This is a genomic window from Chromobacterium sp. LK11 (genome assembly GCF_001043705.1).
GTDB lineage: Bacteria > Pseudomonadota > Gammaproteobacteria > Burkholderiales > Chromobacteriaceae > Chromobacterium > Chromobacterium alkanivorans.
In genome coordinates, this window is the sequence record NZ_LDUR01000027.1 from 112,781 (window position 1) to 169,077 (window position 56,297).

Here is a 56,297-nt window from a genome sequence, read left to right on the forward strand (position 1 = left end):
CACCTCGGTCTTGCCGCACCAGGGCAGGAACCGGCTGTAATGCTCGATATCGTCCACCAGCGCAAACATCTGCGCCGGCGTGTGCGCCACCAACACGCTTTTTTCAACCACCTGCATCCATTGCTCGCTTATCGTCTCCGCTGTCCCGTCTCTGGCCGGGAAATCGTCAGCATCGGTAAAAACCGCAAGTTTAACAAAATACGGCGCGCCCTACCCGCCCGCGTCCCGGCGGCCCGTCAAAGCGCTGTATTTTCATGGCTTTGGCAAGCCGCCCGCTTCTGATACAATAGAGGATTCATTTAAAAAACATCCCGTAGGCGACATGAGCATCATCCAGAACCGCAAGGCCTTCCACGACTACTTCATCGAGGAAAAGCTCGAAGCCGGGCTCGTGCTGGAAGGCTGGGAGGTCAAGGCCATCCGCGCCGGCCGCGTCCAGCTGAAGGAAAGCTACGTGGATTGGAAAAACGGCGCGTTCTGGCTGATCGGCTGCCACATCACGCCGCTGCAATCCGCGTCCACCCACGTCAAGGCCGACCCGGTGCGTCCGCGCAAGCTGCTGCTGTCGCAAGAGCAGATCAACCGCTTCATCGGCAAGGTGGAACGCGCCGGCTACACCATGATGGCGCTGGACCTGCACTACACCCGCGGCAACATCAAGGCGGAAGTGGGACTGGCCAAGGGCAAGAAGCTGCACGACAAGCGCGATACCGAAAAAGACCGCGAATGGCAGCGCGAAAAGCAGCGCTTCATGAAAAACCAGCGCGGAGCCGCCTGATGAACCGCAGCGCGGCCCTGCCCATCGTGCTGATTTGCCTGGGATCGGTCTGGTTCCTGAAAAGCACCTCGCTGCTGCCCAACACTTCCACCCTGCTCGCCTTGCTGCTGGCCGCCGCCGGCGTCTTGCTGTTCATCGTGGACGGTTTCAACAAATCCACCCTGGTCACCAGCCCGCTGCTGCTCTACGCCGGCGGCGCGATCTATCTCTACGACAACCTGGGCCTGCGTCCCAGCCACCTGCTGTCCTTCGGCATGATCGTCGCCGGCCTGCTGATGCTGCTGGCCCGCAGCGAGCAGGTGCCGGAACGCAGCCGCAGATTCCGGCTGCCGTCGAGGGACGGCGAACAATGAAAGCAGGCCGGCGCCGCCGCCCAGCCGCCTGCGACACAATCTCAATCATCATGGCCGCACGGCCCACAACATTTCCTGAAGGATAGGCATGGACAAAGTCCTCATTCTCGATTTCGGCTCTCAGGTCACCCAACTGATTGCCCGCCGCGTACGCGAAGCTCACGTTTACTGTGAGCTTCATTCGTTTGACATGCCACTGGAAGACATCCGCGCCTTCGCGCCCAAGGCCATCATCCTCTCCGGCGGCCCGAACTCGGTGTACGAATCCGACTACCAGGCCGATCCGGCATTGTTCGAACTCGGCGTTCCGGTGCTGGGCATCTGCTACGGCATGCAGTTCATGGCCCAGACCTTCGGCGGCAAAGTGGAGGCCGGCGACAAGCGCGAGTTCGGCTACGCCCAGATCAAGGCCCGCCATCACTCCAAACTGCTGGAAGGCCTGCAGGACCAGGTGGACGACGCCGGCAACGGCTTCCTCGACGTGTGGATGAGCCACGGCGACAAAGTCACCGGCCTGCCCCCGGGCTTCAACCTCATCGCCGAAACTCCGTCCTGCCCGATCGCGGCCATGGCCGACGAGAGCCGCGGCTTCTACGGCGTGCAGTTCCATCCGGAAGTGACCCACACCAAGCGCGGCACCGAAATGATCCATCGCTTCGTGCTGCACGTGGCCGGCTGCAAACCCAGCTGGACCATGCCCAACTACATCGACGAAGCGGTGAAGAAGATCCGCGAGCAAGTGGGCGACGAAGAAGTCATCCTCGGCCTGTCCGGCGGCGTGGACTCCTCGGTGGCCGCCGCCCTGATCCACCGCGCCATCGGCCCGCAACTGACCTGCGTCTTCGTCGACCACGGCCTGCTGCGCCTGAACGAAGGCAAGATGGTGATGGAAATGTTCGCGCAGAACCTGGGCGTGAAAGTGGTGCACGTGCAGGCGGAAGCCGACTTCATGAGCAAGCTGGCCGGCGAAAGCGATCCGGAGAAGAAGCGCAAGATCATCGGCGCGGAATTCATCGAGGTGTTCGACCGCGAATCCGGCAAGCTCAGCAACGCCAAATGGCTGGCCCAGGGCACCATCTACCCGGATGTGATCGAATCCGCCGGCGCCAAGACCAAGAAAGCCCACACCATCAAGAGCCACCACAATGTCGGCGGCCTGCCGGAAGACATGAACCTCAAGCTGCTGGAACCGCTGCGCGAGCTGTTCAAGGACGAAGTGCGCCAGTTGGGCGTGGCGCTCGGCCTGCCGCACGACATGGTCTACCGCCACCCCTTCCCGGGCCCGGGCCTGGGCGTGCGCATCCTCGGCGAAGTGAAGAAGGAATACGCCGACCTGCTGCGCCAGGCCGACGCCATCTTCATCGACGAACTGCGCAACACCGTGGACGAGAAGACCGGCAAGAACTGGTACGAGCTGACCAGCCAGGCCTTCGCCGTGTTTCTGCCGGTGAAGTCGGTAGGCGTGATGGGCGACGGCCGCACTTACGATTACGTCGTCGCGCTGCGCGCCGTAGTCACCAGCGACTTCATGACCGCGCATTGGGCCGAGCTGCCTTACAGCCTGCTGGGCCGCGCCTCCAACCGCATCATCAACGAGGTCAAGGGCATCAACCGCGTGGTGTACGACGTGTCCGGCAAGCCGCCGGCCACCATCGAGTGGGAATAAGCCCCCTCCTCTCAACCCCGGCCCGAAGCCGGGGTTTTTTCTTGCCCGCATCCGGCGCAATTTATGCCGTTAAAATGCAATTGACTATCGCCACATTTCCCGACACGCGCTAAACTGGCGGCATGTTTGACATACCGCCATATTCGCATTGCCTTAAGCAGATCCGAGCCCCGCGGCCAGCCGCCGTCGGCGCGCGTTGAATCCGACTTCAGACCTCCTCCGTCGCCATTCCCGAACCGTCATGAACGCCATCGCCACGCCTGCCGCCGCACTTTCACGCTCCGACTACCGCACCCTGGGGCTGGCCGCGCTGGGCGGCGCGCTCGAAATCTACGACTTCATCGTCTTCGCCTTCTTCGCCGCCACGCTTAGCCAATTGTTCTTCCCGCCGCAGATGCCGGAATGGCTGCGCCTGCTGCAAACCTTCGGCATTTTCGCCACCGGCTATCTGGCTCGCCCGCTGGGCGGCATGCTGATGGCCCATTTCGCCGATCGCCTGGGCCGCAAGCGCATGTTCAGCCTCAGCATGCTGATGATGGCCGGCCCCTGTCTGCTGATCGGCCTGCTGCCCACCTATGCGCAGATCGGCTATCTGGCGCCGCTGCTGCTGTTATGCCTGCGGCTGCTGCAAGGCGCGGCGGTGGGCGGCGAAGTGCCCAGCGCCTGGACCTTTGTCGCCGAACACGCGCCGGCGCGCCACCGCGGCTACGCGCTGGGTCTGCTGCAAGCCGGCCTGACCATGGGCTACCTGCTGGGCGCGCTGACCGCCACCCTGCTGGCCGAAGTCTTCAGCCCGCAGCAAATGCAGGACTACGCCTGGCGCATCCCGTTCTTGCTCGGTGGTCCGCTGGGCCTGTTCGGCGTCTGGCTGCGCCGCTGGCTGAATGAAACGCCGGTGTTCCTGTCCCTGCGCGCTCAGCGGCAGCAGCGCGCCTACCCGCTGCTGGAAGTGCTGCGCGCGCACCGGAGCACGCTGCTGCCGGCCGCGCTGCTGACCTGCGTGCTGACCTCGGCCGTGGTGATTCCGGTCGTGGTCACCCCCACCTTGCTGCAACAGCACTTCGCCTGGCCGGCCAAGGACGCCTTCGCGCTGGGCAGCCTCGGCATCGTCTTCCTCAACATAGGCTGCGTGATCGCCGGCCGCGTCACCGACCGCGTCGGCCCGCTGCGCGGCCTGATCCTCTACAGCCTGTTGCTGCCCGTCGGCGTGGGCCTGCTCTACGCCAGCCTGATCGGCGGCTGGCGCTGGCCCGGCCTCGCCTACGCCGCCGCCGGCCTGTGCTGCGGCATCGTAGGCGTGGTGCCCTCGGCGATGATCAGCCTGTTTCCCGCCGACATCCGCGTCTCCGGCATCGCCGTCACCTACAATATCGCCTATTCGCTGTGGGCCAGCGCCGCGCCGCTGCTGCTGATCGCCGCCACGCCCTGGAGTCCGTGGATCTCGGCCTGGTTCAGCCTGGCCATGGGCGGCGTGGGTCTGCTCGCGGCCAGCCGTTTCCGCGCGCCTCGCGTTGCGCATTGGGAAAACGCCGCCTACGGCCGGATTTGACTCAGGCGAAACCGGCCAAATCCAGTGTTTGACGTCATTGGCCCAGCCTGATAGGTTCATGGTAGCCAGCTTGATTGCTGCACCGCGAGAGTCGTGCCTTCGCGGTATTTCCCATTCATTTTCACCAGGAGATCTTTATGTCCAATGCCGCTGCAATCGCCAAGGAAAAAGAACAATTACTGGATGACGTGCGCCAGGTTCTGGTCAGCACCGAAGAGCTGATCGACGCCTCGCTGGACGACGGCAGCCAGAAAAGCAAGGAAATCCGCCAACGCGTCAACGAGAAGCTGAAGCTCGCCAAGGCCAAGTTGCTGGACGCCGAGCAAGTGGTGGTCGGCAAGGCCAAGGTCGCCGCCAAGGCGACCGATCAATACGTGCATGAAAACCCGTGGAAATCGATAGGCATCGCCGCCGGCGTCGCCTTCCTGCTGGGCATGCTGGTTTCCCGCCGCTAAGGCATGCCGCAACGCCAATCCCCGCCCCGTCCCGGCAGCCTGCGCTCCTTCGCCGGCGGGGTGGCTTCCCTGCTGCTGACCCGGGCCGAGCTGCTGTCGCTTGAAGCCCAGGAACTGAAAGACGACATCATCGGCAGCCTGTTCGCCGGCATGCTGGCGCTGATTCTGATCGCCGTCGGCTTGATGGCGGGGCTGCTGCTGGTCTGGACGCTGACTCCGCCGACGCTGCGCGCCTGGGCGCTCGCCGCCTGCGCGCTGTTGTTCTGCGGCGCCGGCGTCTGGCTGGGCTTACGCCTGCGCCGACGCCTGCGCGAGCAAGGGCCGGCCTTCGCCACCACCTTGGAAGAGGTGCGCAAGGACTGGGCGGCCCTGGGCGGAGGAGACGCGCCGTGAACCCAAGGGACCGCGCCATCAAGAAACAGCTGCTGGTGATGAAGGGGGAAGCGCTCAGAGTGAAGCTGCGCCTGGAACTGGACACCCTGCGCCGCCACCCTTTCGGCGCCGCCGGCGAAGGTTTGAAGGCCTGGGGCCGTCAGCGCGGCCTCGGCAAGATGCTGGCCGCGCTCGGCAGCCTGCTGCCCCCCGGCGGAAGACTGCAATCCTGGCTTGGCACCGGCGCGCGGCTATGGGCCTTGTGGCAGCTGGGCCGCCGGCTCTGGCGCAATCGCTGATCAAGCCTGGACGTTCACGCCCGCGCCGGCCTCCGCCTCGACGTGGACCTGAACGTCCATCTCTCCGTTCTCCGCCACCTCTCCGGTCGCCAGCATCTTCTCGATGCCGGCCATGTCCTTGTCCATCTCCTTCATCATCTTCCGGAGTTCCTGGTCGGCCTGCAGCTGACGCGTCTGCTGCTTGAGCCAGTTTTGCAGCTGCTTCAGCTTCATCATGATGTCCTGGATCACCCGGTCGCCGGCCACCGGATTGCCGCCGGCCTGCGGCTTGCCCTCGCTCGCGCTGGATACGCCGCCCTCGGCGCGGGCGGCCGTCCCGGCGTTCTTGTCGCCATTCGCGGCCGCCGCGTCGCCGCGCGCGCCGGCGGCGTCTCCCGCCTCGTCCTTGGCCTGCCGCGTTTCATCCTCGGCGGCGGCGGCTTGAGCCTGGACCTGGGCCGCGGCGCCGGAAACGTCCCCGCCGCCGTCCGCGGGCGCGGACTCGGCCGAAGCGGCCGCGCTCGCCGCCGCCGCTTCGCCGCCCACGCTCACCGACATCGTCGAATCGGCGGCGTTCTGCGTCATGCTGGCCACCAGTTGCTTCAACTCCTTGACCGCGCGCGCCAGCTCCGCCGCCAACGCTTTCAGGCTGGCCTTGTCGCGGCCCGCCATCTGCGCCATCTGCAGCAACATGTCCACTTTCTTTTTCAGCATCGCCTTTTGCGTATCGTCCACTTCGGGCGAACGCTTGGGCAAGGGCCGCAAAGCGACTCTCAATTGCTGCATGAACTTGCCCAGGCCTTGCTGCAGGGAGGATTGCAGCTGCTGACGCGCCTGTTGCGCGGGGCTGGCCGGCCAGGGAGAGGGGTTTTCGACGCTCGTCCGGGCCGACGCGGGCTCGGCGGAAGAAGCTTGCGGCGCGCCGCCAGGCCGCTTGGCCTGGGAGAGCGCATAAGAAGCGGTGTAGGGCTTTATCACGGACATATAAGAAAAAACCTATGGTTATGACGTTCTATCGGCCGTGCAAAGGATTTCTTTACGCTAAAATCGACATCATGCAAGACAAACCCGTCCCGCCCGCTGAAACCATCGCAAACCCCGCGCCGCTGGCCTCGCCCCCTCTGCCTCCCGCCGCCATCGCCTGGCTGGCCGAGATCGGCATCATCAACGCCGACGATCTGCGGCGACGCGGCCCGGTCCTGGCTTTTCTGCAATTGAAAAGCCGCGGACGCACCGCCACCCGCAAACTATTGTTCGCGCTGGAAGCCGCCTGTCGCGGCGTTCACTGGAACCAGCTCGGCGACGAGGCCAAAGACGCCTTGCTGCGGCAGCTCGCCGCGCACCCTCCCGTGGCCGCGCCGCCGCCCGACGCCGAGATCTCTCGTCATCTGGCCCTGGCCCTGGAGCTGGCCGCCCAGGCCGGCTTGGAAGGAGAGATTCCGGTGGGCGCCGTCGTCGTCCGGCAAGGCGAAGTGATAGGACGCGGCTACAATCAACCTATAGGCCGACGCGACCCCAGCGCTCACGCCGAAATCATGGCCATGCGCGACGCGGCCGGCCTGCTGGGCAATTACCGCCTGGACGACTGCGATCTGTACGTGACGCTGGAACCCTGCCTGATGTGCAGCGGCGCCATCATGCACGCTCGCATCGCTCGCGTGATTTACGGCGCCCCGGACGCCAAGACCGGAGCCGCCGGCAGCGTGCTGGACGTGTTCGCAGACAGCCGCCTCAATCATCACGCCGCGGTGTTCGGCAAGCAGCAGGCGGACGCCTGCGCGCAACCGTTGACGGCGTTTTTCCAAACCCGTCGGAAAGGCTGATGCCATGCTGCGACTGATGCTCGTCCTGTCCTTGAGCGCGTCCGCCTTCGCCGCGGACGCGGACGAAGACGCCGCGCTGGCGATGGATCCCTTGGCGGCGGCGGCGTTCGCCGTCCAGCAGCAGTCCGCCGCCCCATTGCTGGACACCCATCCCAATCCGCGCCATTACGGCGCGCCCTGGATTCTGGTCGGCGTGCGCAGCCAGACCTTGCTCCGCTACGACGGCTGGGGGCTGCTGCAGCGCGAATACCAGGTGTCCACCGCGCGCAAGGGCGTGGGAGAAGTCAGCGGCAGCTACCAGACGCCGCGCGGCTGGCACCGGGTCTGCGAGCGCATCGGCGCCGGCGTGGAGGCCAACACCATTATCTTCCGCCGCAAAGTGACGCCTTGGAAGTACACGCCGGAGCTGCACGCCCAGTATCCGAACAAGGACTGGATCCTCACCCGCATCCTGTGGCTGTGCGGCGAAGAGCCCGGAAAGAACCAAGGCGGCGAGGTAGACAGTTATAATCGAGCCATTTACATCCATGGAGCCGGAGACCACGTGCCCTGGGGCACCCCCAGCTCCCTCGGCTGCGTCCGCATGAAGAACCCGGACGTAATCGAACTATTCGACGCAACCGACAACGGCATTGATGTCCTGATTGATGAGAACGCCTGATGCACTCCGCGCTGACCCTGACCACCCCAGCCCTGCTGTTTCCCGCCATTTCCCTGCTGCTGCTGGCTTACACCAACCGCTTTCTAGGCCTGGCCGGCATCATTCGCAATCTGTACGAGGAGTACCGCGACAGCCAGGACCCCAAGATCCTGCGCCAGATCGGCAATCTGCGCACCCGCATCACCTTGATCAAATGGATGCAGTGCCTGGGCATCGCCAGCCTGTTCCTGTGCACGGTGGCGATGTTTCAGGTCTACACCGGCTGGCAGGCCTGGGGGGAGCTGACTTTCGGCATCAGCCTGCTGTGCATGATCTGCTCGCTGGCGGTGTCGCTGATCGAGCTGCTGCGCTCGTCCGACGCGCTCAATATCCTGCTGTCCGATCTGCAGGCGGAATACGACAAGCGGCGCTGAGAAGCCGTCAACGATCCGCCGCACGTCGTCAGGCGCGGCGGACATTGAGGGGCTAAGAGCCTACTCAAAGTCTCGCGAGCAAGGGCGAGACAAGGCGAAAACCAGCGAAAAAGCGGAATGTACGAGTGGTACATGAGCATTTCGAAGCGGTTTTTAACGCCGTATCGCCGCAGCGCAGCAGATCGTAAACAGGTTCTAAGACAGCGGGCGCCGCGCCACCAGCAGGCTCAAGGGCATGCCGACACGGCGCGGCTGCTCGCCATCGCCCCAGGCGCGGGCGATGCGGCCGGAGGCGTCGTCCAGCACATGCTCGCCCAGAGTCTGTTTGCACAGCTTGCTGGCGGACAAAGTGTTGAGAAAGCCCAGATACTGCTCCAGCGTCCAATCGCACTCTATCGCCAGTTCCGGCGTTTCCAACGCGGGTAGCGGGCAGCCCGCCGTGCTGTAGCCGTCCCACAGGATCTGGCAGCGACTGGACCAGAACGGCTCGATGATGGAAGTCAAAATCGCCGCGGCGCGGTCCACTTCAGGGGAGACCCGGCATAAATGATAACCCCAGGCAGCGAACACCCCGCCCGGTTTGAGCACCCTCCCCACTTCCGGCCAGAACGACGGGAAATGAAACCAATGCAGCGCCTGCGACACCGTGATCAGATCGAAACTGGCGTCGTCGAAGGGCGTGACCTCGGCCGGGCACTCGCGGTAATACACCTGATTATGCGCCTCGGCCTGGCCCAGCTGCGCGGAGCTGATGTCGGTGGCGTCCACCCGCGCGAAGCTGTCTCCCAGCCTCACCGCGGTCTGGCCGTTGCCGGTTGCGCAATCCCAGGCTCGCTCGTATTCGGAACACTGCGGCAATAGCCACTGATACAAGGCCTCCGGATACGCCGGGCGAAACCGGGCGTATAAATCCGAATACAGGCTGAAAGTAGCAACGGAATTGGATAGCATGTTCGCTCTCTACAATGGCTGTAGCTTTCCATTAGATGACAGCCTAGACCGTCATGTCCATTCGTCATAACAGACGTTCACAATATATTTCAGCCCAAGCGCATTCTCAAGCCGCTCGCGGCGCAACAGGCCGCCATTTAAGCACGCCTGCCGATAAAATGCTTATATCATAATCGACAGGCAATCACCAGTCGTCGCGACGGCGTCCGTCGCCGGATTTTCAAAGCGAACCAACGGAAATGAAACAGACGGGAGATAGAGAAGCCAGCGCGCACGGCGGCCGGAAATGCAAAAAGCCCGCGATAGCGGGCTGATTGCAGTTCAAAGCGGGATTGTGGTGCCGGTAAGAGGAGTCGAACCCCCGACCTTCGCATTACGAATGCGCTGCTCTACCAACTGAGCTATACCGGCACATCACTCCGCCCTGAAGCAGAGCGCGTAATAATAAACAGTTTCCGTCGATTTGAAAAGGGGCGGCGACCATTTCTAAATCGCCGGTTTAATTTATCCGCGCGCCAATGCAAAAACCCTGAATTCAATGATTTGAATTCAGGGTTTTGAATCTGGTCGGAGTGAGAGGATTCGAACCTCCGGCCTCTACGTCCCGAACGTAGCGCTCTACCAGGCTAAGCTACACTCCGTTTTACTGCTTTCGGCGCTCAGCGCCGAGGAGCAGAAATTTACTACACCCGATGCTTTCTGACAAGCTTTTTCTATCTGACTGGTCGGAGTGAGAGGATTCGAACCTCCGGCCTCTACGTCCCGAACGTAGCGCTCTACCAGGCTAAGCTACACTCCGACGACCATCTCAAGCTTGTCTGAAAACCGCCCCGCTGCCGTGCTGGCTGCGGTACAATCTGTGGCATCAGAGGACGCGCATTATGGAACAAATATGTGGTTTAGGCAACTATCTTTTTACCGTTTGAATCAAGACGACGCCCCCGACAACGAACAGCTTTCCGCCGCTCTGGAAAAGCGTCCATTCCAGCACTGCATGGGGCTGGACTGGTTCAGCGAGGGCTGGGTGCCCGCCTCCGGCCATCTGGACGCGCCGGTTTACGCCGTGCGCGGCTGCCAGATGGTGTCGCTGCGCCGCGAGGACAAAGTGCTGCCCTCGTCGGTGATCCGCGATTTCGTCGAATTGAAAGTCGCCGAGATCGAAGACAAGGAGTTGCGCAAGGTGGGCCGCAAGGAAAAGCTGGCGCTGAAAGAGCAGATCACCGACGACTTGTTGCCGCGCGCCTTCGTGCGCAGCAGCCGGATGAGCGCCTATCTGGATACCCGCCGCGGCTGGTTGATGGTCGATTCGGCGGCCGCCAGCAAGGCGGAGGCGCTGGTCTCCAAGCTGCGCGAGGCGCTGCCTCCCTTCCCCGCCGCGCTGCCGCGCACCAAGATCGCCCCGCACACCGCGATGACGGACTGGCTGGCGGCCGGCGAAGCGCCGGCCGGCTTCGAGCTGGATTCCGATTGCGAGCTGAAGGACAGCGGCGAGAACGGCGCGGTGGTGCGCTGCGCGCGCATCGACCTGACCGCAGACGAAATCCGCCAGCACATCGCCACCGGCAAGCAAGTGACCCGGGTGGGCCTGATCTGGCAGGAAAAGATCCGCTTCCAGCTGACCGATATGCTGCAGTTGAAACGGCTGCAGTTCCTGGACCTGCTGCAGGACGAAGCCAGCCAGGCCGGCGACGATAGAGAAAGCCTGTTCGAAGCCACCTTCACCTTGATGAGCGAAGAGCTGGGCGAACTGGTGGACGCGCTGGTTGCCGCGTTGGGAGGCTTGGAAGACGCGCACAGCCCGGCCGCCGCCGCTCCGGCGACGGACAGCCGTCCCACCGTCGTCGATGAAAACGCCGCGGAAGTGCCCTGGGATTAACGCCCGTCCCGCCCCGCGAGCGGAGCGCTTGCGGGGCGGCATCCTCCCTTCTCCGCCCTCTCTCAGCCTATTCTCGGGCGACAAGCCCAACCCATAGCAAGCAGCTAATTAAAAACAAAAAACAATCAATTTCACAAATATAGATCGCCAGGCGATACTCGGAACATCCCCACAACGGAGACCCCGATGAAAGCCGCAGACTGGCCAGCGTTCTGGCTGGAGTTGTGCGCCAATTTCGCTTGGCTGCAATGAACCACGACGCCTTGGCGAATCCGTCCAACTGCCGCAGTGCGTCCCGCAATGCGCGACGCCGACGGCGCGCAACCGCCCTTCCCTCCAACGCTCCAAGCGAGAGCGTTTATTTTGACATTCAAATAGAAATGATTATCATTCAAATATAGGAGCGTCAAATGACCATGTACCGACAACAGCTGAGAAGGTTGAAACGGCAGCCATTGGCCAGCAGGCAAGGCAAGCGCAACTGGCGGCGCGTCGCGGGCTTCCTCATCTTCATCGCCGGCTGTGCCATCCTGCTTGGCGGATTAAGCTAAGCCCCCTGAACCAGCCGTCCCCTCGCAGGCTGGCCGTCTCCTCGCCAAATTGTTTCCAACCAGTAAACAATAAAGCCAATAAACTGCGGTTTATCAGAGAATCGCCGTGGCTTAAGCTGAAGCCATCTCTTGAATGAAAGCTTCAGCCATGACCGCTCGCCTACCCGCGCTGTTCATCTCGCACGGCGCCCCCACCCTGGTGCTGGAAGACAGCCCAAGCCGCCACTTCATCGCCCGGCTGGGAACGGAGTTGCCGCGCCCGCGCGCCATCGTCATTGTTTCCGCGCACTGGGAAACCCGCGGCCTGGTAGTCAACCACAACCCGGCCCCGGAAACCATTCACGACTTCTACGGCTTTCCCGAGGCCTTGTACCGCCTGAACTACCCGGCGCGCACCGATGCGCCGCTGTGCGCGCGCCTGCATGAATTGTTCGCCGCCGCCGGACTGCCGGCGCAGAGCACCGAACAACGCGGACTGGATCACGGCGCCTGGACGCCGCTGATGCTGATGTACCCGCAGGCGGACATCCCCATCGTCAATCTGTCGCTGCCGCATCAAGCGCCGGCCGCTGAACTGATGCGCATAGGCGAGGCGCTGCGCCCGCTGCGCGACGAAGGCGTCCTGATCATCGCCTCCGGCAGCTACACCCACAATCTGCGCGCGCTGGCCCCGGAAGGCTCTGCGCCGGCGCCGTGGGCGCTGGCCTTCCGCGATTGGCTGGACCAGCAGTTGCTGAACGGCGCCCGGGACACGCTGGCCGACTGGCTGCAGCAAGCGCCCTATCCGCGCCACAACCATCCCAGCGACGAACACATCGCCCCGCTGTGGGTGGCGCTGGGCGCCGGCACGCCGGGCGCGCCCGCGCTCAAGCTGCACGACGACTGGCGCATGGGCAATCTGTCCATGGCCAGCTGGCGCTTCGACTAGCCGCCCGCCGCCGGCGGCGCCTTGTCGTCGTCTTCCTCGTCTTCGTCGTCCCAGCCCAAGGGCTTGACCCCGGGCGGCAGATCCGGCGGCGGCTCGCGCCTGGCCAGCCGGATCAGGATGCCCAGCGCCGTCACCGCCGGCGCGGCGGCGATGACGATCCAGAACAGCGTGGAATGCATCAAGTCCATATCCGTTCCCATGCAAAACGCCCCGGCCTGAGCCGGGGCGCAATGGATTGCTTGGCGACGCTCAGCGTTGACGCAGCAAGCGCGCCGCGTCCAGCGCGAAATAGGTCAGAATGCCGTCCGCGCCAGCGCGCTTGAACGCGATCAGGCTTTCCAGCATGCACTTTTCCTCGTTCAGCCAACCGTTCTGGAACGCGGCCTTCAGCATCGCGTATTCGCCGGACACCTGATAAGCGAAGGTCGGCACCCGGAATGTGTCCTTCACCCGACGGATCACGTCCAGATAGGGCATGCCCGGCTTGATCATCACCGCGTCGGCGCCCTCCTCCAGATCCTGCGCCACTTCCTGGATCGCTTCGTCCAGATTGGCCGGGTCCATCTGATAGTTGTTCTTGTCGGCCTTGCCCAGATTGCCGGACGAGCCCAAGGCGTCTCGGAAGGGGCCGTAGAAACCGGACGCGTACTTGGCCGAATACGCCAGGATCTTGGTGTGGATGAAGCCTTCCTCCTCGAAAGCCTCGCGGATCGCGCCGATGCGGCCGTCCATCATGTCGGACGGGCCGAACATGTCCACGCCGGCCTCGGCGTGACAGAGGCCTTGCTTGATCAGGATCTCGGTGGTTTCGTCGTTGAGCACGTAGCCGCTGTCGTCCATCACCCCATCCTGACCGTGGATGGTGTACGGGTCCAACGCGCCGTCGGTCATCACCCCCAGCTCGGGAAAGCGCTTCTTCAACTCGCGCACCACGGTCGGCACCAGGCCTTCCGGGTTGTAAGCCTCTTGCGCGCTATTGTCCTTGCCCGACTCGATCACCGGAAACAGCGACAGCATCGGGATGCCCAGTTCCAGCGCCTGTTCGGCGGTGTGCAACAGCTTGTCCAGCGTCTGGCGCGGCGCGCCCGGCATCGACGGCACTTCCACCACCCGATTCTGCCCTTCCATCACGAATACCGGATAGATCAGGTCGTTGGCGGTCAGCACGTTTTCACGCATCAGGCGGCGGGAGAATTCATCTTTGCGCATGCGGCGCATGCGAGTGGCGGGAAAATAGCGATTGGCGAAAATCATGACAATTCCATTAGAAGGATCAGCCCGGCCATTGTACGCCTGTTGCCGCCGCCCCGCAGCGGATGCCGGCCGGCAAAACAGAGTGTTCTGAATTTTGCACGCCCGGCTTGCCGACGACGCCGGATGCCGGCGCCGTCCGCATCCGCTCAGCCCTTGCGCGGCGCCAGCTTGTCTTCATCCGCGGGCTTGCCGGCCTGCGCCGCCAACTCCGCAGCCAGATTGTCCTCCGCGCGCCGTCCTTCCCAGTAAGCGGCATTGACGATGCCCAGCTTTTCCGGATGGAACACCGGGTCCAGCCCCTTCGCCTTCTGCGCCTCGTAGTCGCGCAGGCAGGCCAGCGCCGGCTTTTGCAGCAGGATGATGGCGATGATGTTGAGCCAGGCCATCAGACCCACGCCGATGTCGCCCAAGCCCCAGGCCAGATCCGCGGTCTTGACCGTGCCGTACACCGTCGCCGCCATCAGCGCAATCTTCAGCACAAAGCTCAGCCAGGGCAGCTGAATCTTGCGGTTGATAAAGGCGATATTGGTTTCGGCGATGTAGTAGTAGGCGACGATGGTGGTGAAGGCGAAGAAGAACAGCGCCAGCGCGACGAAGATGGAACCGAAGCCAGGCATCATGCTTTCCATCGCGATCTGCACATAGCCCGGACCCGCCGCCACGCCGGCGATGCCGGTGAACATGGCCTGCCCTTCCGGACCCTGCACATTGTATTGGCCGGTGATCAGCAGCATGAAGGCGGTGGCGGAGCAGACGAACAGGGTGTCGATGTACACCGAGAACGCTTGCACCAGTCCCTGCTTGGCCGGGTGCGACACCGCGGCTGCGCTGGAGGCGTGCGGGCCGGTGCCCTGGCCGGCTTCGTTGGAATACACGCCGCGCTTCACCCCCCACTGGATGGCCAGGCCGAGGATGGCGCCGAAACCGGCCTCCAGGCCAAACGCGCTCTTCAATACCAGCGCCATCACGCCGGGCAATTGCTCGATGTTCAGCGCGATGATCACGCAGGCGACGATGATGTAGCCCAAGGCCATGAAGGGCACCACCGCGCCGGCGAACAAGGCGATGCGCTTGACCCCGCCGAAGATGATGAAGCCCAGGATGATGGCCAGCACCGCCGCGGTGACGGTGGGCGCGATGCCGAAGGCGGTGTTCAGCGAGGCGGCGATGGAGTTGGCCTGCACGCCCGGCAACAGCACGCCGGTGGCGACGATGGTGGTGATGGCGAACAGCCAGGCATACCATTTCATGCCCAGCCCCTTCTCGATATAGAAGGCCGGGCCGCCGCGGTACTGGCCGTCTATCTTCTCCTTGTAGACCTGGCCCAGCGTCGATTCGACGAAGGCCGAGCTGGCGCCGAGGAAGGCCACCATCCACATCCAGAAGACGGCGCCCGGCCCGCCGAACGTGATCGCGGTGGCGACGCCGGCGATATTGCCGGTGCCGACGCGGCCGGCCAGCGTCATCGCCAGCGCCTGAAACGAGGACACGCCGCTGGCGGTGCTCTCGGTGTTGAACATCAAGCGCAGCATTTCCTTGAAGTGGCGCAACTGCAGGAAGCGCGTGCGCACGGACAGGTAAAGACCCACGCCCAGACACAGGTAAATCAGCGCCGGGCTCCAGATGACGCCGTTGACGGCGTTGACCAGTTCATCCATGAAACTCTCCTTTGAGCGAAGCCGGATGCGCCGCGCCTGACGGCGGACGTCCGGATATTTTTATGTTTTCGCCCCGGAGCGGGGTTCCGGGGCCTCTCCAAGATAAGGCCGAAAACCGGAACCCTCCAGATAATTCATTTTAAAAAAACGCTCATTACAACAAGTTACCCAAAAACATTTGACCCGAAAAAACAATCGTGCGCGCATAAAAAAACGGCAAGCTCGCGCTTGCCGTTGTTGCCATGACGACCGCGATGGCCGCCGGGACCCGCTTAGAACCTGTTTACGATCTGCTGCGCTGCGTGGAGCGTTACACGGTGAGTACCGCTTCGAAATGCTCATGTACCACTCGTACATTCCGCTTTCTCAGCCGTTTTCGCCTTGTCTCGCTCTTGCTCGCGAGATCGTAAACACGTTCTTAGCCGAAGAAGTCCTTCAGCTTGTCCATAAAGGACTTGGAGCGCGGGTTGTGAGTCGCCACATCACCCTGGCTGATGGCGTCGAATTCGCGCAGCAGCTCTTTCTGACGCTCGGTCAGCTTGACCGGAGTTTCCACCACCACGTGGCAGTGCAGATCGCCGTAATCGGTGCCGCGCACCGCCTTCACGCCCTTGCCGCGCAAACGATAGACGCGGCCGCTCTGGGTCTCCGACGAGATCTTGACCTTGGCCATGCCGTCCAGCGTGGGTATTTCCACTTCGCCGCCCAAGGCCGCGGTGGAGAAGGAGATCGGCATCTCGCAATGCAGATCCATGCCGTCGCGCTGGAACACCGCGTGCGGCTTGATGTGGGTGACCACGTAGAGATCGCCGGACGGGCCGCCGTTCTGACCCGGCTCGCCTTCGCCGGACAGGCGGATGCGGTCGCCCTCGTCCACGCCGGGCGGGATCTTCACGTTCAGCGTCTTGTTGGTCTTTTTCTGGCCCGCGCCGTGGCAGCTGGTGCAAGGATCGGTAATCTGCTTGCCGGTGCCGTGGCAGGTCGGGCAGGTTTGCTGGATGGAGAAGAAGCCCTGGCTCATCCGCACCTGGCCGTGGCCGCCGCAGGTGGAGCAGGTCTTGGGCTGGGTGCCCGGCTTGGCGCCGCTGCCGTGGCAGACTTCGCACTCTTCGTGAGAAGGGATGCGGATCTGCTTCTCGCAGCCGCGTGCGGCCTCTTCCAGCGAGATTTCCATGTTGTAGCGCAGGTCCGCGCCGCGATAAACGTTGGAACGCCCGCCGCCGCCGCCGCCGGAACGGCCGCCGCCGAAGATATCGCTGAAGATGTCGGCGAAATCGCCGAAACCGCCGAAGCCCGCGCCGCCGCCGGCGCCCGCCTGCGGATCCACGCCGGCGTGGCCGAACTGGTCGTAAGCGCCGCGCTTCTGGCTGTCGGACAGAATCTCGTAGGCTTCCTTGACCTCTTTGAACTTCTCTTCCGCTTCCTTGCTGTCCGGATTGCGGTCCGGGTGATACTTCATCGCCAGCTTGCGGTAAGCCTTTTTGATGTCGTCGTCGGAGGCGTCGCGGTTGACGCCCAACACATCGTAGTAATCTTTCTTGGACATGTTCCTGTCTCTCTCAAAATTCAGCCCGCTCGGGAGCAAGCTACCGAACGCGGCCGGCCACCATACGCCAATGACCGGTCCGAGCCGCGGAACTCTCCGGCGGGCCCGGCCCGGTCATCAGGCGTCAAGACATCGGCTGGCGATTAAGCCTTGTCTTTCTTCACTTCTTCGAACTCGGCGTCGACGACGTTGCCGTCTTCCTGCTTGCCAGCCTGCGCTTCCGCGCCGCCCTGCTGGGCGCCGGCTTCAGCCTGCTGAGCCTGGGCGTACATGATCTCGCCCAGCTTCTGGCTGGCTTTGGCCAGTTCTTCGGTCTTGGCTTCGATCTCGGCCTTGTCTTCGCTCTTGGCCACTTCCTCGGCCGCCTTCACCGCGTCTTCGATCTTGGCCTTTTCGGCGGCGTCGATCTTGTCGCCGTGCTCGGCCAGCGATTTCTTCACGCTGTGGATCAGGCCTTCGGCCTGGTTGCGCGCAGTCACCAGCTCGTGCAGCTTCTTGTCTTCCTCGGCGTTGGCCTCGGCGTCCTTCACCATTTGCTGGATCTCGGCTTCGGACAAGCCGGAGGAAGCCTGGATGGTGATGTTGGCCTGCTTGCCGGAAGCCTTGTCCTTGGCCGACACGTGCAGAATGCCGTTGGCGTCGATGTTGAATTCCACTTCGATCTGCGGAATGCCGCGCGGCGCCGGCGGAATGTCGCCCAGATTGAACTGACCCAGGCTCTTGTTGGCGGAGGCCTTCTCGCGTTCGCCCTGCAACACGTGGATGGTCACCGCGGTCTGGTTGTCGTCGGCGGTGGAGAACACCTGCGACGCCTTGGTCGGGATGGTGGTGTTCTTCTGGATCAGCTTGGTCATTACGCCGCCCAGAGTTTCAATGCCCAGCGACAGCGGGGTCACGTCCAAGAGCAGCACGTCCTTGCGGTCGCCGGACAACACCGAACCCTGAATCGCGGCGCCCACGGCCACGGCTTCGTCCGGGTTCACGTCCTTGCGCGGCTCCTTGCCGAAGAACTCCTTAACCTTTTCTTGCACCTTGGGCATGCGGGTCTGACCGCCGACCAGGATCACGTCGGAGATGTCGTTGACCGACAGGCCGGCGTCCTTCAGCGCCACGCGGCACGGTTCGATCGAGCGCTCGACCAGTTCTTCCACCAGGCTTTCGAACTTGGCGCGGGTAATTTTCATCGCCAAGTGCTTCGGACCGGTGGCGTCCATGGTGATGTAGGGCAGATTGACCTCGGTCTGAGTCGCGCTGGACAGTTCGATCTTGGCTTTTTCAGCGGCTTCCTTCAGACGCTGCAGCGCCATCACGTCGTTCTTCAGGTCCACGCCCTGTTCGCGCTTGAATTCGGTCACGATGTAGTCGATCACGCGCTGGTCGAAGTCTTCGCCGCCCAGGAAGGTGTCGCCGTTGGTGGCCAGCACTTCAAACTGGTGTTCGCCGTCCACGTCGGCGATTTCAATGATGGACACGTCGAAGGTGCCGCCGCCCAGATCGTACACCGCGATCTTGCGGTCGCCTTCCTGCTTGGACAGGCCGAAGGCCAGCGCCGCGGCGGTCGGTTCGTTGATGATGCGCTTCACTTCCAGGCCGGCGATGCGGCCGGCGTCCTTGGTGGCCTGACGCTGGCTGTCGTTGAAGTAGGCCGGCACGGTGATCACCGCCTCGGTCACTTCCTCGCCCAGATAGTCTTCCGCGGCCTTCTTCATCTTGCGCAGCACTTCGGCGGAGATTTGCGGCGGAGCCAGTTCCTGGTCGCGCACTTTGACCCAGGCGTCGCCGTTCTTGGCCTTCAGGATTTCGAAAGGCATCAGATCGATGTCCTTCTGCACTTCCTTGTCTTCGAAGCGGCGGCCGATCAGGCGCTTGGCGGCGTAGATGGTGTTGCGCGGATTGGTCACCGCCTGGCGTTTGGCCGGCGCGCCGACCAGGATTTCGCCGTCGTCCATGTAAGCGATGATGGACGGCGTGGTGCGAGCGCCTTCGGCGTTCTCGATCACTTTCGGGTTGCCGCCTTCCACTACCGATACGCAGGAGTTGGTGGTGCCCAAGTCGATGCCAATGATTTTACCCATGTCGAAGTTCCTTTATCTCAATTCGTTTCAGCGGCCATTTGCTCGATAGCGACCGCCTGTTGTCTCAATAGGTATTGGCTATGCCCATTATTTCAAGAGGAGCACGCCGCCCTTTTTTATGCTTTTGCCTTGGCCACCACCACCATCGCCGGACGCAGCACGCGGTCGGAGATCTGGTAGCCTTTTTGCATCACACGCACGATGGTGTTGGGTTCGGCGTCGGCCTCTTCCGCGCTCATCGCCTGGTGCTGATGCGGATCCAGCTTGTCGCCGGCCTGGGGAGCGATATCCTTGATCTGCGCCTTGTCGAAGGCGGAGACCAATTGCTTCAGCGTCATGTCCACGCCCATCTTCAGCGTGTCGATCTGGCCGCTCTGGTCCAGCAAGGCCATTTCCAGATAGTCCTTCACCGACACCAGCTCGCCGGCGAACTTGCTGATCGCGTACTTGTGCGCGGCGGCCACGTCTTCCTGCGCGCGGCGGCGCTGGTTTTCCAGATCGGCGCGGGCGCGCAGCAGCGCGTCCTTCAGTTCGGCCACTTCCGCGTCCAGAGCGGCGATCTGCTGCTCCGCGCTCAGCTCTTGCTCTACGGCCTGCTCCGCCACCGTCGCGTCGATATTGTCATTGTCCACGGCGTCTGCCGCGATGTTTTGCTTGTCCTGCATGGCGATTCCTCGGATTTGGATTCAGCGGTACGAATAGTCCCGACTCAAGGTAGGGGCTTCGTCGCGGAATTCAAGTCCCGAGAACGACTGAACGGCGTCAGACCGCCGTATTCGGGGTCCAGCGCGCCGATGTGCGTTTGCGGACTTTTATTTTCAAAAAGCAAACGCTTGAGCGAGCTGCAATATTCGTTTTAGGAAAGTTGCTGTTAGCTTTTGAAAATCAACAATTTTCTTTGTGCTGCACTGCACACAAGCCATTTTTTTTGTGCTAATAATTGAGCCACACCCGCAAGTGCACCGCCGGGCGGCCCCTATCCACGGGCTTGGCGCGGCGGGCATGCCGAGCCGGCGCCATGAGGGCCGACCGCAAGAAAATCCGGAAAAACCGGATGGAACTGATCGCTTAATGAGGACGCCGGCGTCTGCCGGCGCGCACAGAAACGTATCGAGAAGGGTTTTAGCATGACGACTCGCGAACAACGCATTGCAGCCATCCAGAAAGACTGGAACGAGAACCCCCGCTGGAAAGGCATCAAGCGCGGCTACAGCGCCGCCGATGTGGAACGGCTGCGCGGCTCGCTGCAGATTGAGTACTCGTTGGCGCGCAACGGCGCGGACAAGCTGTGGGGCCTGCTCCACAGCGAGCCGTACATCAACTGTCTGGGTGCGCTGACCGGCGGTCAGGCCATGCAGCAGGTCAAGGCCGGCGTCAAGGCCATCTATCTGTCCGGCTGGCAAGTGGCCGCCGACAACAACGAATACTCGGCGATGTATCCGGACCAGTCGCTGTACCCGGTGGACTCGGTGCCCAAGGTGGTGGAGCGCATCAACAACGCCTTCACCCGCGCCGATGAAATCCAGCATTCCAAGGGCGTGGCTCAAGGCGACGCCGGCTTCATCGACTACTTCGCCCCTATCGTGGCCGACGCCGAAGCCGGCTTCGGCGGCGTGCTGAACGCCTATGAACTGATGAAGGCGATGATACGCGCCGGCGCCGGCGGCGTGCACTTCGAGGACCAACTGGCCTCGGTGAAGAAATGCGGCCACATGGGCGGCAAGGTGCTGGTGCCGACCCAGGAAGCGGTGCAGAAGCTGATCGCCGCGCGCCTGGCCGCCGACGTCTACGGCGTGCCCACGCTGGTGATCGCCCGTACCGACGCCGAAGCCGCCGACCTGTTGACCAGCGACTGCGACGAGCGCGACCGTCCCTTCCTGACCGGCGAACGCACCGCGGAAGGCTTCTACAAGACCAAGAAGGGTCTGGAGCAGGCGATCAGCCGCGCCATCGCCTACGCCGACTACGCCGACCTGGTCTGGTGCGAAACCGGCACCCCGGACCTGGAGTTTGCGCGCAAGTTCGCCGAAGCGGTGCACGCCAAGCATCCAGGCAAGCTGCTGGCCTACAACTGCTCGCCGTCCTTCAACTGGAAGAAGAATCTGGACGACGCCACCATCGCCAAATTCCAGCGCGAGCTGGGCGCGATGGGCTATAAGTACCAGTTCATCACTTTGGCCGGCATCCACAACATGTGGTACAACATGTACGATCTGGCGCAGGATTATGTTGCCCGCGGCATGTCCGCCTATGTCGAGAAAGTACAGGAACCGGAGTTCGCCGCTCGCGAGCGCGGCTACACCTTCGTGTCCCACCAGCAGGAAGTGGGCACTGGCTACTTCGACGACGTCACCACCGTGATCCAGGGCGGCCAGTCCAGCGTCACCGCGCTGACCGGCTCCACCGAGGAAGAGCAGTTCCACTAAGCCGCGGCTCAAACCGAGAAAACGCCCACGAAGCCGTGGGCGTTTTTATTTGGCGGACGCGGCAAAAACCCCGCCATTCGAATGTGCGACTCGCGACTCCGGGAGTGTGGCGAACCGCCGGGATTGTTTAATTCAGCTAAATAATTAATTCATCCGGCGACGCTTTTTCAATTCATCCTCATCGCCAATACTTGGCAAAGGCCTGCCGCGCGGCAGGCCTTTCTCAATTCACGGCAATATGAAAGGCCCGCCATGGCAAAAGTCGTCGTTGTTTACCACTCCGGTTACGGTCACACCCAGCAAGTGGCCCAGCATGTCGCCGCCGGCGCCGGCGCGCAGCTGCTGGCCATCGACGCCGAGGGCAATCTGCCCGCCGGCGCCTGGGACCTGCTGAACAGCGCCGACGCCATCATCTTCGGCTCGCCCACTTATATGGGCAGCCCAAGCTGGCAGTTCAAGAAATTCGCCGACGCCAGTTCCAAAGTCTGGTTTACCCGCGGCTGGCAGGACAAGGTATTCGGGGGCTTCACCAATAGCGCCAGCCTGAACGGCGACAAGCAGGTATCGCTGATCTATCTGCAAACCCTGGCCTCCCAGCACGGCGGCCTGTGGGTCAGCCTGGGCCTGCTGCCCAGCAACGCCAAGAACGCCAGCCGCGAGGACATCAACAATCTAGGCGGCTCGGTGGGCCTGCTGGTGCAGTCGCCGTCAGACGCCAGCGTCGACGAAATCCCGCAAGGCGACCTGGACACCGCCAAGGCCTACGGCCAGCGCGTGGCCGGCATCGCCGCCAAGTTGCGCGGCTAAGCACCGGTTTACGACCTGCTGCGCGCCGTAAAAAGACAAAGGGGGCCAACGGCCCCCTTTCTTGCGTCGATGCTCGTCGCTCAGCCGCGCGCGGCCAGCCGGTCCAGCAGCTTCTGGTGAATGCCGCCGAAGCCGCCGTTGCTCATCACCAGCACCTGATCGCCCGGGCGCGCCGCGTCAACCACCGCCTGCAGCAGCGCGTCGAAGTCGTCGAAGGTCTGCGCCCGCTCGCCCAGTTCGGCCAGCGCCTCGCCGGGGTTCCAGCCCAGATTGGCGGCGGAGCAGAACACTAGGTCGGCGTCGGCCAGCGACGCCGGCAGCGCCGCCTTCATCGTGCCCAGCTTCATGGTGTTGGAGCGCGGCTCCAGCACCGCCAGGATGCGCGCGCCGCCCACCTTGTGACGCAGGCCGGCCACGGTGGTGGCGATGGCGGTGGGGTGGTGGGCGAAGTCGTCGTACACCGTGACCCCGGCCGCCACGCCGCGCACTTCCATCCGCCGCTTGACGTTCTGGAAACGCGACAACGCGTCGATGGCGACGCTCACCGCCACGCCGACATGGCGGGCGGCGGCGATCGCCGCCAGCGCGTTCAGACGGTTGTGCTCGCCCATCAGCTCCCAGCGCACCCGGCCCTGGATCTGGCCGTTGAACAGCACGTCGAAATGGCCGTTGGCCTCCGCCTCGCCCGCTTGCCAGCCGGCGTCCGCGCCGAAGCGCTCCACCGGCGTCCAGCAACCGCGCTCCAGCACCCGGTCCAGGCTGGCCTCGCGGCCGTTGCTGACGATCAGGCCCTGGCCCGGCACCGTGCGCACCAGGTGGTGAAACTGGGTTTCTATCGCCGCCAGATCGGCGAAAATGTCGGCGTGGTCGAACTCCAGATTGTTCAACACCGCGGTGCGCGGCCGGTAGTGAACGAATTTGGAGCGCTTGTCGAAGAAGGCGGTGTCGTACTCGTCGGCCTCAATCACAAAGAAGGGACTGACGCTGGCCGCGTCCTGGCGCGGCGCGCCGGGCAGGCGCGCCGACACGCCGAAGTTCTGCGGAATGCCGCCGATCAGGAAGCCCGGCGCCAGGCCGGCGTCCTCCAGTATCCAGGCCAGCATCGAGCTGGTGGTGGTCTTGCCGTGAGTGCCGGCCACCGCCAGCACCCACAAATCCTTGAGCACGTTTTCCGCCAGCCATTGCGGGCCGGAAATATAAGGCAGGCCGCGGTTGAGGATTTCCTCCATCAGCGGCTTGCCGCGCGTCACTACATTGCCCACCACGAAGATGTCCGCGCCAATGTCGGCCTGTTCCGCGCCGAAACCCTGGATCAGCTCGATGCCCATGGCTTCCAGCTGGGTGCTCATCGGCGGATAAACATTGGCGTCGCAGCCGGTCACCTTGTGGCCGGCTTGTTTGGCGATAGCGGCGATGCCCCCCATGAAGGTGCCGCAGATGCCCAGGATATGGATGTGCATAGTTCGGTTCAGCGTATTGAAAACGGCAAAACGGCAAGCATACCGGAAAGCGGCCGCCGCCGACATCCAGGCTCGCAAGCCGCGGCGGGGCCGACCGCGCCTGTCCTTCGGATCAGCCCACTCCGACAAAACATGACATTAGGCTTAAACGGCGTCGATCTGGAACTAGGCTGAATTGGCTGCCCCGCAATTGTCCGTGGGCAAACACGCCAACTCGGAGACCAAGATGAATATGCTCACCGCTCGCCTCGCTCCCGTTCCGCTAGGCCTCGCCGCGCTGCTGCTCGCGGCGACCGGCCACGGCGAAGACCTCCCGCAGATAGACAACCCGCCGCGGCTGCTGGCCATCCCCGCCGCACCGCCCGCCGGCGCGCTCAACACCGCCGCCCTGCTTCGCGCGCCGCTGGAGCTTGACCAGCCGCAGGCCGCCCCGCGTGAAGTCGCCTACGACCTGGACATCCGCTATCGCTACGGCTGGATTCGCAACCCTTCGCTGGAACGACCCGGGCAGATCCATTACGACAAGGTGGCGCTGCGCAGCTACCTGCCCGGCGCGCTCAGCCCAGCCCCGACGCCGACATCCTCCCAGCCCAGCGCCACGCCCTTCGTCGCCCCGCAGATCGAGGTCTACCCCGGACAGACCGTGCGCATCAGCCTGAACAACAAGCTGGACCACGACGCCGACGGCAAGCCCATCCGCGACCCCAGCTGCACCGACCAAGGCGGCAGCGCCAATCAGCCGCACTGTTTCAACGGCACCAATCTGCATACCCACGGGCTCTGGATCAATCCGGCCGGCAATAGCGATAATGTGCTGATCTCCATCAATCCCGGCGTCAGCTTCCAGTACGAGTACAACATTCCGCCCGACCATCCGGCCGGCACCTTCTGGTATCACACTCATCGCCACGGCTCCACCGCGCTGCAAGTGTCCAGCGGCATGGCCGGCGCGCTGATCGTGCGCGGCACGCGGCAACCCACCCAGCAGCAGAACGGCGACATCGACACCCTGTTGCAGCCCTATGCCGGAGCCAGCTTCCGCGAGCGGGTGCTGGTGTTCCAGCAAATCCAGTACGCCTGCCGCTTCAAGGCCGGACAAAACAAGGGCATGATCAAGACCTACGGCAACACTTCCACGCCGCCCAACGAGGAGGACCAACGCTACCGCTGCGACGACGGCGATACCGGCGGCATCGAGGGCTACGATCAATTCGGCCCCAAGACCTGGCAAGAATCCGGCCGCTACACCAGCATCAACGGCGTGGTATTGGGCCAGATGATGCAGGCGCGGGCCGGCGACGTGGAGCGCTGGAGAATGGTTCACGCCGGCGTGCGCGACACCATCAATTTGAAACTGCGCCGGCTCAGCGCCGGCGCGCCGCCGCTGGCCGGCCTGTTAGCCAAACAGATGGACGGTTACGTCAACGACTATTGCAGCGGCGCGGAACTGAACCTGCCCTTGATCGCCGCCGACGGCCTGACCATGGGCAAGGCGCAAACCCGCAACAGCGTGGTGTTCCAGCCCGGCTACCGCTGGGACGCGCTGGTGTCCTTCCCCAGCGCTGGCAAATACTGCCTGATCAACGACGTCAAGGTCAGCAGCACCATTGACCGCTCGGCGCCGTCGGCCCGCTTGCTGGGCGTGGTGGACGTTGCTCCCGGCCAGCCCTCGCGACCTTTGCAGGAGGTACTGACCGGCGCCGCCCGCGCCCACTTCCCGCCCGCCGTCGCCAACAAGGTCAGCGCGGAGCTGCGCAATGGGATGAGGCTGAGCAGCTTTGTGCCGCATCCCGACATAAACCCCAAGGAAGTGACCGGCGCCCAGACGCTGACGTTCAACATCGACGTATCCCAACCCGGCGCCGCCTTCTTCCAGGTGGACGGCAAACCCTATGCCGGCGAGCGCATAGACCGCACCCTGAAGCTGGGCGGCGTGGACGAGTGGACGCTGCGCTCCGACTTCGTCAGTCACCCCTACCATATCCACGTCAACCCGTTCCAGATCGTCAAGATAGTAGATCCCAAGGGCAACGACGTCAGCGCGGAAGGCGCGCCGGATTCGATGGACCCGGGCGATACCCAGTACAGCGGTCTGAAAAACGTCTGGAAAGACACTTTATGGGTGAAAAACCTCAAGGCCAGCAATGACCCGAAGGTCGCCGCGGCCGGCCGTTACACCATCACCATCCGCACCCGCTACCAGCGCTATATCGGCGACTTCGTGCTGCATTGCCACATCCTGGACCACGAAGACCAGGGCATGATGCAGAACATCCGCATCGCGCTACCGGACGGCAAGGGCGGCACCGCCTTTGGCCATCATTGAGCGGCCCGTCATGAAAAAAGCCCGCGACAGCGGGCTTTTTCACGAGAGGCGGCTGACTCAGAAGAAAATCAGCGTCATCAGCACGAACAGCGGCAGCAGGATGACGCAGGACCAGCCCAGATAGCCGAAGAAGCTCGGCATCTTCACATGGCGGTGTTCGGCGATGGCCTTGACCATGAAGTTGGGCGCGTTGCCGATATAGGTGTTGGCGCCCATGAACACCGCGCCCATGGAGATCGCCAGCAAGGTGTCCGCCATCGGGCCCATCAGTACCTGAGCGTCGCCGTGGGCCAGGTTGAAGAACACCAGGTAGGTGGGCGCGTTGTCCAGGAAGCTGGACAGGATGCCGGTCATCCAGAAATACATCGTGTTGACCGGCTGGCCGTTGGCGTCGGACACCATGTGCACCAGGCCGGCCAGATGGCCGTCGGCGCCGGCGCGCAGGATGGCGATCACCGGGCCGATGGTGATGAAGATGCCGGCGAACAACTTGCCCACTTCCAGGATGGGATCCCAGTTGAATTCGTTGCCGGCGCGCACTTGCTTGGGGGTGATCCACAGCGAGGCGAAGGCCAGGCCGATCAGAGCCAGATCTCGGATGATGTTCTGCAGCTCCACCTGCGTGCCCATGATGTCGAAGCTCACGCCCGGCTTCCAGATGCCGGACATCAATACCGCGGCGACGATGCCGGCCAGTAGGAACAGATTGCGCTTGCCGTGCAGCTTGATCGGCTTGTCCTTGGAGCGGTCGATTTCCGGCAGCGTGCCCGCCTGCGCTTCCTTCTTGAAGAGATAGCTGTCCAGCGCGTAGAAAATGGCCAGCAGCGCCAGCGACAACACCAGCACCGGCAGCGCCATGTGCTGCACCGTCCAGCCGAAGCTGACGCCCTTGAGGAAGCCGAGGAACAGCGGCGGGTCGCCCAGCGGGGTCAGGCCGCCGCCGATATTGGCCACCAGGAAGATGAAGAACACCACCACGTGCACATTGTGCTTGCGCTTTTCATTGGCGCGCAGCAAGGGGCGGATCAGCAGCATCGCCGCGCCGGTGGTGCCCATGATGGATGCCAGCGCGGTGCCTATCGCCAGTATGGCGGTGTTGAGCTTGGGCGAGCCGTGCAGCGAGCCCCAGACCAGAATGCCGCCGGACACGGTGTATAGCGAGAACAGCAGCACGATGAAGGGAATGTATTCGGCGAACAGCGCGTGGACGATCAGCGCCGTCGAGGTGCCCAGGCCGTAGGCCACGGCGAAGGGCGCCAGGAACAACACGGTCCAGACCGCGGTGATCTTGCCGAAGTGATGGTGCCAGATGCCCGGCGCGAATATGGGGAACAGCGCGATGGACAGCAAAATGCCGGCAAACGGCAGTCCCCAGGCCAGGCTCAGCGTGGCGCCGTCCAGTTCGGCGGCTTGCGCCAGCGCCGGCAGCAGGGCCAGCGCGGCGGCGCTAAAGAGTGTTTTGGTCATCTATCTTCCCGAGGGGCATGACGCCCATTGATAAAAGCGCCATCGCCTGCGTCAAGTCTGGCTTGGGCAGGCTATGCAAAGTGTGGATTCCGGCGATATTGTTGAAGCGACGCGGCAGCCGGATGCCGTTGCGCTGACGCTTTCTAATATCAGACCTCAGCGAATCTCGTCTCCGCGGGAGCGGCGCGTCCGCTTGGGGCCAAAATGGTTACAAAGCGTTACATCGTCCCATAACTCTGGCAGTCCGGACAAGGAAAACCGGCATCGGAACCAAGCGTTTTGCGCGATTGCCACGCTAATTAAGCATTTGATGAAACAAGGCCGGCGGCTCCGTGCCGCCGGCCCTGGGTTAGAACCGGTTCAAAGTCCCGCGGACAACGCCGCTCAGCGCTGAATGAACTCGATCTTGTAGCCGTCCGGGTCCTCGACGAAGGCGATCACCGTGGTGCCGTGCTTCATCGGGCCGGCTTCGCGGCTCACCTTGCCGCCCTTGGCCCGCACCATGTCACAGGCGGCGTAGGCGTCCGGCACTTCGACGGCGATGTGGCCGTAGCCGCTGCCCAGTTCGTAGGACTCGGTGTCCCAGTTGTGGGTCAGCTCCAGCACCGTCTGCTCTTCTTCCGCGCCGTAGCCGACGAAGGCCAGGGTGAAGCGGCCGTCCGGGTAGTCTTGCCGGCGCAGCAACTTCATATCGAGCACTTCCTGGTAAAACGCCAGCGAGCGCTCAAGATTGCCCACGCGCAACATGGTGTGCAGTAAACGCATCATTCTTCTCCTTGTGATTCATCAAAATGGAACAGCCCGGCGCCGTGCAGCTTCAGCCAGCGCCGCGCCGCCTGCCAGTCCGGGTACAGGCGCGCGGTCTCCGCCCAAAAGGCGGGCGAGTGGTTCATGTGTTCCAGATGGGCCAGCTCATGGGCGATCACATAGTCCAGCACCGCCGGCGGCGCTTGCAGCAAGCGCCAGTTCAAGCGGATCATCCCGGCCGCGGTGCAACTGCCCCAGCGCGTGCGCGCCGACGACAACTGCAGGCCGCTGGGCTGGCGCCGGCAGCCGCGCGCCAGTTCCGCCATCCGCGCCGGAAAACGCAAGGCCGCCTCTCGCTTGAAGAAACGGCGCACCGCCTGCTTCAAGGCGGCCGCGTCGCCGTCGCCGATGCCGGTAACAATCAAACCGTCCGCGCTCAGCCTGGCCGTGCGCCGCGCGCCGGCCGCCAGCACGATGGGCAGGGCCTCTCCCCGCCAGCACAGCTGGCTCAGATCGTCGGCTTGCCGCCGCGCCTGTCTTTGCCGCGCCACATGGCCGGCGATCCAGTCGCGACGCTCCAGCAACACTTCGCGCAGGCGGGCGGCGCTGACCGCCGGATGGGCCACCAGCTCCACCCTGCCCGCGCTGACCCGGATGCCCACGCTCTTGCGCGGCCGCCGGGTCAGCACCACGTCCACCTCGCCGTCAGGCAGCGGCAGACGCAGCCAGACGCTTGCGCTTTTCATCCGCGTCCGCGAACGGGCCGACGCCGCCGATCTCGCGCTGACGCGCCTCGATCCACTGCTCGGCTTCCTTCATCATCGCCTCCGGCCCCAGCTCTTCGCCCGGCACGATGGGCTTGCCCACCACCACGGTGATTTCGCCGGGATACTTCAGGAAGGCGTTGCGCGGCCAGAACTCGCCGGCGTTGTGAGCCACCGGCACCAGCGGCATATCGAACTGCTTGGCCATGCGCGCCGCGCCCAGCTTGTACTTGCCGATCGCTCCCGGCTTGGTACGGGTGCCTTCCGGAAACACCGTGATCCAGAAGCGGTGGCGCTTGCGCTCCAGGCCCTGTTCCAGCAGACGCTGGTTGGCGTTGGCACGGTCGGAGCGGTTGATGATGATGGGGTTCATCAGCACCAGGCCCCAGCCGAAGACCGGAATCCAGGTCAGCTCGCGCTTGGCCACATACACCTGCCACGGGAAGATCTTCTGCAAGGCCAGCGTTTCCCAGCCGGACTGGTGCTTGGAACAGATCACCGACGGCTGCGCGGGCAGGTTCTCCGCGCCCAGCACCTTGTATTTCAGGCCGATCACGTGCTCCAGCATCCACAGCAGGCTCAGGGCCCAGCTGACGCCGAACACGTGGCGCGCGCGGCGCGGCAGCGGCGCGGACAGCAGCAGCAGGAAGAAGAACAGCGGCGTGATGACGATCAGCACCAGCCAGTACAGCAGGTTACGAAGCCATAAACTCAGCATGCTTGGAACACTATCCTTTTCTGAACTCAACGTTCGCGGGAATCGATCAGATATTCCGCGGCGTCGTACAAATCGTCGAACACCAGGGTGCCGGCCGGCAATTCGCCGTCGGCCAGCGTCTTGGCGCCCTTGCCGGTCTTGACCAGGATGGGCAAGCCGCCCACCGCCGCCACCGACTCCAGATCGCGCCGGCTGTCGCCGATCAGCGGCAAGCCGTCCAGCTTCACATTGAAGCGCTCGGCTATCTCCAGCACCATGCCCGGCAGCGGCTTGCGGCAATCGCAGCCGGCGCTGGGGCCGTGCGGACAGAACAGCACCGCGTCGATGCGGCCGCCGGCCTGGCCCACCAGCCGGTGCATTTTCTCATGCATGGCGTTGAGCGCCTGCATGTCGAACAGGCCGCGGCCGATGCCGGACTGATTGGTGGCCACCACCACGCGCCAGCCGGACTGGGTCAGATTGGCGATCGCCTCCAGGCTGTGTTCGATCGGCACCCACTCCGCCGGCGATTTGACGAAATCGTCGCGGTCCTCGTTGATCACGCCGTCGCGGTCGAGAATGACTAGTTTCACGGTTTTCCCCGTCTAGAGCGCCGGGGCGGCCGCGGCCGCCCCATCGGATCACTCCGCCAGCAGCGAGATATCCGCCACGCGGTTGAACAAGCCGGCCAGACGCGCCAGCAAGGCGATGCGGTTGTTGCGCACCGCGGCGTCGTCCGCCATCACCATCACGCCGTCGAAGAAGGCGTCCACCGGCGCGCGCAGCGAGGCCAATTGGGTCAGCGCGGCGGCGAAGTCGCGGGCGGCGAACTTGCCGTCCACCTGCGGCGCCAATTGCTCGACGGCGGCGAACAGCGCCTGCTCGGCCGCCTCGCTCAGCAGCGCCGGATTCACCGCGCCCACTTCGCCTTCGGCCTTCTTCAGGATGTTCTTCACCCGCTTGTTGGCGGCGGCCAGCGCAGCCGCTTCCGGCAGCGCCTTGAACGCGGCCACGGCGGACAGCACCGCGCGCACTTCCACCAGCCGGCTCGGCGCCTGCGCCAGCACCGCGTCGATCTCGTCGCCCTTGTAATCGGCGGCGAGGAAGTTCTTCAGGCGGTCCATCATGAAGCCGAACACCTCGTCGGCCACGGCGGCGGACAACTTGCCGGCCGGGAAGGCGGCGGCGACGATGTTCAACAACGCCCTCAGGTCCAGGTCCGCTTCCAGCGCCATGCGCACCACGCCCAGCGCGGCGCGGCGCAAGGCGAACGGGTCCTTGTCGCCGGTGGGGATCAGGCCTATGCCCCAGATGCCGACTATGGTCTCCAGCTTGTCCGCCAGCGCCACCGCGGTGGCGATCTTGCCTTCCGGCAGCGTGTCGCCGGCGAAGCGCGGGTGGTAATGGCCTTCGATGGCGGCGGCCACTTCGGCGTGCTCGCCGTCGTGCTGGGCGTAGTACATGCCCATCACGCCCTGCAGCTCGGGGAATTCGCCCACCATGTCGGACACCAGATCGGCCTTGGCCAGATAGGCGGCGCGGGCAGCCAGCGCGGCGTCGGCGCCCAGCTCATGGGCGATGGCGCCGGCGATGCTCTGCAGGCGCTCCACGCGCTCCAGCTGCGAGCCTATCTTGTTGTGGTAGACCACATTGGCCAGCCGCGGCAAACGGCTGTCCAGCCGCGCCTTCTGGTCCTGCTCGAAGAAGAACTTGGCGTCGGACAGACGCGCGCGCAGCACGCGCTCGTTGCCGCCGACGATGAAGGACGGATCGGCGGTTTCCAGGTTGGACACCAGCAGGAAGCGGTTCATCAGCTTGCCGGACGCGTCCAGCAGCGGGAAATACTTCTGGTTCTGCTGCATGGTCAGGATCAGGCATTCCTGCGGCACGCGCAGGAATTCGGCTTCGAAGCCGGCTTCCAGCACCACCGGCCATTCCACCAGGCCGGTCACCTCGTCGAACAAGGCCTCCGGCGCGGCGATGGTGGCGTTCAGGCGGGCGGCGGCCTCGGCCAGCTTGTGGCGGATCAGTTCGCGGCGCGCGTCGAAGCTGGCCACCACCTTGCCGGACTCATGCAGGGTGCGGGCGTAAGCGTCGGCCTTGGCCACCGTCACCTCCCCCTCGGACAGGAAGCGATGGCCGCGGGTGTGCCGGCCGCTTTGCAGGCCCAGCACCTCGCCCGGCACCACCGCGTCGCCGTGCAGCATGATCAGGCCGTGCACCGGGCGGACGAACTGCACGTCCAGGCTGCCCCAGCGCATCAGCTTGGGCGCCGGCAGCTTTTTCAGCGCTAGCGCCACCACCTCGGCCAGCACCGCGGCCAGCGGCTGGCCCTGCTTGACGCTCTCGTAGGCGTACACGTCCTGCTTGCCGTCGCTCATCGTGGACAGCGCGGACACTTCCACGCCGCAGGAGCGGGCGAAACCGGCCAGCGCCGGCGTGGGCTGGCCGTCCTTCAGGCCGGCGGCCACGGCCGGGCCCTTTCGGGTGATTTTCTGGTCCGGCTGCAAGGCGGCCACATCGGCCAGCTGCACCGCCAGGCGGCGCGGCGAGGCGTAGACCGTCGCCTCGGCGTCGGCCGGCGCGAACTCCATCTTTTTCAATTCGTCGCCAATGGTCTGGGCAAAGCTGGCGGCCAGCTTTTCCAGCGCTTTGGGCGGCAGCTCCTCGGTGAGCAGCTCAATCAGCAATGTCTGGTTCATATTCACTCTAAAACTTAACGCTTGGCGGACCCGGCGGCTTCGCAGATCACCTTCATCATGGCGTCGGCGACCGATCCCTGATACACGGGCTGCCATTTCCAGGCGTGACGCGGCACTGGAAACATGGTTGAGAACAGGTGCCTGTTGTTGCGATCGAAATAATCGGAACTGACAAACACGTACTGGTACTTGCCGCAGTCGGCGTAACCGACGCTGCGGCGGATATTGAATTTCAGCTTGTAGCTTTTCTCGTACTGGACCTTGTCGAACCGTTCCTGGTTGACGAAGTGCACCAGTCCGTCCTGCCCCAGCCACAGCGAGTTGCCGTCAATCGCCAGTTGCAGCGCCTTGCCGTCCTGATACGCCACCCAGTCGGCGGCGGGCTCGGCCAGCGCCGGCAGCGCCAGCGCGGCGCACATGCATGCGAAAAAGGCCTTCATGCGCACTCCCTCTGTCAAGAAACGGCCGGGGCGGCAAGCCAAGCTCAGGCCTGCCGGCACATCGGGAAGCCCAGCGCTTCGCGGGCGTCGTAATAGGCCTGCGCCACGCCGCGGGACAGGGTGCGGATGCGGCCGATATAGGTGGCGCGTTCGGTCACCGAGATCGCGCCGCGCGCGTCCAGCAGGTTGAAGGTGTGACCGGCCTTGAGAATCATCTCGTAGGCCGGCAGCGGCAGGCTGGCCTCCAGCAGCGACTTGGCCTCGGCCTCGTAGTCGTTGAACTGGCGGAACAGCAGCTCGACATTGCTGTGCTCGAACGCGTACTTGGATTGCTCCACTTCGTTCTGGAAGAACACATTGCCGTAAGTGACCGGCTGGCCGTCAGGCAGATGGGTCCAGATCAGGTCGTAGACGTTTTCCACGCCCTGCAGATACATGGCCAGGCGTTCCAGGCCGTAAGTGATCTCGCCCAGCACCGGCTTGCAGTCCAGGCCGCCCACTTGCTGGAAGTAGGTGAACTGGGTCACTTCCATGCCGTTCAGCCACACTTCCCAACCCAGGCCCCAGGCGCCCAGCGTCGGGTTTTCCCAGTCGTCCTCGACGAAGCGGATATCCTGCACCGTCGGGTCCAGGCCCAGCTCCTTCAGGGAGCCCAGGTACAGTTCCTGGATATTGGACGGCGACGGCTTCAACACCACCTGGAATTGATGATGCTGGAACAGGCGGTTGGGGTTTTCGCCGTAACGGCCGTCCTTGGGGCGACGCGACGGCTGCACATAGGCCGCGTTCCACGGCTCCGGCCCCAGCGCCCGCAGAAAGGTGGCGGTGTGGGAAGTCCCCGCGCCCACTTCGGTGTCGTAGGGCTGCAGCAAGGCGCAGCCCTGGCGGTTCCAATAGTGCTGGAGCGTGAGGATGATTTCCTGGAAGGTAAGCATAGACGTGGTGAGCAAAGTGAAAAGTCAAAGGCCGATTCTACCGCCTAGCGCCCCCCGCGCAAAGCCAAGCCGTTGGCGGCAAATCAAAAAGGCCGGCGAAATGCCCTCCCGCCGGCCCGCCCCGCGCCGCGCCGCCGTCATTTGCCCGCCGCCGGCACCATGTCCCGGAACTTGCGCTTGGTGTATTTGGCGTAGATGCGCTCCACGCTGCCGTCGCGGATCAAATCGCCTATCGTCGCGTCCAGCCGCGCCGCCAGCGCCGCCTGCCGGGCGCTGAAATTGGGCGACAAATCGGTGCGGTCTATCACCGGCTGCAAAATCTCCACATTCGGCCGCAGGGACGCGCCCCACACATCGCACAACACGAACTGACGATGGCCGCCGGTCAGCATCGCATAGAGCTGATCCTCGTCGTTGCTGGGCTCCAGCTTCCAGTTGGGGTAGCTGAGGATTTTCGGCGTATAGGTGTAGCCGCGCACCATGCCCACCGCCTGGCCTTGCACCAGCTTCCAGTCGAAGGACTTGACCGGCGAGCCGCGCTTGACGCAGAGCGCCACCGGATAGCTGGAATAAACGTTCTTGAAGCGCGGCGTCTGCGCCGCCACCTCGTTGTCTATCACCGCGTCGTAATCGCCGGTCTTGATCCCGCGCAGGCAACGCTCCCACGGCGCGGCCTCCATCGTCACCGGCACGTTCATCCGGCGGAAAGCCTCTTGCAACACGTCGTGGCTGATGCCGGAATCCACCTTGCCGTTCTTCACATAGGTGAACGGCTGCCACTCCACCCCGCACAGTTTGACCGGCGCCTGCGCCGCCGCGCCCGCCGTCAGCAGACAGGCTCCGACAGCCGCCGCCCATAGACTCGTCCGCATCGCCCGCTCCTTTCGCCCGGCAGTCCGCGACGATTTGTTATATGTCGGATCGGCGGCAATGCAAAGCCTGCTCCGCCAGCCGGTCGGCCAGCGCTCGGCCCTTGGCCAGGCAGTCCGGCAGCGACACCCCGTCCAGCCAGTTGGAGCAGGCGTGCAGGCCGCGCTCGCTCGCCGCCGCCGCCAGCGGCCGCAAGGCCGCCATCGCCGCCGTACCCTGCGGCAGCGCCTGCGGCCAACGCACGATGCGCTGGCTCAAGGGCTCGCCTTCCAGGCCGAACAGACGCGCCAGTTCCAGGTTCAAACGCCGCAGCAGCGCCTGATCCGGCAAAGCGGCCAAGGCCGCCTGGCGGCTGCCGCCGATGAAGCTGGTCACCAGCCGCGAGCCCGGCGCCGCCGTGTGCGGGTAAATCCGGCTGGACATCAAATGTCCCAAGGCCAAGGCCTGTTCGCTGACGGGATGCAGTCCGCCGAAGCCCTGTAACGGCCGGCGCAGCGCCTGTTCCGCCACGACGGTGGCCACCACGGTCAGCGGCGCGTAGGGCAACGCCGCGCAGGCGCGCGCCCATTCCGGTTCGCAGGCCCGCAGCAGTTGCGCCGCCTGCGGCGCCGGCAAGGCCAGCACCGCCGCGCTGGCCGGCTGCGCCCCCTCCGCCGTCAGCACCCGCCAGCCCTCGCCCGCTCGCTCCAGCCCCAGCGCCGGACAGCCCAGCCTCACGTCCAGATCGCGCGCCAGCCGCTCGGCCAGGCTGGACAAGCCGCCCGCCAGCGTGCACATCCGCTTGCGCCGCAACTCGCCGCGCCGCCAACGCCGCCACATGCCCAGGACCAGCGAGCCGGCCTCCCGCTCCGCGGCGGCCAGCGCGGGCAGGCACTCCCTCATCAGCAATTCTTCCGGATCGCCGGCGAACACGCCGCCGATGAAGGGGTCCACCACGGTAGCCAGCACTTCGTCGCCCAGCCTGCGCCGGAAGAAAGCCGCCACCGTTTCCGCCTGCGCCGGCGCGGAGCGACGCCAGGGCTCGCTCAATAGACGCCATTTGGCATCCCAGCTGAAGTAGGAAGCGGCCAGCAGCGCGGCCGGCCCGTCGGGCAAGGCGCAATAACGGCCGTGCCGCAGCACGAAACGCCGCTGCGGCCCCGGCACCGGCGACAAGGGCGTCAGCCCAAGCTCCAGCAGCCATTGCCGCAAGCCCTCGTCCACCAGCAAGGTATTGGGCCCCGCCTCCATCAAGCCCGGCGCCAGGTCCAGGCTCAGCACCTTGCCGCCCACCCTGCCGGACGCCTCGTACACCACCGCGTCCAGGCCGCGCCGGCGCAACTGCCAGGCGCAGGCCAGGCCGGACATTCCCGCACCGATCACCGCAATCATTTACCGCTCCCTCCATAGCGCCTGTTCGACGTCGCCCAAGCCAAGCCGCAGCCAGGCCTTGCGGCGGAAAAACGCGATGAACTCGCGGTTCATGCGCATTTCAACGCCGTGTCGCCAATGCGTCGCGAATCGTGAACAGCTTCCAAAACCAAAAAGCCGCCCAGCGGCGGCCATCAATCGTTTCCAGTATGCCCGGAGCGCCCCCGCCGCCAGTTGATCCGCGGCAAGCCGGCTCGCCGCGGGCGGCCAAAAGCCGTTCAAGTTAACACATTCAGTTTTCGATTGACCTTGTCCTGCGCCCGCACTTAGAGTCAAACGTCATGAACGGAACGGCAATCCGCCCACCCCGCCGGCGCGCCTTGCCCCGGCCCCATGTTTCCTGAGGAGAAGCGTCATGCTGGCAAAACCGCCAACCCGCCTGATAGAGACAAGGGCGATCGATTTCATTCCGGAAAACGAACGCCACGGCCGCTTGCTCAGTCAGTTCACCTTGTGGTTCAGCGCCAATCTGCAAATCACCGCCGTCATCACCGGCGCTCTGGCGGTGGTGCTGGGCGGCGATGTGTTCTGGTCCTTGATCGGCCTGTTGATCGGCCAGCTGCTGGGCGGCGCGGTGATGGCCTTGCACGGCGCGCAAGGTCCGCGACTGGGTTTGCCGCAAATGATTTCCAGCCGCGTGCAGTTCGGCGTGCAGGGTGCCACCATTCCTTTGGCGCTGGTCTGCGTGCTCTACGTCGGCTTCAACGCCACCGGCACCATTCTGTCCGGACAGGCCATCGCCCAGTTGGCCGGGCTTAGCCGCGAGAGCGGCATCCTGATCTTCTCCGCCGTCATCGCCGTTTTCGCGGTCTGCGGCTACCGGATGATCCATCTGCTGGGGCGGGTGGCCAGCGTGTTCGGCCTGGTCGCCTTCACCTATCTGTTCGCGCGCCTGCTCAGCGTCAACGACATCGCGCCGCTGCTGCGCAATCATCGCTTTGCCTGGGACAGCTTCCTGCTGGCGGTATCGCTGTCCGCGTCCTGGCAGATCGCCTTCGGCCCCTATGTCGCCGATTATTCGCGCTACCTGCCCAGCGCCACCTCCCCGCTGCGCACCTTTCTCTGCGTGGGCGGCGGCTCGGTGCTCGGCGCGCAGATCGCCATGAGCTTGGGCGTGCTCGCCGCCGCGCTGGTCGGCAAGCCGTTCGCCGGCCGGGAAGTGGCTTACATCGTGGGCCTGAGCGGCGGCGGCGCGATGGCGGGCGGGCTGTTCTTCAGCATCGCCTTCGGCAAGATCACCGTGTCCACGCTGAACGCCTACGGCAGCTTCATGTGTCTGGCCACCATCGTCAGCGGCTTCAAGCGCGAGGCGAGGATGGGCCAGGCCCAGCGCCTGATCTTCGTGCTGGCCATCGTCGGCTTGTCCACCTGGATAGCGCTGGCGGCGCAGGCCGACTTTCTGCGGCACTTCAAATCCTTCATCCTGTTTCTGCTGACCTTCTTTACTCCGTGGAGCGCCATCAATCTGGTGGATTACTACTGGATCAGCAAGGAGCGATACGATTTGCCCGCGCTCAGCGACCCCGACGGCGCTTACGGCCGCTGGAACAAGATCGGCGTCGGCTGCTACGCGTTCGGCCTGCTGGCCCAACTGCCCTTCATCGCCACGGGCTTTTACAGCGGGCCGCTGCTGCCCTATCTGAACCAGGTGGACATTTCCTGGCTGATCGGCCTGGCCGCACCCGGAGCACTGTATTTCTGCCTGGCGCGCAGACAGGCTCCGCATACCGCACCGGCCAGCGCCGCCGAGTAAGACCGCCATCCAACACCAACGGCGCATCCTGCCGGACACGCCGTTGGTGTTTCATCCTTTCCCCTACCGTCCTCCAGGCATTCGCCCCGTAGAACCCGCACAGTCAGCCCCTGCGATGGCAGAAGCTGCCTTACAACTGCCGCGTAAGCGCTCGGGGATGACTCTTGTCGTCTAAACCTTGGGCTGGAACAGCGAATCTTAAACATTCTCTTAAGATTTGTTCATAATTCTTAGCAACAGACTCCGGGCTTGGAACAATGCGCGTGCTCAATCGAGCGCCTTGTTTTCCAAACTTAAGCTTGGAGTTAATGAACACATGAAGTTATACGCATCAGCGGCTTCCGTTTTCGTGCTGTCGCATATTGCCAGCGCCTTATTCTCGATGGCCTCCGACGGCGCGATAAACAGCGGCATCGCAAGCAGCCATGCCGCTTCACTGGCCTCGCCGCCACCGTTCGCCCAGCCCGCCGCGGACCAGTTGATCCCGTCCCGGACACTGATTCTGGAGCAACGAGGGGAACCGGCAGAAATCCGTCAGCTTCAGCTTCGTAAAAGAAGAACCTCGCCGATTCAATCGACCGGCTATAGCGTCAAAAAAGGTGAAGTACTGACTATCGATTACCAATATACGCAAGACGCGCCTGACAAAGCACCCGAATTATGGGTGGTTCCCATCGCCAACAAAGCGGACAGCCACTTGAATCACGCCTCTCGGCAAGTGGTCAGCCTCAAGCCCGGCGTCAACAAGATCACCGCCACCTATGACGGCATGATTTATTTCACAGCGCGAAATCAAATCAAGACCGGGCCGATCACCATCAAGTTGCAGGACGGCGGACACGTGGTCCCGCGCTTCATGCTGGGCCAGCACCAAGACGCGGACTGGCAAAAAATGCTGGCGCGTTACCCCGACGCCCCCTTTGCCGACTTGGTGGGCAAGCGCATGATCATCACCATGCCGCTGGCGGTGTTGAAAAGCCATGTGGACAGCCCAACGGCCATGCTGACGCGCTGGGACCAGATCGTCACTTGGGCGGAAGAGCAGCATGGTCTGGGAGGCGGCCAGCCGGCTCCGCATATCGCCACGCCGCTCCAGTACCAGTTTGTCACCAAGGCGGACTCAACTGGAGGCTATATGTCGGCCAGCGATTTCTGGCTGGGAACCAATGTTTCCGGCGCCGCGGATGTCGCCAACAGCAAGAAGCTGGGAACAAGCTGGGGCCCTTGGCATGAACTGGGACATCATTATCAGTTGGAGCCGCTGACCTGGAATGGCCAGGGTGAAGTCAGCGTCAACCTGACCTCGCTTTATGTGCAGCGCGAGCTGGGCCAGCCTTCTCGCCTGGATGCATTCGCGAACAAAATTGCAAGGCATCTGGCTTCCGGCAAGGCTTATCACGATGAGGGAGATCCGTTTGTCCGGGTGGCCCTTTACTGGCAACTGGATTTGGCCTTTGGCAAGGATTTTTACGCGCGCCTGAATCAGCGCTACCGCAGCATGCCCAGCGCGGAACTGCCCAAGACCACCGCGGATCAACAACAGGCCTTTATTGTGGAAGGCAGCCGGGTGACGGGCTACGATCTCAGCCCGTATTTCATCAAATGGGGATTGCCGCCCACGGCTGAAACCAAGAAAACCCTGGATAAACTGTCTCTCAAAACACTGGACAAGCCCATCTGGGAAAATACGGATAAAGACAAGCGCTACAGCTATCCCTTGGCGCAGCAAGCCATTGCCGGCCAGATGTTGGCGCCGCAAAGCGTGGATGCCAATCAAATCTTTACCGCTAAGCTGGCGCTGAAAAACCGCGATGCGTCCAAGCTCAAGTTCCAATGGCAACTGCCGCCTGGCTTTAGCGTGGTGTCCGGCAAGGACAGTCCGGAAATCACCTTGCGCGCGCCAGCCAATATCGCAGCCAATACCTATGCGCCGCTGACGGTCACAGCGCGCGACCAGCAAGGCAGCATGTCTTTTGGCGGCAAGCTGTTGCTGGGCAAGCCGGATGGCGACCTGCCGCCCGTCGCTCAGATCAAGGGGGCATCCGACTTGGTGATCGGCGCCGCGGATGGCGTGGTATTGGACGGCAGCTCCTCCACCGGCAGCCGGCTCAGCTACAAATGGCACAATAATAGCGGGCTCAAAGTGAGCCCCAATCAGGGCTATGCCCATATACTCGCGCCCGTCACGGTGGCCGAGGGGAAACACAAGGTAACGCTAGAAGTCTCCGATGGCAAAGGCCGCACCGATAGCGCCGTGCATGAGTTGCAGGTCAAACGCGGCGACGATGCTGGCGGCCCGCCACCCAAGGCCCATATCAGCGGACCCAGCGAGCTTCCGGTAGACCACCTCACAGGCATCATCCTGTCAGCCAAGCAATCCGCCGGCGATGCGCTGGAATACACTTGGTCGACGCAGAGCAAGCTGCTCTTGCTGCCCAATCGCGACAAGGCCATCGTCAATATGGTGCCGGGCGTTCTGCCTGGAAAGTACCAGATCGACTTGGCCGTGAAGGATCGCTTCGGCAAAACCGACACAACCTCGCACTCGATCACGGTCACGGTCACTGCGAAACCGGATCCTCTACCACCGCCGCCCAAAGCCCAGATCAGCGGCCCGAATGCCCTCACGCAAAACCAGACAGGCATCACCCTGAGCGCTAAAAGCTCCAGCGGGGAACGCTTGACATATCAATGGACGAATAGCACACAACTCACGCTGCAGCCCAATGGCGATCAGCTTGAGGTTTCCGCGTCCGACCGAGTCAAGGAGGGCTTGCATCAGGTGCTGCTGACGGTGAAGGATAAAGCCGGCCAAACCGCCAGCGTCGCTCACAGCCTCCAGGTCAAGAAAGGAAACGGCGGCATTCCCACCTATGTTCCGGGCGGCAGCTATCGGGCCGGCGATAAAGTGACGAATGTCGGCCGCACCTTTGAATGCAAGCTGCCGCCTTTCAGCGGCTGGTGCAGCCAATCGCCGCAGCACTACGCACCCGGCACGGGGCTGGCATGGAAGGATGCCTGGCTTGAAAAATAAGCCCGGCAGCGCGATGCAGTCCTAAGCAACGCCAAGAGACGCGGGCCTCCTGCGTCTCTTTTTTAAACGGGTTCACCAAGGTTTTGAACGACAGAGCGAGGCAAACGGATACGCCGGATATTGTATGGGCGTGAGGCAGCACGAGGAGACGGCCTGTTCGAACTCGAGCCGCCAGGCGCTCGTCTGCCGGCCGCGCCTGTTAATGCTCAAGCGGCACTACCAGCCCCACCCACATCATTTGGCATCGGCTCCCAGTGCCACCCTCCCCGCCACCGGATTGCCATCGTCGTCCACCAGAAGAAAGCGGGCCTCGGCTGCTTCGGCGGCGCAAGGCAAGGGCGAGGCCATGGCCAACGTTTCCCGCGCCAGGGGCGCCAACATGTCCACTGTCAGCGGCTGCGCCGCCCCGCCGGCACAAGCCACCTCCAAGGAGCGGAAAGTGGCGTAATAGGGACTGGGGTTGGCTATGCGCAATCGCGGCCCGTCGGCATTCTGCTCCAGAGCGAAGCGCAGCTGCTCCGGCAACTGCTCCGCCGAGGACGGCAGCTTGGCCGGCCGCATGAACAGCTTCATCTGGGTACGCAAGGCGACGGTCAGGGTTTGCGCATCTGCCGGTAGATCGCCGGGCCTCGGCGGAATCTCATACAGGTTCAGCCAGAACAAGGACTCTCGGTCCGTGGGCAGCGGCGCGCCGGTGGCGATCAGGCGCAGGCTGATCTGCGCCTGCGGGTTCAGACGGAAGATGGGCGGAATCGGCATCACCGCCGCGTCCGCCGCGCTGGCCGTGTCCGGGCCGGACTCCAGCCCGCCGTCGTCCACCCAGGCCTGCACCACCACCGGATAAGGGTTGGTATTGACCAGTTGTAACGATTGCTCGGCACTGCCTGCGGCAAACACCACCCGCGTGGACTCCGCCATCAGGCCGGCCCAGCTGCTGCCGCACAATAGACATAGCAGACCGCCCACTTTCCAGCGCGGCCACGCCTTACTGGACACGGATCACCACCTGCGCGGTCGCGTTCAAGGAGCCGGCCTTGACCTTCTTGCCCGGCAAACGGATCAGCGTCGCGTGCATCCGCGCGTGATAGCGGGTCAGTCCATCCTGGCTACCCGATGCGTCGGCATCCTGCAATACCGGATACCAGCCGGCAGCGCCACCGCCGCCGGTAATCCACTCGCTGCTCAGCCAGTTCAGTTTTTGACCGCTCGGCCGACTCAACGCCACGCCCACGCCGGTGGCCACCGCCGGATTGTCGCCATAGCCATCGGATAGCAGGTGGGTGACCCCGCTGCCGCCGGGAACGCCCAGGCCCTCTCTCTGCGCCGCCAGGTAATTGGCCGACTGTACCAGCAACCCCATCGCCGTCTGTTTAGCTCCGGTGCCGCTTTGGAAACCAGTCAGGCCGGTATTTGCCGGCGCGCCAGTCTGGCATTGCAGACGGATGTCGATAGGCAGCATGCGCTGCCCTCCCTTCTCCAGTTCCGCCGCGCTGATCGGCATGAAAGCCACCACCGGCGTCACCGTTTCCACCCGGCAGCTGGCGCTGCGGCGCACCTTGACGGTTTGGTACGGATTGATGGCCCCAGGCCAAGCATCGTAGAAGCCGGAGTACTGCGAATTGTGATCCGCCCCCGGCCTCAAATCCGGCGACCGGCCGCCACCTTGAAACGCGCTATAGGCGATGGGCTGCGAATAATTCCAATTCTGACCATCCTGACCATCTTGCCAGCCGCTGTCTCCCGAGCCCTTGGACTTGCTGTATTTGAAGAACTCCACCTTGTAATTGCTGAAGTGCCTGGCCTTGATCAGATACCAGCCACGCGAATCCCGATCCCGCGCCATATCGAGCTCCAGCGGCCGCCGTTTCCAATAACGCGACGCGTACTCGCCGGTGTTCAGATTGGTGACCCGCGCCATCAGCCCACGCTGCACGGTGCGATAGGACTCCGGCAAGCCGATGGCGCTGCCCTCCTCGTCCTTGCCGGCCCAACTGTTGTCGCCATTGGTCGAGTAATATTCGTAAAAAGTACTCGGATTTTCTGTCGGCTGGCAGCGAAACAGCACTTGCTCCGGCGCATAGCCGCCGACATGGCCGGACCCCAGATCGAAAAAACTCAGCACCTTACTGGCCAGCAAGGTGCCGTCGGGCTGGAACACCTCGTTATTGATATTGAGGGTCATCGCCATCGCCCCCTTTCCCGAGGTATCGTGCGCGCCGTCCCAAACCCGCACCAAACCCTTGCCGGGTTCGACATAGTCGACAGCACCGGTATCGGTCGTCGGCGTAGAGCGCGATACGCGATAACATCCGGCTTCAGCTTGCAGACTCAGCAACCCGCTCAGTACGGCCAACATTGCGGCGGCTCCGCTCCGTCGCGCCGGTACACATAGTTTAAAGGCCATATTCACTCTCATGGTTTGGCCAGCGGCGCGCACTCCGCCTCCAGACGGATGATGGGCCGGCTGGCGGTGTCGTCTTGCAAGGCGTACGGCAACGCGCATTGGCTGTCCGCCGTTTCGCCCCATTTCACTCGCAACATGGCCTTGCGCGCGGCCACCCGCGCATAGGCCTGCCCGCCCTGGCCCACCATGCCGATATTGGCGCCGTCTTCCGCGTACACCATCGCGCCCATCGGCAAGACCGAGCCGTCGGCCAGCCGGCCCTTGATCAGCAGCGCCTGGCCGCGGCGGGTGGCGAACTTCAGCCTGACCGCCGCACCGGCGTACGGCGCGGTGCGCAACTGGTCGCCCTGCAGTTCCACGCCATCGGCCAGGCCCTTGCTGTCCAGCGCCACGTCGTTGTAGCGATACGGCGTCAGCGACGGGATCAGCGCGTAGCCAGCGCGGTCCACGGTGGCGCCCATGCCGTTGCGCACCGCCGCGCCGCTGGCGCCGGGCGCTTCCACCAGGCCGAAGGTTTCGCTCAGATAAGGACCGAAAGTCACGCCGCCGCGGTGCACCGCCAGCGCGCCACGCGCGCTGGCGCCGGTTTGGGTGAAATTGCGGCCGCGCGAATAGCTGCCGCCCACCGTGGCCAGCGGGAAACGCTTTTGCACATTGGCGCCGAACGCGCCTGAACTGCTCTGCGAGTTGTGCGAAGCGTTGACGCCGTAGCTGACCGTCTGCGCCTCGTCCGCGGTGCCGCTGAGCGACAATTGCAGATTGCGCTCGCCCTCGCTGCGGCTCATTGACGCCGCCAGCATCGGCGCGCGCCGGACCTTGCCTAGCGGCATCGACAGATTGAACATCACCGTATTGCGAACTCGCCCGCTGTCCAGCGGCTGAAACGCCGAACCGCCGGTTTGCCACTGCCCCATGCGCTGACGCGATACCGACACCCCGTAGCTGATGGAACGGAACTGGTTCTGGTAGCTGAGCTGCAACTGGGTATCCCGCTCCTTGCCGTTGTAGTAATCGCTGATCGCGGCGGACAGCCCCAGGCTGCCGTAACCGCCCAGCCGCTGGTTGACGCTGACGGTGAACTGGTTGCGCTGCTGGAAGGTGCTGGAATTCCAGGTCTCGCCGCGTTGAAAAGCCTGCCGCGCGCCCAGGGCGTCGACCAGATCGCGGTAGCCGCGAGTGGAGTAGCGATAGCCGGCCAAGGTGATGGAGGTGGCGGTGGGCTGGATGGTGTGGCTATACGACAGGGCCGCGCGCCAGCCATGGTTCAGGCTGCCGTCGCCATCGCGGGAACGTGAATAAGTGGCGTCCGCGCCCAGTGCGCCATAGCTGGACCCCCACACCATGCCGCCCAGCAAGGCGGTGTAATGAGAAGCCGCCCGCGCGCCCATATTGGCGGTCAACGCATTGTTGACGCCGCGCTGATAGGTGAAATCGGCGAACACTGGCTTGTCGTCCAAGGCGTTGCGCAGTTGGCCCAGCGTCAGGCTGTAGCGGGTCTGGCCCGGCCGCATCGATCCCGGCACCGCGGCGAAGGGCACGGTAAAGCGCTTCACCTGCCCGTCCGCCTCGGTGATCTCCACGTCCAGGTCGCCCTGGTAGCTGGTGGGGAACAGGTCGTCAATCACAAAGGGGCCCGGCGCCACCACGGTCTGATAAATCTCCTGCTTGCCCTGGCGCACCACCACCCGGGCATTGCTGTCCGCCACACCGCGCACCACTGGCGCGTAGCCGCGCAAGGACTCCGGCAGCATCCGGTCGTCGCTACTCAGTTGCACACCGCGGAAACTGAGCCCGCTCAGCAGACTGCCGCCGGTGGAGCTTTCCCCCAGCGTCAACTCGCTCTGCCAGGCGGGCAAGGCGCGCTGCACATAGCTGCGGATATGATTCCAGCCCCCGCCGCCGGCCATGCCGCCGCTGTAGTTGGATTGCTGGCGCAAACGCCACAGTCCCAGGTTCACCCCGGCGTCGGCGGAGACGTAATGATAGGTGTTGCTGACATCGCCGCTGCTGGAGCGATAGCTGCTGGCGTCGTAATTGACGAAGCCGATGGCCGCACCGGCGTCCAAATCCTCTTCCGCCACATAACCGCGCGGCCGCCGTTTCATCGCCGCCTGCGGCACAGACAGCTCCAAACGCAAGCGCGGCAGGTCGAACACGCTGCCGGCGCCGGGAATGCGCAAGGCCAGCGGCCAGCATGCCGCCGCCGCGTCCTCGTCCGGCGGCAGGCTTTCCGCCAGCACTCCGGCCTTGAGCAGGAAGGCCTGGTCCAAGCAGGCGGAAGTGGGGTGTTCACCTTCACGGCGGAAGCTCACCGTCTGGCGGGAAAGAAAAGCGCCGTTGACGAAGACGTCCACCAGATAGTCGCCGGGGTCCATTTGATTGGGCGTGTTGAAACGCTCAAGACCGTTCGCCAGCGAGGAGCCCAGCAACAAACGGCTGTCGAAGCGATACGCCAGCAGCGCCGGCGCGGTCTTCTCGGCGGCACTGCCCGGCTCGGCCCAGGCCAGGCCAGGCGTCAAGCAGGCCACGCTGGCGGCCAACACCGGGGGAAGGCCAGGAAACCACTGACTGCGATAGCTATTTGGAGTCATATCCGGGAAATCATTCCACTGCCACGGCGGCGGACTCGACCTCGTTCACGCCACCGTAATCATTGACATGCTTGAAACGCACGGAGAGCCGTGCGCCGGCCTGCGTCAGCCCCGGCACCGGCCAGCTGGCGCGAGCAAACGGCGCCAGCATGTCGGCTCTGAAGGCATGTGCCTTGCCGCCGCTCATTACCTCGCCGCCTATCAGCGACAGGTAATAGCCGCTGAGGTTGTCGGCATGCAGTTGCCACCCGCGCCCCTGGCGTTGCAAGGAGAAGCTCAACTGGCTGGACGCCTGCTCAACTCGGCCCTGGATGCCCGCCGGACGGTAAAACAGCTTGAGACGGCTGCGCAGCATCACCAGCATCTGGTTTTGCTCGGAGAACTCGCGGTTGACCGATGGAATTTGCAGCATATTGAAGTAGTAGACCGACTCCCGGTCCTGCGGCAGCTCGCTGCCGTCGAACACCAGCCTCACGGTCTGGCCGGCCTTGGGCTCCATGCGGAACACCGACGGCATCGCCGCGAACGGCGCCGTGGCGCGTTCCGGCGTGGAATCCACGTCGCCGGCGTCCAGCCACACTTGCACCACATTGGGTATCTCGTCCTCGTTGCGCAGCTGGATGCTGCTCTCGCGGGCCTGCCCTGGGTAGACGATGCGGGTATTGTTCAGCACCACGCTGGCCCAGGCCGCCGGCCACGCGGCCAGCAGGATCAGCGCCGGCAGCAGCGCGCGCCGGAGCGCGGCGGCGTTAGACGCGCCGCGCTCCGGCAGGCTGCTGCGTTTACAAGTAGGAAACCGCATACTGCACGCTGCCCAACACCGAACCGGCGGTAACGGTGTCTTCGGCATAGTAGCGGACGGCGAACTTATGCTCGGCAGTGGTCTCGCCTGCCTTCAACTCCAGGCCCGGCGCCTTGTAACCGCCGGTCAGGTTGAACGGGGTAGCCGGCGCGGCCGGGTCCAGCAACTGCAGCGCCACCTTGCCGGCGGAGCCGACGTTGCCGATATTGCCGCCCGTGGTCAGGCTGTTGGCGACGAACACGGTATTGATCTTGGTGCCGCCAGCGGGCGCCGCTTCGCAGCCGGTCAGGCGGATGGTGAAGTCGGTTTCCCCGGCCACGTCACCGGTCTTGGCGAGACTGGTCGTCGGCACCGTCGGCAACAGCACCAGCGGGCTGGTGGCGTTGCCATTGATATCCACCGTGCAGGTTTGCGAAGTCACTTCGCCCTGGAAATTAATGGTGTTATCCGCCAAAGCTAAAGCCGGCAGGCATAAACTGGCCAAAACGACGATTTTCTTCATGAAACCACTCTCCATTAGATATTGAATTTATCTTTAAGCAGGCTCTTGAAATGCTTGAAAGCCTTTAAAAAGACAGGCCGATAGTACTTATCTCGTCCAAACGGAAAAATAGGATTTCTCCTAAAAAAACCAGAGAACGCAATTAAGATGCAAATACATTCACTTTTAAAAGACATATGGCAAGACATTTATTTAATGCATTCACAAAAAGATGGTTATCAACTAGCATTGCACAGATGTTTTTATGCATAAGTAACCATAAATCAGCAATGCCTTTCTAAATCATACCGACATGCAATTGAATGGGGCTGTCCGACTCTCCACGCTTACTGATCTATCCTTGCCCATCAACAACAAGACTCACCCGCTTTGCTTCACCGAAATTGCGCCAGCCCCCCCTTGCCATCAACCTAGCCTCCATTTAGACGGACGTGATTGCGACCACCAGTGTTATGCCGTGCTGCTGTCCACCTCATTCGCCAGCCCTATCCTTCCAAGCGCTAAAAACAGCCAGGTCATCATTCTGATGGGGAAGGCACCGCCAAGCGCCGGCAAATAAAAAACAGCCCCTTGTCCAGCCAAGGACAAGGGGCTCGTACCACACGTAGGCCTGTTCAGCCGCCGCTCGGGTCAAACGCGGACTTAAATCAGCGCCCACAGGGCTGGCTGGCTAGCCGGCGTCCAACCGGAACCCGCCCAAGCGGTATGCGGCTGCAAGCAGCGATATTGCTTGCCTTCGAATACGACGACCTGGCCGGCCTTATAGCTTGCGCCCTCTTTCCAGGCTTCGCCCTCTACCGGCGGCGTGGTGCCGCTGTCGTCGGCCTTGACCGTCAGCGCATGCGCGGCGGTTTGCTCGCCTTTGCTGTTGCTGACCTTGACCTGGAAGTTGTAGGCGGTGTCCTGCTTCAGCGTCGGCGCCTTGAAGTTGAGGGTGGCGGTGTTCAGCGGCAGACCAGCAATATTGGGCGACACGGTCCACAAGTATTTCAAGTTGCTGCCGGAGGCGGCCTGAGCATTCAAGCTGACGGCTTCGCCCGCCTTGGCTTCGGTCTTGCCGCTAACCGTGACCTTGCCCGGCGCGATTTCATCCACCGGCGGCGGCTTGATCTCACCCATGGAGGTTTCGATTTCGAAGTTGTAAGCCTTGTTGAGGCCGTACACCGCGTTGTCGGTGGCGCTCTCCAGCGGTTTGACCTCGTTGTTCACCAGCTTGCCCAGCTTGACGATGCGGGACTTCTGGTTCACTTGCTGGGCCAGCGCGTACACCCATTTTTCCGGCTGCTGCTGGCCGGCGGCGACCACGATTTCATGGCGCTCGACATCGCTGCCGCGCGCGCGGTCGAACACGCGCAGGGTCACTTTCATGCCCTGATTCAGCACAACGTCACGCTTGTTGATCTCGCCGCTGTGCTTCCACTGGACATTGGCCGAAGCCACATCCACATCGGAGCAGGAGTAGAAGGCTTCGTCGTTGTCGTCCGGAGCGCGCTGCCATACGGTGTAGACCACGCGCTTGCCGGTAGCCCAGGCCGGCAGCGTCACCGCGATGTCGGTGTAGCCGACTTTACGGCTGGCCAGTTCCCCGCTCAGTTCCGGCTTGTCGCGGCGTTGGTCCTTGCCGATGGACACCAGATCGTTCCAGGTCAGCGGCCTGGCAGGGTCGTAGCTGTCCTTGCTGATGAACACCTCGAAGTACTTGGAGTAGTGCGGGGCGCTCTGAGCGTAGCGGAAGGTCATTTTCCCATCCGCGCCGGGCGTCAGCACCGTGGCCGTCGGCCAGCTGTGTTTGGGGTTGTCCAACTCAGCCCAGCTTCCCGCTTTGCCGCCGCCGCACAACTTGCCGTTGGGCACCAGCTGCTGATGGTTGCCGTCCGACTTGGCCTGGACATTCGCAGTCCAGTCGTCGACAGCGGTCGCCGCGGCCTTGCAGCCGGAAAACTTGCTGGAGCCGCTCCAATGCCCACCCTCCAATTTGCACGCCACTTCACGGCTTACCGGGAAAGACATGGAGCCATGGGCGGAGGCGGTGGACGGGGCAATGGCCATCAGGGAGGCGGCGATCTGGCTCAGGGCCAACACTGGCAGGACGAGCTTGCCGGCGGTGCGAGGTGCGGTCATGTTCTAAAACCTTAAGTCCAAGGGTTGGGTTTTCGCTCTCTCCGGCCATCCGCGGCCGGGAAAGGGCTTGCCCGTATTGTTCCAAACCCCACCACGGTACCCAATCATTCTCAATAAAAGCTAAATTTTGGTGATTCCCAGGCGATATCCATCCTCAACGGAAAAAACCCGGCAGACTCACGCCTGCCGGGCAAAACCCGCAACCGGGTCTTAAACGCGCGCCAAACCGAAGCTGGTCGCGTTCAAACTAGCCGTCACGGCCTACTGCCCCTTGCACATCGCGTGCATATTGGAAACACCGACCTCGCGCCACGCTCCCCACTGCCCATCCGAACCCGGAGCGATGCCTCTGATCTCCCAGCCATTCAGCCATTCCTTGCCCTGGTAGGTGACTTTGGTGCAAGGCGTCTTGTAGACCGTGGCCGCGTTCCAGTTGCCCTCTACCGGCGGCTTGCCGCCATCGTCCTTGGTCTTGACCAGTAGCGCGTGACTGGCGCTCTGGCTGCCCAAGGCATTGCTGACCTTGACCTGGAAGGTATAGCGGGTGTCCTGCTTCGGCGTCGGCGCCTTGAAATTGAGGGTGGCGGCGTTCAGCGGCAGCCCGGCGATGCTGGGCGACACGGTCCACTGGTATTTCAGATTGGTGCCGGCGGCCGGCTTGGCTGTCAGGCTGACGTTGGCGCCGCCGTTGACGCTGGCCGGGCCGCTAACGGAGACCTTGCCCGGCGCGATCTCGTCCACCGGCGGCTTGCCACCCTCGTCCGATTGCTCCAGCACGAAGCTGTATTCCTTGCCCAGGCCGAACACGGTGTTGGCGGTGGCGTTCTTGACCGGCACCACTTTGCCGTTTTGCAGTTGACCAACATTGACCACGCTGGATTTGGCGTTGACGATGGTGGCCAGCGCATAGGTCCATTCATTGGCCGCGGTTTGGCCGGCTGCGATGGTGATTGGATGCCGTTCAAGGTCCGTACCGCGCAACTTGTCGAACACCCGCAAGGTGATGGTGGTGTCGGGCTTGGCCTCGAAGGGGCTTGCCGTCAGCGGGCCCAGCGGTTTGAAGTCCACGTTGTTGGCCACGATATTGACGTCGGAGCAGCTGTAGAAGGCTTCTCCGCTGTCGCTACGCTGCCATACGTTGTAGATCACGCGCTTGCCCTGCATGCCGGCCGGAATCTGCACATCCAACTTAGTCTTGGCGCTGGGCGCTATCGCGCCGGAGTTGCCGATCAGTTGCAGATCGTCCCACTGCAGCGGACGCTTGAAATCATAGGAGTCCTTGCTGATATAGGATTTGAAATAAGCGGTCTGGTGCTGGGCGGTCTGATGATAGGTCATCGTGTATTTGCCGTCCGGCCCCGGCTGGATGGTGGTGGCCGGCCAATCGACCGTAGCATCCAGGCCGCCGAAGGTTCTGGCGTCGCCGCCAGCGCACAATTTACCATTGGGCACCACTTGCTGGTGATTACCGTTGGCGTTGCCCTGGCGCACGCCATTCCAGTCATAGATGGCTTGCGAGCCGCCAATTTTTTTGACCGCCTGACATCCCGGCGTTTTGGGATTCTCCGGGTTGTCAGAGCTGTGGCAGTATTTGATGCGGCTGATCGGCTCTTCCATTGAGCCATGGGCGGAGGCGGCGGTCGGGGCCAGCAGCAACAGGGAGGCGGCGATCTGGCTCAGCGCCAGCGCGGGCAGAGCGAAGCTGCCGGCCTTGCGGGATAGGGACATGGTGTTCCTTGATTGAAGGTGGGTGGAGTACATCAGGCCGAGACGGCGTCAAGCGCCGCCAGCCTGTCCGCATTGTTCCAAACCCCTTCCGCAGCCCCAATCAATCTCAAGAGATGCTCAAGCCGCCCGTCTGACCCTCTTCCTCCTCGCACGCCACGCACGGCGCCAGCAGCTGGAATTCGCTGCCCAGCCGGCTTCTGGATTTGACTTCGACGCGCCCACCGTGGGCCTGCATCACCGCCTTGACGAAGGGCAGGCCCAGGCCGGCGCCGTCGCGGCGGCCTTCGTCCACCTGGTAGAACAGCTCGAACAGCCTGGGCAGCGCGTGTTCGGGAATGCCTATTCCCTGATCCACCACGCTGATGCCGGCCATCTCGCCCCAGCGCGCCAGCCGCACCACGATGTGGCTGTTGGGCGGCGAGTATTTGACGGCGTTGTCCAGCACATTGACCACAGCGCGCAACAGCATGTCGTAATGGCCGCGCACCCACAACGCTTCCAACGCTTCCGGGCCATGCAGCGCGATGCGCTTTTGACGGGCGCTGGCCTCGATCTGGTCCATCGCGTCTTCGGCCAGGTCGGACAGCGCCACCGGCAGGAAGCTGGCCGGGTCCAACTGTTCGGCGCGGGACAGCTGCATGAAGTCCTGCGCCACGCGCAGGCTGTAATGCACTTGCCGGCGCAGATCGTTGAAGAATTGGTCCTGCCGCGGCCCGGTCTCGCCGCCGCGCTGCTCTATCATCGCCAGCATCGTGGTCAGCGGGTTGCGCAGATCGTGCGCCATCTGACGCAGCACGCGCCGGTCGCCGGACACGCTGGCCTTGACGTTTTGCAGGTCGACCAGGCTGATCAGGCTGCTGGACAAGCCGTCGCACAGTTCCTGACAGGGCGTGACCAGCAACATATGCTCGCCCTGGCCGCTGCGCACTTCTTCCACGCTGATGCCGCCGCTGCGCAGCGCCTTCGCGCGCGCTTGCGCGGCCAGTTCCAACACCCAGGCTTCGGCTTCGTCCGGGGTGCCTTGCTCGCACAGCAGATTGCGCGCCGCCTGATTGCTGAGGACGATCTTGCCGCCCTGCTCGAAGAAGATAGGATAGGGCAGCATATTGAGCACGCTGGCATAGGCGTTTTGCCAGGCGCGCATCTGCTGCATCAGCCGTTCGATTTCATCAGTGTCGGATTCGGCGTCCTGGCCGCGCAGCGGCAGCTCCATGCCGGCCTCGCGCAGGTTCCGCCGCATCGCCTCCATTTCCTCCCGCAGCAGCAAATGGGTCTTGGTTTGCCAGCGCCAGGCGCAGCCGGCGTAGATCAGCAAGCCGCCGATCAAGGGCGAGCTGACCGGAATCCAGATCTGGGTTTGCAGCAACAACAGGGTGGACGCCAGCCAGCAGCCGCCCAGCCACAGCCAGGCGCGGCGATGCATGCGCGCCGGCGGCGCCAGCAGGCAGATCAGCAACAGGCCGAGCATGATGCCGAGATTGATCAGCAGCTTGTACGGAGCGGCCAGCATGGCGACCGGCCCGTGGTTCATCAAGGTCTGGGTTTGCAGCGCCAGGATCTGACTGCGGGTATGGCCCTCGCGGTCCAGCGGATAGCGGTTGGCGCGCAGACCCTTGAACGGATCCAAGGCCAGGTGGCCGACAAAGACGATCTTATTGTGAAACGCCTGCCGCGGCACCACGCCGGTCAACACGTCCAGCATCGAGTACTGCTGAATATGGTGCTGAGCCGGCAACACCAGCAGCCAACCGTCGCTCTGCGGCGCGCAGCGCCGCCAGAACGCGGCCAGACACCAGGTGTTTTCCCGCGGCGGCAGTTCGTAGCCGGCGACGCGGATCGCCTCCATCACCATGTGCGGCGCCAGCTTGCGGCCATGCAGCTTGTAAGGCACCAGGCCGGTAACCACGCTGCGGTCGCCGATCAACAAGTCGCGGTGCCCCATCCCGGCCGCGGCGGCGTAAATGGCCGAGGGCTCGGGGCCGTCGCGCCCCGACTCGGCTTCGGCGTCGGGCGGCAAGGCCAGCACCACCCGGCCATGCCGCCGGATGGCTTCCGCCAACATGCCTTCGTCCCGGCGCGACATCAGGTTCATGTTCAACGCCACGCTGTCGGCCTGGTTCAGCCGCTCCAGCAGCGCGGCGTAGAGCACATTGCCGTTGACTTCCTCGTGGCCCAGCGCCCGCACCGTGGCTTGATCGACATTGACGAGCACGACGTCGTGTTCGTCTTCATCGGTTTGCAGCTCGGAGAGCAGCTCAAAATACAAGCGGTCCAGTGAGTGGAACAGCGCGTCCTGGGTGGGAATGGCGAACACCGCCGCCAGCAGGACGAAAGCGATCAGGAAGCGCGCGTCGTAGCGACGCCCGCGCCGGAGCGCTTGGCAAAACCATTTCATAAGACATCCAAAACGCGGCATGAGAGCGCGGCGGGCCTGAACGGCGGCATCGGCCTCGGAGCCTGTTCAAAAGCCCGCGGGCAAGGCGAGACAAGGCGAAAACGAGCGAAAAAGCGGAATGTACAAGGGATACATGAGCATTTTGAGCTTGTACTCACTGAGCAACGCCTCACGAAGCGCAGCAGACTTTGAACAGGTTCTCAGACCCGCTCCAGCCGGTAGCCGTAGTTGTACACGGTGGAAATCACCATGCCCTTGCGCGGCCGCAGACCCAATGCCGAGCGCAGATTGCTGACATAGGTGGCCAGGCTGGCGTCGTATTTGCGGTCCGCCTGGCCCCAGATGCGCTGGCTGAGAAAATCCTTGGTCAGGATGCGGCCCAGGTTGCGGAACAGCAGCGTGGCCAGCGCGAATTCGCGCGCCGGCAACGTGGCCTTGCCGCCGGGAAAGCTGACGCTGCGCGCTTCCGGATTGAAGGTATAGCCGCCCGCCTCGAACGAGGCTTCCGGATCGCCCAGGCGCTGCTGCTTGCGGAACTGGGCGTTCAGCCGCGCCAGCAGCTCGCGTTCGCGGATCGGCTTTTGCAGGTAATCGTCTGCGCCGTGCTCCAAGGCCAGCACGATGTCTTCTTCGTCGTCGCGCTGAGTCACCATCAGGATGGGCAAGGCCGGCGGCAGTTTGGCGCGCGCCCACTTGAGCACTTCCACGCCGTCTCGACCCGGCACCTCCCAATCCAGCAGCATCGCGTCGCAGCGTTGCTGCCGGAACTGAGCGACGAACTGATCGCCATCGACGCAGGCGACAGGCTGATGGCCGTGCTGCTCCAGCAGTTTGACCACGCGTGCGGATTGGAGCGGACAGTCTTCTAAAATTGCAACAATCATAAATAGGTGTGTAGGTTGAAAGCGGCGGATTCATTGCCGGAGCGCCAGCAGTGCGCGCCCGGGAGCTGAGAGCTTCCGCGCGCGCCTGAGCGCCGCCGGATGCCGTCATGAATAGCCCAAAGGAGGCATTCTTACGGAAAGATGGTCAGGGAATCCATAGGACTACTCCTAACTTCCTAAAGAATCCCTCAATAAATTTAAGCCTATTGAACCGGAGCAACTGATACGTCATGCGGCTACAACCATCACAGCCGCGCTGGCGTCACGGCGCGGCCGGCGCCAGAAACACCCATTGCCGGTAGCTGTCCTTGTCGGCAAAGTCCCCCAGCTCCGCGGCGAAACCCCGCTGTTTCAACGGCCTCCCTTCCGCCAGGCTGTGCACGCCGACGATGCCGCCGTCCGCGCCCTTGATCAGCCCCCAGTCCGGCTTGCCCGTCAGCGGGTCGGCGTAGAGCCGGCGCAGGTGGCGTCGGGTAAAGGGCGCGCGTTCGTCCTTGAGCAAGGCTTCCAGGGTTTTGGGATAGGCCGGCGCGGGGCCTGCGCGATGGTAGGCGGCGATGGCGCGCTGTAATTGCAGGCCGATGTGCAGCAGCTCTTCCTCCTGCTCGCGTTGCAGCTGCCGGCTCCAGGCGCCGGCCGCCGCGCTGAGGGCGACGCCCATGGCCAACGCCAGCGCCAGCACGCCCAGATAGGCCAGCCCGCCTTGCTTACCAGCTACCATAGCTGCTGCCGTCCAGGCCCTTGCCCGGCGCGCCGCTGGTCACGTCGCCGATGCCGCCTTCCTCGGCCGGTTTGGCTTGCCAGCCGTCGCGCCGGCCGGCGATGGGATCCAGCGGCAGTTCGCGCAGATAGCGGCCGGCCACCAGATCCTGCAGCGCGGCCGGGTTGGCGCCGTGATCGGCGCGGTAGTCGTCCATCGCCTGGCGCAGCGCGGCCAGATTGTGGCGCAGCACGGTTTCGCGGGCGCGGTCGTTGTGCTTGAAGTAGCTGGGGCTGACCAGGGCCATCAGCGCGCCTATGATGCTCATCACCACCAGTAGCTCGATCAGGGTGAAGCCGCACGCCGGCTTACCATTGTTGGTAGGGTATGCCATTGATGCCCTTTCGAAGGCTCTTGGAGCGGATATCGTATACGTCGCGGCCGGAGGAAAACGCCTCGGCCGAGCTGTCGTAGCTGCGCGTGTCCCAGCTGAGCCCCGGATCGGCATCCGCGCAAGCGTCGCACATCGGATCCGCTGGCAGCCGGCGCAGGAAAAAGAGTTTTCCGCCATTGGGATCGCTCTGGTCCGGCACGCCGTCCACCAGGCTGGAGAGGCGGGGAGGATAGCCGCTCTGGTCCAGCGAAGCGTCTATCTTCTTGTCCGCCACCGCCTGCCGGTAGGCGTCGATGGCGTTGCGGATCTGGCGCAGACTGTGCCGCAGTTCGGCCTCCTGCGCGCGCCGCCTGGCCAGCTCGCTCAGCGGCAGGCTGGCGCCCAGCAGCAGCGCCATCAGGGTGAGAGCGGCCAGCATCTCGATCAGAGTAAAACCGGATTGACGCGGCATAAGCACCTCAGGGCGCGGCCAGCGGGCTGTCCAGCGCCGGCGCGGACGCCTCCTGCTCCTGCTCCGGCGCCGCGGCGGGCGCGGCCGGCCGCGGCGCTTCGGTCGTCAGCGGCTCCAGCGTCAGCCGGCCTTCGGTGCCGGAATGGAAATAGCTGTTGGAGGCGGCCGGCAGGTCCAGCGCCCGTTCAATGCGCGGGGTCAGCAGCAGGATGAGCTCGGTATGCTCGACGCTGCGTTTCTGGCTGCCGAACAAGCTGCCCAGCCAGCCCAGGGTGCTGAGGCCGGGCAGCCCGCTGCTGC

At 63.7% G+C, this 56,297-nt stretch carries 52 protein-coding genes and 3 tRNA genes (2 of these 55 running past the window's edge); 18 read left to right on the forward strand and 37 right to left on the reverse strand.

What is annotated here, in order from left to right; genetic code table 11:
- Positions 1 to 117, reverse strand: the beginning of a protein-coding gene (locus VK98_RS16200; protein ID WP_048415019.1) for a type II toxin-antitoxin system RatA family toxin. The gene continues 321 nt to the left of window position 1, outside the view; 117 of the gene's 438 nt are visible here — the first part of the coding sequence; its start codon is at positions 115 to 117; its stop codon lies off the left edge, out of view.
- A 205-nt stretch (positions 118 to 322) separates the two neighbouring features.
- On the opposite strand from VK98_RS16200, the gene smpB reads away from it, so the two are divergent.
- From smpB to VK98_RS16235, 7 genes are all read left to right on the forward strand, one after another.
- Positions 323 to 778: an SsrA-binding protein SmpB gene (smpB, locus tag VK98_RS16205; protein ID WP_019103542.1), complete on the forward strand. Its 456-nt coding sequence runs from the start codon at positions 323 to 325 to the stop codon at positions 776 to 778.
- Entirely contained in the window at positions 778 to 1,131 is a 354-nt protein-coding gene (locus VK98_RS16210; RefSeq protein WP_048415020.1) for a hypothetical protein, read from the forward strand. Before smpB ends, VK98_RS16210 begins: the two co-directional genes overlap by 1 nt.
- Before the next feature lie 82 nt (positions 1,132 to 1,213).
- Complete coding sequence (gene guaA, locus VK98_RS16215; protein WP_156187905.1) at positions 1,214 to 2,797, forward strand: glutamine-hydrolyzing GMP synthase; 1,584 nt, start codon at positions 1,214 to 1,216, stop codon at positions 2,795 to 2,797.
- A gap of 241 nt (positions 2,798 to 3,038) precedes the next feature.
- Positions 3,039 to 4,346, forward strand: coding sequence for an MFS transporter (locus tag VK98_RS16220; protein WP_048415022.1), 1,308 nt, complete (start codon positions 3,039 to 3,041; stop codon positions 4,344 to 4,346).
- Positions 4,347 to 4,483: 137 nt separating this feature from the next.
- Entirely contained in the window at positions 4,484 to 4,801 is a 318-nt protein-coding gene (locus VK98_RS16225; protein WP_048415023.1) for a YqjD family protein, read from the forward strand.
- Between the two features lie 3 nt (positions 4,802 to 4,804).
- Positions 4,805 to 5,194 carry a phage holin family protein gene (locus tag VK98_RS16230; RefSeq protein ID WP_048415024.1) on the forward strand — a complete coding sequence of 130 codons (390 nt, stop codon included), beginning with the start codon at positions 4,805 to 4,807 and terminating at the stop codon, positions 5,192 to 5,194.
- Entirely contained in the window at positions 5,191 to 5,472 is a 282-nt protein-coding gene (locus tag VK98_RS16235) for a hypothetical protein (protein WP_048415025.1), read from the forward strand. The genes VK98_RS16230 and VK98_RS16235 overlap by 4 nt, the downstream gene beginning before the upstream one ends.
- Here VK98_RS16235 and VK98_RS16240 read toward each other — a convergent pair whose 3' ends face one another.
- Positions 5,473 to 6,435, reverse strand: coding sequence for a hypothetical protein (locus tag VK98_RS16240; protein WP_048415026.1), 963 nt, complete (start codon positions 6,433 to 6,435; stop codon positions 5,473 to 5,475). It abuts the gene before it with no gap.
- Between the two features lie 71 nt (positions 6,436 to 6,506).
- Here VK98_RS16240 and tadA point away from each other — a divergent pair, with 71 nt between their 5' ends.
- From tadA to VK98_RS16255, 3 genes are read left to right on the forward strand one after another with little or no spacing between them, the layout of a single operon-like run.
- Positions 6,507 to 7,274 (forward strand): tRNA adenosine(34) deaminase TadA, encoded by a 768-nt coding sequence (gene tadA, locus VK98_RS16245; protein WP_048415027.1) that lies wholly within the window; start codon positions 6,507 to 6,509, stop codon positions 7,272 to 7,274.
- Positions 7,275 to 7,278: 4 nt separating this feature from the next.
- Positions 7,279 to 7,935 carry a L,D-transpeptidase gene (locus VK98_RS16250; RefSeq protein ID WP_048415028.1) on the forward strand — a complete coding sequence of 219 codons (657 nt, stop codon included), beginning with the start codon at positions 7,279 to 7,281 and terminating at the stop codon, positions 7,933 to 7,935.
- Entirely contained in the window at positions 7,935 to 8,348 is a 414-nt protein-coding gene (locus VK98_RS16255) for a DUF2721 domain-containing protein (protein WP_019104308.1), read from the forward strand. The genes VK98_RS16250 and VK98_RS16255 overlap by 1 nt, the downstream gene beginning before the upstream one ends.
- 195 nt (positions 8,349 to 8,543) lie before the next feature.
- Here the strand turns inward: VK98_RS16255 and VK98_RS16260 are convergent, their stop codons facing one another.
- From VK98_RS16260 to VK98_RS16275, 4 genes are all read right to left on the reverse strand, one after another.
- Entirely contained in the window at positions 8,544 to 9,299 is a 756-nt protein-coding gene (locus tag VK98_RS16260; protein ID WP_048415029.1) for a class I SAM-dependent methyltransferase, read from the reverse strand.
- Positions 9,300 to 9,634: 335 nt separating this feature from the next.
- Positions 9,635 to 9,710: transfer RNA gene (locus VK98_RS16265), tRNA-Thr, on the reverse strand.
- A gap of 153 nt (positions 9,711 to 9,863) precedes the next feature.
- Positions 9,864 to 9,940: transfer RNA gene (locus tag VK98_RS16270), tRNA-Pro, on the reverse strand.
- Positions 9,941 to 10,021: 81 nt separating this feature from the next.
- A tRNA-Pro gene (locus VK98_RS16275) sits at positions 10,022 to 10,098 on the reverse strand.
- A gap of 93 nt (positions 10,099 to 10,191) precedes the next feature.
- Here VK98_RS16275 and VK98_RS16280 point away from each other — a divergent pair.
- The 3 genes from VK98_RS16280 (at position 10,192) to VK98_RS16285 (ending at position 12,654) form a co-directional block, all read left to right on the forward strand.
- Positions 10,192 to 11,175, forward strand: coding sequence for a recombination-associated protein RdgC (locus VK98_RS16280; protein ID WP_048415030.1), 984 nt, complete (start codon positions 10,192 to 10,194; stop codon positions 11,173 to 11,175).
- A 410-nt stretch (positions 11,176 to 11,585) separates the two neighbouring features.
- Complete coding sequence (locus VK98_RS23815) at positions 11,586 to 11,726, forward strand: hypothetical protein (RefSeq protein WP_156187906.1); 141 nt, start codon at positions 11,586 to 11,588, stop codon at positions 11,724 to 11,726.
- A 148-nt stretch (positions 11,727 to 11,874) separates the two neighbouring features.
- Positions 11,875 to 12,654, forward strand: coding sequence for a class III extradiol ring-cleavage dioxygenase (locus tag VK98_RS16285; protein ID WP_048415031.1), 780 nt, complete (start codon positions 11,875 to 11,877; stop codon positions 12,652 to 12,654).
- Here the strand turns inward: VK98_RS16285 and VK98_RS16290 are convergent.
- From VK98_RS16290 to grpE, 6 genes are all read right to left on the reverse strand, one after another.
- Positions 12,651 to 12,842 carry a hypothetical protein gene (locus tag VK98_RS16290; protein WP_048415032.1) on the reverse strand — a complete coding sequence of 64 codons (192 nt, stop codon included), beginning with the start codon at positions 12,840 to 12,842 and terminating at the stop codon, positions 12,651 to 12,653. The genes VK98_RS16285 and VK98_RS16290 overlap by 4 nt on opposite strands.
- A 61-nt stretch (positions 12,843 to 12,903) precedes the next feature.
- Positions 12,904 to 13,908: a porphobilinogen synthase gene (gene hemB / locus VK98_RS16295; protein ID WP_043591896.1), complete on the reverse strand. Its 1,005-nt coding sequence runs from the start codon at positions 13,906 to 13,908 to the stop codon at positions 12,904 to 12,906.
- Between the two features lie 146 nt (positions 13,909 to 14,054).
- Entirely contained in the window at positions 14,055 to 15,566 is a 1,512-nt protein-coding gene (locus VK98_RS16300) for a sodium:alanine symporter family protein (protein WP_048415033.1), read from the reverse strand.
- Between the two features lie 418 nt (positions 15,567 to 15,984).
- Positions 15,985 to 17,112 (reverse strand): molecular chaperone DnaJ, encoded by a 1,128-nt coding sequence (dnaJ, locus tag VK98_RS16305; RefSeq protein ID WP_048415034.1) that lies wholly within the window; start codon positions 17,110 to 17,112, stop codon positions 15,985 to 15,987.
- A gap of 143 nt (positions 17,113 to 17,255) precedes the next feature.
- Positions 17,256 to 19,187: a molecular chaperone DnaK gene (gene dnaK / locus VK98_RS16310; protein WP_048415035.1), complete on the reverse strand. Its 1,932-nt coding sequence runs from the start codon at positions 19,185 to 19,187 to the stop codon at positions 17,256 to 17,258.
- 116 nt (positions 19,188 to 19,303) lie between these two features.
- The gene (gene grpE / locus VK98_RS16315; protein WP_048415036.1) at positions 19,304 to 19,852 is read right to left on the reverse strand and encodes a nucleotide exchange factor GrpE; all 549 of its coding nucleotides are present in this window, start codon (positions 19,850 to 19,852) and stop codon (positions 19,304 to 19,306) included.
- Positions 19,853 to 20,314: 462 nt separating this feature from the next.
- On the opposite strand from grpE, the gene aceA reads away from it, so the two are divergent.
- A complete protein-coding gene (gene aceA / locus VK98_RS16320) occupies positions 20,315 to 21,613 on the forward strand; it encodes an isocitrate lyase (RefSeq protein ID WP_019101049.1) in 1,299 nt (432 codons plus the stop codon).
- 252 nt (positions 21,614 to 21,865) lie between these two features.
- Complete coding sequence (locus tag VK98_RS16325) at positions 21,866 to 22,420, forward strand: flavodoxin family protein (protein WP_048415037.1); 555 nt, start codon at positions 21,866 to 21,868, stop codon at positions 22,418 to 22,420.
- A gap of 80 nt (positions 22,421 to 22,500) precedes the next feature.
- On the opposite strand, the gene mpl is transcribed toward VK98_RS16325, so the two are convergent.
- On the reverse strand, positions 22,501 to 23,880 hold the full coding sequence (gene mpl, locus VK98_RS16330) for a UDP-N-acetylmuramate:L-alanyl-gamma-D-glutamyl-meso-diaminopimelate ligase (protein ID WP_048415038.1): 1,380 nt from the start codon (positions 23,878 to 23,880) through the stop codon (positions 22,501 to 22,503).
- Positions 23,881 to 24,106: 226 nt separating this feature from the next.
- Between mpl and VK98_RS16335 the strand changes: the two genes are divergently transcribed.
- Positions 24,107 to 26,206, forward strand: a complete 2,100-nt coding sequence (locus VK98_RS16335; protein ID WP_197083074.1) for a multicopper oxidase family protein — start codon at positions 24,107 to 24,109, stop codon at positions 26,204 to 26,206.
- A 57-nt stretch (positions 26,207 to 26,263) separates the two neighbouring features.
- On the opposite strand, the gene VK98_RS16340 is transcribed toward VK98_RS16335, so the two are convergent.
- The 11 genes from VK98_RS16340 to VK98_RS23820 form a co-directional block, all read right to left on the reverse strand.
- Complete coding sequence (locus tag VK98_RS16340; protein ID WP_048415039.1) at positions 26,264 to 27,673, reverse strand: sodium:proton antiporter; 1,410 nt, start codon at positions 27,671 to 27,673, stop codon at positions 26,264 to 26,266.
- A 384-nt stretch (positions 27,674 to 28,057) separates the two neighbouring features.
- Entirely contained in the window at positions 28,058 to 28,438 is a 381-nt protein-coding gene (gene gloA / locus VK98_RS16345) for a lactoylglutathione lyase (RefSeq protein ID WP_048415040.1), read from the reverse strand.
- A complete protein-coding gene (locus tag VK98_RS16350) occupies positions 28,438 to 29,166 on the reverse strand; it encodes a M48 family metallopeptidase (RefSeq protein WP_231589304.1) in 729 nt (242 codons plus the stop codon). The genes gloA and VK98_RS16350 overlap by 1 nt, the downstream gene beginning before the upstream one ends.
- A complete protein-coding gene (locus tag VK98_RS16355) occupies positions 29,126 to 29,902 on the reverse strand; it encodes a 1-acyl-sn-glycerol-3-phosphate acyltransferase (protein WP_048415041.1) in 777 nt (258 codons plus the stop codon). The genes VK98_RS16350 and VK98_RS16355 overlap by 41 nt, the downstream gene beginning before the upstream one ends.
- A 26-nt stretch (positions 29,903 to 29,928) precedes the next feature.
- Positions 29,929 to 30,474, reverse strand: a complete 546-nt coding sequence (gene gmhB, locus VK98_RS16360; RefSeq protein WP_019103520.1) for a D-glycero-beta-D-manno-heptose 1,7-bisphosphate 7-phosphatase — start codon at positions 30,472 to 30,474, stop codon at positions 29,929 to 29,931.
- 48 nt (positions 30,475 to 30,522) lie between these two features.
- Positions 30,523 to 32,583, reverse strand: coding sequence for a glycine--tRNA ligase subunit beta (gene glyS, locus VK98_RS16365; protein ID WP_048415042.1), 2,061 nt, complete (start codon positions 32,581 to 32,583; stop codon positions 30,523 to 30,525).
- A gap of 14 nt (positions 32,584 to 32,597) precedes the next feature.
- On the reverse strand, positions 32,598 to 33,023 hold the full coding sequence (locus VK98_RS16370) for a surface-adhesin E family protein (RefSeq protein WP_048415043.1): 426 nt from the start codon (positions 33,021 to 33,023) through the stop codon (positions 32,598 to 32,600).
- A gap of 44 nt (positions 33,024 to 33,067) precedes the next feature.
- Positions 33,068 to 33,958, reverse strand: a complete 891-nt coding sequence (glyQ, locus tag VK98_RS16375; RefSeq protein ID WP_118266665.1) for a glycine--tRNA ligase subunit alpha — start codon at positions 33,956 to 33,958, stop codon at positions 33,068 to 33,070.
- Positions 33,959 to 34,095: 137 nt separating this feature from the next.
- Positions 34,096 to 34,830, reverse strand: coding sequence for an ABC transporter substrate-binding protein (locus tag VK98_RS16380; protein WP_048415044.1), 735 nt, complete (start codon positions 34,828 to 34,830; stop codon positions 34,096 to 34,098).
- Positions 34,831 to 34,867: 37 nt separating this feature from the next.
- Positions 34,868 to 36,199, reverse strand: coding sequence for a protoporphyrinogen oxidase (hemG, locus tag VK98_RS16385; RefSeq protein WP_082159074.1), 1,332 nt, complete (start codon positions 36,197 to 36,199; stop codon positions 34,868 to 34,870).
- Positions 36,200 to 36,460 carry a hypothetical protein gene (locus VK98_RS23820; protein WP_156187907.1) on the reverse strand — a complete coding sequence of 87 codons (261 nt, stop codon included), beginning with the start codon at positions 36,458 to 36,460 and terminating at the stop codon, positions 36,200 to 36,202.
- A 133-nt stretch (positions 36,461 to 36,593) separates the two neighbouring features.
- On the opposite strand from VK98_RS23820, the gene VK98_RS16390 reads away from it, so the two are divergent.
- Together VK98_RS16390 and VK98_RS22905 are read left to right on the forward strand one after the other, a co-directional pair.
- On the forward strand, positions 36,594 to 37,991 hold the full coding sequence (locus VK98_RS16390; protein WP_048415046.1) for a cytosine permease: 1,398 nt from the start codon (positions 36,594 to 36,596) through the stop codon (positions 37,989 to 37,991).
- A 316-nt stretch (positions 37,992 to 38,307) separates the two neighbouring features.
- Entirely contained in the window at positions 38,308 to 41,025 is a 2,718-nt protein-coding gene (locus VK98_RS22905) for a M60 family metallopeptidase (protein ID WP_082159075.1), read from the forward strand.
- Positions 41,026 to 41,259: 234 nt separating this feature from the next.
- Here the strand turns inward: VK98_RS22905 and VK98_RS16400 are convergent, their stop codons facing one another.
- The 13 genes from VK98_RS16400 to VK98_RS16460 form a co-directional block, all read right to left on the reverse strand.
- A complete protein-coding gene (locus VK98_RS16400; RefSeq protein WP_048415047.1) occupies positions 41,260 to 42,021 on the reverse strand; it encodes a molecular chaperone in 762 nt (253 codons plus the stop codon).
- A complete protein-coding gene (locus tag VK98_RS16405; RefSeq protein WP_156187908.1) occupies positions 42,011 to 43,381 on the reverse strand; it encodes a fimbrial protein in 1,371 nt (456 codons plus the stop codon). Before VK98_RS16405 ends, VK98_RS16400 begins: the two co-directional genes overlap by 11 nt.
- 56 nt (positions 43,382 to 43,437) lie before the next feature.
- Complete coding sequence (locus tag VK98_RS16410; protein WP_082159076.1) at positions 43,438 to 46,020, reverse strand: fimbria/pilus outer membrane usher protein; 2,583 nt, start codon at positions 46,018 to 46,020, stop codon at positions 43,438 to 43,440.
- A 10-nt stretch (positions 46,021 to 46,030) separates the two neighbouring features.
- Entirely contained in the window at positions 46,031 to 46,822 is a 792-nt protein-coding gene (locus VK98_RS16415) for a molecular chaperone (protein ID WP_053077434.1), read from the reverse strand.
- On the reverse strand, positions 46,803 to 47,324 hold the full coding sequence (locus VK98_RS16420; protein WP_048415049.1) for a fimbrial protein: 522 nt from the start codon (positions 47,322 to 47,324) through the stop codon (positions 46,803 to 46,805). The genes VK98_RS16415 and VK98_RS16420 overlap by 20 nt, the downstream gene beginning before the upstream one ends.
- Positions 47,325 to 47,966: 642 nt before the next feature.
- A complete protein-coding gene (locus VK98_RS16425) occupies positions 47,967 to 49,445 on the reverse strand; it encodes a lytic polysaccharide monooxygenase (protein WP_082159078.1) in 1,479 nt (492 codons plus the stop codon).
- 261 nt (positions 49,446 to 49,706) lie between these two features.
- Positions 49,707 to 51,173: a lytic polysaccharide monooxygenase gene (locus VK98_RS22910; protein WP_053077435.1), complete on the reverse strand. Its 1,467-nt coding sequence runs from the start codon at positions 51,171 to 51,173 to the stop codon at positions 49,707 to 49,709.
- A 106-nt stretch (positions 51,174 to 51,279) separates the two neighbouring features.
- Complete coding sequence (locus VK98_RS16435) at positions 51,280 to 53,568, reverse strand: ATP-binding protein (RefSeq protein ID WP_048415051.1); 2,289 nt, start codon at positions 53,566 to 53,568, stop codon at positions 51,280 to 51,282.
- 200 nt (positions 53,569 to 53,768) lie between these two features.
- Positions 53,769 to 54,452 carry a response regulator transcription factor gene (locus tag VK98_RS16440; protein WP_048415052.1) on the reverse strand — a complete coding sequence of 228 codons (684 nt, stop codon included), beginning with the start codon at positions 54,450 to 54,452 and terminating at the stop codon, positions 53,769 to 53,771.
- Between the two features lie 262 nt (positions 54,453 to 54,714).
- Positions 54,715 to 55,173: a type II secretion system protein gene (locus VK98_RS16445; RefSeq protein ID WP_048415053.1), complete on the reverse strand. Its 459-nt coding sequence runs from the start codon at positions 55,171 to 55,173 to the stop codon at positions 54,715 to 54,717.
- Positions 55,160 to 55,546: a type II secretion system protein gene (locus VK98_RS16450; protein WP_048415054.1), complete on the reverse strand. Its 387-nt coding sequence runs from the start codon at positions 55,544 to 55,546 to the stop codon at positions 55,160 to 55,162. The genes VK98_RS16445 and VK98_RS16450 overlap by 14 nt, the downstream gene beginning before the upstream one ends.
- A complete protein-coding gene (locus VK98_RS16455) occupies positions 55,521 to 55,997 on the reverse strand; it encodes a type II secretion system protein (RefSeq protein WP_048415055.1) in 477 nt (158 codons plus the stop codon). The genes VK98_RS16450 and VK98_RS16455 overlap by 26 nt, the downstream gene beginning before the upstream one ends.
- A gap of 7 nt (positions 55,998 to 56,004) precedes the next feature.
- Positions 56,005 to 56,297, reverse strand: the 3' portion of a protein-coding gene (locus VK98_RS16460; protein ID WP_082159081.1) for a secretin N-terminal domain-containing protein. Its footprint extends 1,561 nt past the window's final position; only the last 293 of its 1,854 coding nucleotides appear in the window; the start codon falls outside the window, past its right edge; its stop codon occupies positions 56,005 to 56,007.

Bases quoted from the DNA above. Each gene is read 5' to 3' on its own strand.
- smpB (WP_019103542.1), top strand. From the start codon at position 323: ATGAGCATCATCCAGAACCGCAAGGCCTTCCACGACTACTTCATCGAG.
- VK98_RS16210 (WP_048415020.1), top strand. From the start codon at position 778: ATGAACCGCAGCGCGGCCCTGCCCATCGTGCTGATTTGCCTGGGATCG.
- VK98_RS16220 (WP_048415022.1), top strand. From the start codon at position 3,039: ATGAACGCCATCGCCACGCCTGCCGCCGCACTTTCACGCTCCGACTAC.
- VK98_RS16225 (WP_048415023.1), top strand. From the start codon at position 4,484: ATGTCCAATGCCGCTGCAATCGCCAAGGAAAAAGAACAATTACTGGAT.
- VK98_RS16230 (WP_048415024.1), top strand. From the start codon at position 4,805: ATGCCGCAACGCCAATCCCCGCCCCGTCCCGGCAGCCTGCGCTCCTTC.
- VK98_RS16240 (WP_048415026.1), bottom strand. From the start codon at position 6,435: ATGTCCGTGATAAAGCCCTACACCGCTTCTTATGCGCTCTCCCAGGCC.
- tadA (WP_048415027.1), top strand. From the start codon at position 6,507: ATGCAAGACAAACCCGTCCCGCCCGCTGAAACCATCGCAAACCCCGCG.
- VK98_RS16250 (WP_048415028.1), top strand. From the start codon at position 7,279: ATGCTGCGACTGATGCTCGTCCTGTCCTTGAGCGCGTCCGCCTTCGCC.
- VK98_RS16255 (WP_019104308.1), top strand. From the start codon at position 7,935: ATGCACTCCGCGCTGACCCTGACCACCCCAGCCCTGCTGTTTCCCGCC.
- VK98_RS16260 (WP_048415029.1), bottom strand. From the start codon at position 9,299: ATGCTATCCAATTCCGTTGCTACTTTCAGCCTGTATTCGGATTTATAC.
- VK98_RS16280 (WP_048415030.1), top strand. From the start codon at position 10,192: ATGTGGTTTAGGCAACTATCTTTTTACCGTTTGAATCAAGACGACGCC.
- VK98_RS23815 (WP_156187906.1), top strand. From the start codon at position 11,586: ATGACCATGTACCGACAACAGCTGAGAAGGTTGAAACGGCAGCCATTG.
- VK98_RS16285 (WP_048415031.1), top strand. From the start codon at position 11,875: ATGACCGCTCGCCTACCCGCGCTGTTCATCTCGCACGGCGCCCCCACC.
- VK98_RS16290 (WP_048415032.1), bottom strand. From the start codon at position 12,842: ATGGACTTGATGCATTCCACGCTGTTCTGGATCGTCATCGCCGCCGCG.
- hemB (WP_043591896.1), bottom strand. From the start codon at position 13,908: ATGATTTTCGCCAATCGCTATTTTCCCGCCACTCGCATGCGCCGCATG.
- VK98_RS16300 (WP_048415033.1), bottom strand. From the start codon at position 15,566: ATGGATGAACTGGTCAACGCCGTCAACGGCGTCATCTGGAGCCCGGCG.
- dnaJ (WP_048415034.1), bottom strand. From the start codon at position 17,112: ATGTCCAAGAAAGATTACTACGATGTGTTGGGCGTCAACCGCGACGCC.
- dnaK (WP_048415035.1), bottom strand. From the start codon at position 19,187: ATGGGTAAAATCATTGGCATCGACTTGGGCACCACCAACTCCTGCGTA.
- grpE (WP_048415036.1), bottom strand. From the start codon at position 19,852: ATGCAGGACAAGCAAAACATCGCGGCAGACGCCGTGGACAATGACAAT.
- aceA (WP_019101049.1), top strand. From the start codon at position 20,315: ATGACGACTCGCGAACAACGCATTGCAGCCATCCAGAAAGACTGGAAC.
- VK98_RS16325 (WP_048415037.1), top strand. From the start codon at position 21,866: ATGGCAAAAGTCGTCGTTGTTTACCACTCCGGTTACGGTCACACCCAG.
- mpl (WP_048415038.1), bottom strand. From the start codon at position 23,880: ATGCACATCCATATCCTGGGCATCTGCGGCACCTTCATGGGGGGCATC.
- VK98_RS16335 (WP_197083074.1), top strand. From the start codon at position 24,107: ATGAATATGCTCACCGCTCGCCTCGCTCCCGTTCCGCTAGGCCTCGCC.
- VK98_RS16340 (WP_048415039.1), bottom strand. From the start codon at position 27,673: ATGACCAAAACACTCTTTAGCGCCGCCGCGCTGGCCCTGCTGCCGGCG.
- gloA (WP_048415040.1), bottom strand. From the start codon at position 28,438: ATGCGTTTACTGCACACCATGTTGCGCGTGGGCAATCTTGAGCGCTCG.
- VK98_RS16350 (WP_231589304.1), bottom strand. From the start codon at position 29,166: ATGAAAAGCGCAAGCGTCTGGCTGCGTCTGCCGCTGCCTGACGGCGAG.
- VK98_RS16355 (WP_048415041.1), bottom strand. From the start codon at position 29,902: ATGCTGAGTTTATGGCTTCGTAACCTGCTGTACTGGCTGGTGCTGATC.
- glyS (WP_048415042.1), bottom strand. From the start codon at position 32,583: ATGAACCAGACATTGCTGATTGAGCTGCTCACCGAGGAGCTGCCGCCC.
- VK98_RS16370 (WP_048415043.1), bottom strand. From the start codon at position 33,023: ATGAAGGCCTTTTTCGCATGCATGTGCGCCGCGCTGGCGCTGCCGGCG.
- glyQ (WP_118266665.1), bottom strand. From the start codon at position 33,958: ATGCTTACCTTCCAGGAAATCATCCTCACGCTCCAGCACTATTGGAAC.
- VK98_RS16380 (WP_048415044.1), bottom strand. From the start codon at position 34,830: ATGCGGACGAGTCTATGGGCGGCGGCTGTCGGAGCCTGTCTGCTGACG.
- hemG (WP_082159074.1), bottom strand. From the start codon at position 36,199: ATGATTGCGGTGATCGGTGCGGGAATGTCCGGCCTGGCCTGCGCCTGG.
- VK98_RS16390 (WP_048415046.1), top strand. From the start codon at position 36,594: ATGCTGGCAAAACCGCCAACCCGCCTGATAGAGACAAGGGCGATCGAT.
- VK98_RS22905 (WP_082159075.1), top strand. From the start codon at position 38,308: ATGAAGTTATACGCATCAGCGGCTTCCGTTTTCGTGCTGTCGCATATT.
- VK98_RS16405 (WP_156187908.1), bottom strand. From the start codon at position 43,381: ATGTTGGCCGTACTGAGCGGGTTGCTGAGTCTGCAAGCTGAAGCCGGA.
- VK98_RS16410 (WP_082159076.1), bottom strand. From the start codon at position 46,020: ATGACTCCAAATAGCTATCGCAGTCAGTGGTTTCCTGGCCTTCCCCCG.
- VK98_RS16415 (WP_053077434.1), bottom strand. From the start codon at position 46,822: ATGCGGTTTCCTACTTGTAAACGCAGCAGCCTGCCGGAGCGCGGCGCG.
- VK98_RS16420 (WP_048415049.1), bottom strand. From the start codon at position 47,324: ATGAAGAAAATCGTCGTTTTGGCCAGTTTATGCCTGCCGGCTTTAGCT.
- VK98_RS16425 (WP_082159078.1), bottom strand. From the start codon at position 49,445: ATGACCGCACCTCGCACCGCCGGCAAGCTCGTCCTGCCAGTGTTGGCC.
- VK98_RS22910 (WP_053077435.1), bottom strand. From the start codon at position 51,173: ATGTCCCTATCCCGCAAGGCCGGCAGCTTCGCTCTGCCCGCGCTGGCG.
- VK98_RS16435 (WP_048415051.1), bottom strand. From the start codon at position 53,568: ATGAAATGGTTTTGCCAAGCGCTCCGGCGCGGGCGTCGCTACGACGCG.
- VK98_RS16440 (WP_048415052.1), bottom strand. From the start codon at position 54,452: ATGATTGTTGCAATTTTAGAAGACTGTCCGCTCCAATCCGCACGCGTG.
- VK98_RS16445 (WP_048415053.1), bottom strand. From the start codon at position 55,173: ATGGTAGCTGGTAAGCAAGGCGGGCTGGCCTATCTGGGCGTGCTGGCG.
- VK98_RS16450 (WP_048415054.1), bottom strand. From the start codon at position 55,546: ATGGCATACCCTACCAACAATGGTAAGCCGGCGTGCGGCTTCACCCTG.
- VK98_RS16455 (WP_048415055.1), bottom strand. From the start codon at position 55,997: ATGCCGCGTCAATCCGGTTTTACTCTGATCGAGATGCTGGCCGCTCTC.